Below are 55564 nucleotides of genomic sequence, written 5' to 3'. Positions count from 1 at the left end.
AGCAATGGCGTTCAAGGAGATGAACTGCGCTTGCATGTCGGTTGGGAACGCCGGGTACGGAGCGGTGCGCACGTTGACGGCTTTAGGGCGCTTTCCGTGCATGTTCAGCTCGATCCAGTCTTCACCGGTGGTGATCTCGGCACCGGCTTCGCGCAGTTTTTCCAGGACCGCTTCCAGGATGGTCGGATCGGTGTCCTTGACCTTGACGCGGCCACCGGTCACGGCGGCGGCAACCAGGTAGGTGCCGGTCTCGATACGGTCTGGCATGACCTTGTAGGTTGCCGTATGCAGGCGCTCTACACCATCAATGGTGATGGTGTCGGTGCCTGCACCGGAAACCTTGGCACCCATGGCGTTCAGGAAGTTAGCCAGGTCGACCACTTCCGGCTCGCGCGCGGCGTTTTGCAGCACGCTGCGGCCTTTGGCCAGGGCAGCGGCCATCATGATGTTCTCGGTACCGGTCACGCTGACGGTATCAAAGAAGAAGTTCGCGCCACGCAGGCCGCCTTCAGGCGCCTTGGCCTTGATGTAACCGCCTTCGACGTCGATGACTGCGCCCATGGCTTCAAGGCCGCGGATGTGCAGGTCCACCGGACGCGAACCGATCGCGCAGCCGCCAGGCAAGGCGACTTCTGCTTCACCGAAACGGGCAACCATCGGGCCCAGCACCAGGATCGACGCACGCATGGTCTTCACCAGCTCGTACGGGGCGATCAAGGTCTTGATGGTGCGTGGGTCGATTTCGACAGCCAGTTTCTCGTCGATCACGGGCTCGATGCCCATGCGACCGAACAGCTCGATCATGGTGGTGATGTCGTGCAGGTGCGGCAGGTTGGCCACGGTGACCGGGCCATCGCACAGCAGGGTCGCTGCCAGAATCGGCAAGGCGGAGTTTTTTGCACCGGAAATGCGAATCTCGCCATCAAGGCGGGCACCGCCGGTAATAATCAATTTATCCATAAGAATCTCGACGCCTTGGGGGCTCAGGTACGCTCGGCCCAGGCCGCGCGGCTGAAAAATTTCATAGTGACCGCATGGATGCTGCCATCGGTGATCCACGGGTTCAAATGGGCATAGATCTGCTGCTGACGCTTGACTGGGCTGAGTGCCGCCAGTTCATCGCTAATCACGTTCAGCTGGAAGTTGCAGCCTTCGCCTTCAACTTCAACGGTCGTTTCCGGCAGCTTTCCTTCAAGAAAGCTCTTAACTTCTAGGGCCTGCATGCTCAACCTCTATCGGCGCCCAGTGCGCACGGGTCGCACATCATACAAAAAAGCCCCGCGCCTGCGAACCCCGCATAGCAGGACTCTGACGGGGGGCCTCTTTAATAATGTGTATTAAGGATGCGCCAACAGCTCGGTCAGACCGGAAACTTCGGCAATTTCACGCATGTCTTCGGGTATTGCACGGATGCTGACGGGCTTTTTGGCCGCTTCGGCATCACGCATGAAGCACAGCAACAACGATAAGCCAACGCTGCTGGACTTGGTCACAGCCGAGCAATCCAGCACCAGCGCAGGCGCAGTGCTGGTTTTGATCAGAGCCTGCCCCTGCTTGCGCAGATCAGGCCCGGTGCGGTAATCCAGCACGCCGCTGATGAACAGCTCGCCGGCATCGCCTAGCCGAACAGCCGCCTCAGTCATTGCGCGGACTTCCCGGCAGCTTTATCGGTTTCTTCCTTGGCCTTGGCGACTTCACCGGCCCAACCATTGATGGTTTTGTCCAGGTCGTTGCCATTGCGCTGCATGGCGTCGGCGAACTGGTCACGGAACAGCTTGCCGATGTTGATGCCGTTGATGATCACGTTACGCAGCTTCCACTCGCCGTTGACCTTCTCCAGCGTGTACTGCACAGGGTAGACGGCACCGTTGTTGCCCTTGACGCTCATGTTGACGCTGGTGCGATCACCCGACTCATCGGCGGCGGGAGCAACCGTAATGCCTTGGTTGTTGTACTCGAGCAGCGCGTTACCGTAGAACTGGAACAAGCCTTTCTTGAAGTTTTCCTGGAAGGTCTGCATCTGCGCGGGGGTAGCCTTGCGCGAATATTTGACCGTCATGATGCTGCGGGAAATGCCTTCAGCATCCACCACCGGACCGACAATGGTATTGAGCGCGTTGTAGAACTGACTCGGGTCCTGCTTGTACTTTTCCTTGTTGGCCGACAGGTCAGCCAACATCTTGTTAGTCGTGTCCTGCACCAGATCGTGCGCAGAACCTGCTGCGTTGGCCATCAACGGCAGCGCTGCAAGCAGTACCAGAAGGCCACGTCGCAAGGTAGAGATCATGTACGAATTCCTCATTTGGCGTCTTTATTGACCGTATTAAGCAGGAATTTACCGATCAGGTCTTCAAGCACCAGCGACGACTGTGTGTCGTGGATTGTCGAGCCATCCTTGAGCAGGGCTGTCTCCCCACCCACGCTGACACCGATGTATTTTTCGCCCAGCAGACCCGCAGTGAGGATAGATGCAGTGGAGTCGGTCGGCAGATTATCTACCTTCTTGTCCAGTTGCATGGTCACTCGCCCGGTGAAGCTGTCGCGGTCCAGATCGATTGCCGTGACCTTGCCGATGGTCACACCGGCCATGGTCACCTTAGCTCTGACAGTCAAACCGGCGATATTGTCGAAGTAAGCGTAAAGTTTATAAGTATCGGCGGTAGGGCTGGCCGACAGGCCGCTGACTCGCAGGGCCAACAACAGTAAAGCCAGGATGCCAGCCAGCAAGAAAAGGCCGACACCGATTTCCACAGTGCGGTTTTGCATCAGAAATCTCCAAACATCAAGGCGGTCAAAATGAAGTCAAGGCCCAGTACCGCCAGCGAGGCGTACACTACGGTCTTGGTGGTGGCGCGACTGATCCCTTCTGAAGTGGGCTCACAGTCGTAGCCTTGGAATACGGCGATCCAGGTCACTACAAAGGCGAAGACGATGCTCTTGATGATGCCGTTGAGCACATCACCCGTGAAGGTCACGCTGTTTTGCATGTTGGCCCAGTAGGAGCCGTCGTAGACGCCCAGCCAGTCCACCGCCACCCACGAACCACCCCAGATACCGACCACGCTGAAAATCATCGCCAGCAGAGGCAGGGAAATGAAGCCGGCCCACAAACGCGGGGCAACAATGTACTTGAGCGGGTCCACGCCGATCATTTCCAGGCTGGACAGCTGTTCAGTGGACTTCATGTTGCCGATTTCGGCGGTCAACGCAGACCCCGCGCGCCCAGCGAACAGCAGCGCGGTCACCACCGGCCCCAGTTCACGCAGCAGCGTCAGGGCGACCATCTGCCCCACCGCCTGCTCCGAACCGTAGCTGGAAAGGATATTGAAGCCCTGCAAGGCCAGCACCATGCCGATGAAAACACCGGACACCACGATGATCACGAGGGACATCACACCGACCGAATGCAGCTGTTTGACCAACAGGCCAAAACCGCCGCCTATGCCACCGCGTCCAAGCAGGGCGTGAAACAGGAAAATCGTCGAACGGCCCAGCACTTCGACAATGTCGATGCCTGAGCGGCCGAAAAGGCGAACCTTTTCGATAAGAGATGTCTTGCGCATCAGCGCTTCCCCAGAAGATCTGAGCGGTAGTCCGCTGCCGGAAAGTGAAAAGGCACAGGGCCATCGGGATCGCCGGTCATGAACTGGCGAATACGTGGGTTATCGGCGTTCATCAACTCTTCGGGCGTGCCCTGCCCCAGCACCTGACCATCACCCACTACATAGAGGTAATCGGCGATGCTCGCGGTTTCTGCCAGATCGTGGGAGACCACGATGCTGGTAATGCCCAGCGCATCATTGAGCAAGCGGATCAAGCGCACCAGCACGCCCATGGCGATGGGATCCTGGCCGACGAAGGGCTCGTCATACATGAGGATCTGCGGGTCGAGAGCAATGGCCCGGGCCAGCGCCACACGACGCTTCATACCGCCGGACAGTTCGTCGGGCATCAGGTCGATGGCACCGCGAAGGCCCACGGCCTGCAATTTCAGCAACACAATGTCACGAATCATTTCATCGGACAGCTGGGTATGCACGCGCAGCGGAAAGGCGACGTTCTCGAAAACATCGAGATCCGTGAACAGCGCACCACTCTGGAACAATACCCCCATGTGCTTGCGTGCATCGAACAGATCGCTGCGCGACAGCGTCGGCAGGTTCTGGCCGTTGACCCACACTTCGCCGGCGCTGGGGCGCAATTGCATGCCCATCAGGCGCAACAGGGTAGTCTTGCCGCAACCGGAAGGCCCCATGATGCCCGTGACCTTGCCGCGGGGAATGCGGATATCGACGTTATTGAAGATGCTGCGCGTCCCGCGCTTGAAGGTCAGTCCCTTCAGCTCGACCGCGTAGGCGTTATCGGCACTCATCTAAACTCCTTGGGATGCAGCCTCTCACTCAGACACCACGCTTGTGACAAACGTTTGCAACCGTTGTGCAATAGTTGGCACATGGGCTGTGCGGACCGAACTGGCGGCGAACTATATCACTGCTGGTACAAGGCGCCCAAGGCCGGAACAGCGCTTGTTCAGATTGGGGACAGGGAAAAATCGTTGCTTAGGATGAATATCAAGCGCATTGCGAACAAAGCCTGACGAACTAGCGTGAGGGAAATGATCATTACCGCTATAATCGCCGACTTTTCGTCAGGCTATACGATTTCAGACATGAGCCAATCCAGCGACCTTATTCAATCCGCGCAACGCACCATCCGCCTCGAGCTTGAAGCCGTCGAAGGCTTGCTGGCGCATATCGACGCAGATTTCGTACGCGCGTGCGAGATGATTCTGGCCAGCAAGGGCCGCGTTGTCGTGGTCGGCATGGGCAAGTCGGGCCACGTCGGCAACAAGATCGCCGCCACCCTGGCAAGCACCGGGACCACCGCGTTTTTCGTGCACCCGGCCGAAGCCAGTCACGGCGATATGGGCATGATCACCAAGGATGACATCATCCTGGCGCTGTCCAACTCCGGCACCACCAACGAAATCGTGACCCTGTTGCCGCTGATCAAGCGCCTGGGCATCCAGATGATCAGCCTCACCGGCAACCCGGAGTCGACGCTGGCCAAGGCCGCCGAAGTGAACCTGAATGTTCACGTAGCGCACGAAGCCTGCCCGCTGAACCTGGCACCGACCTCCTCCACCACCGCCGCGCTGGTCATGGGCGACGCCCTGGCCGTGGCGTTGCTGGAAGCCCGTGGGTTTACTGCTGAAGACTTCGCGTTTTCCCACCCAGGTGGCGCCCTCGGCCGCCGTCTGCTGCTGAAGGTGGAAAATGTCATGCACTCGGGCGACGAACTGCCCCACGTCCCGCGTGGCACCCTGCTGAAGGACGCGTTGATGGAAATGACCCGCAAGGGCCTGGGCATGACCGTGATCCTGGAAGCCGACGGCCGTCTGGCCGGTGTCTTCACTGACGGCGACTTGCGCCGCACTCTGGACCGCACCATCGATATCCACACCGCAACCATCGATGCGGTCATGACACCCCATGGCAAGACCGCACGCCCCGAGATGCTGGCAGCCGAAGCCTTGAAAATCATGGAAGATCACAAGATCGGCGCGCTGGTCGTAGTCGATAGCAACGACCAGCCTATCGGCGCCCTGAACATGCACGACTTGCTGCGTGCGGGAGTGATGTAAATGTCCAGCGACCTGTTGCAACGCGGTAAAAACATCAAGTTGGCGATTTTCGACGTTGACGGCGTGCTGACCGATGGCCGCCTGTACTTTCTCGAAGACGGCAGCGAATTCAAGACCTTTAACACCCTCGACGGCCAAGGCATCAAGATGCTGATGGCGGCGGGCGTGCAAACGGCGATTATCAGCGGCCGGAAGACCCCGGTTGTGGAACGCCGCGCACAAAACCTGGGGATTCCTCACCTGTATCAGGGGCGTGAGGATAAACTGGTGGTTCTGGACGAGCTTCTTGGCCAACTCAACCTAAGCTATGAGCAGGTCGCCTACCTGGGCGATGACCTGCCAGACCTGCCGGTGATTCGTCGAGTGGGCTTGGGCATGGCTGTCGCCAATGCGGCGGCGTTTGTTCGCGAGCACGCCCATGGCATCACCACCGCCCGTGGCGGCGAAGGTGCCGCCCGCGAGTTCTGCGAGCTGATCCTGCGTGCCCAGGGCAGCCTTGAAGCGGCCCACGCCGCCTACTTATAGAGCGTTTTATGCTGAGCAAAAAGATTCGCAACTTCCTGCTGTTCGGGGTCATCGCCGCGCTGTTCCTGGCGGTGGGCTACTGGAATATCAGCCCGGAACGCTTTCTCGATCAGCCTGCTGCGCAGGTTGATGAAGGCGCTATCGACTATTACGCCATCAACGCCAAAAGTGTGCAGTTCCTGCCTGATGGCAAGGTGCAGTACGAGATGACGTCAGACAAAGTCGAGCACGTTAAGGCCAGCGAAATCACCTTGCTGACCAACCCGGACATGAACATTTACCGCGGCACCGAGTTCCCATGGCACGTCACCAGCAAGCGTGGTGAGGTCAACCCGGACGGTACCGAGGTGGAACTGATCGACTCGGTGCGCGTCGCGCGTACCGACGATAAAAAGCGTGAGACCGTGATTACCAGCAGTCGCATGACCGTATTCCCGCAGAAGCAATATGCGCAGACCGAGCAAGACGTTAGAATCGACGGCGCTGGCGGTGTATCGACTGGCAAGGGAATGAAAGCGTATTTGAAAGAAAGCAGGATACACCTGCTATCGAACGTAAGAGGACAGTATGAGGCTCGTTAAAACTCTCCCTATTTTGCTCGGTCTGGGCGCAGCACTGGGAAGCGTGAGCGCCTGGGCTCTGCCGAACGATAGCCAGCAGCCGATCCACATTTCGGCTGACGATGCGCAGCTGGATGACAAGCAAGGCGTCGCCACCTACACCGGCGGTGTGATCATCACCCAGGGCTCGATGAAGATCACCGGCAATACGGTGACCCTGACTCGTACCCAGTCCGGCGACATTGACGTGGTCACTTCGGTGGGCAACCTGGCTTACTTCGAACAGAAGCAGGCGCCTACCGACACCGGCCCGATGAAAGGCTATGGCAAGACCATCCAGTACCACGCCCAGCAGAACCGCATCGTGCTGATCGACCAGGCCAAGGTACTCAGCCCCGATGGCAACTCCACGGAAGGTGAGAAAATCACCTACGACACCGTGAAACAGATCGCTAACGCCGGTCGTGCCAATGGCAGTAAGGTCACCGCACCTCGTCCACGCATCGACATGGTTATCCAGCCGAAGAAGAAGGCCGAGTAATGGCAACCCTGAAAGCCCAGCATCTGGCCAAGGCCTATAAAAGCCGTCAGGTCGTGCGCGATGTCAGCCTGTCGATCGACAGCGGCCAGATCGTCGGCTTGCTCGGCCCCAACGGCGCCGGCAAGACCACCTGCTTCTACATGATCGTTGGCCTGGTCCAGGCGGACCAGGGTCGTGTTCTGATCGACGACCTGGACGTGAGCCACCAGCCAATGCATGGCCGTGCGCGCGCCGGTATCGGCTATCTCCCGCAAGAGGCGTCGATCTTCCGCAAACTGTCGGTCGCCGATAACATCATGGCCATCCTCGAGACCCGCAAGGAACTCGACCGTGACGACCGTCGCAAGGAATTGGAAAGCCTGCTGCAGGAATTCCACATCAACCACATTCGCGACAACCTCGGCATGAGCCTTTCCGGTGGTGAGCGCCGCCGTGTGGAAATCGCCCGCGCCCTGGCCACCGCGCCCAAGTTCATCCTGCTGGACGAACCGTTTGCCGGCGTCGACCCGATCTCGGTCGGTGACATCAAGCAGATCATCCATCACCTCAAGGCCAAGGGCATTGGCGTGCTGATCACTGACCACAACGTCCGTGAGACACTCGATATCTGCGAAACCGCGTATATCGTCAACGATGGCCAACTGATCGCCGAAGGTGATTCCGCCACCATCCTGGCCAACGAACTGGTCAAGGAAGTGTACCTGGGTCACGAGTTCCGCCTGTAAACACCGTGGTGTCACGGCCGATGCCACGATGCGCGGGAGTCAATAAAAACCTCCGGATTTTTATTGTTACCGCGCTCTAGGCAAAGCCCCCGACATCAGGCATATAATTTGCTTATGTTTGGCGCTAACGCGCCCTGTCGTGGATGGCGCACTGCGCCGGCGAATAAGGTGTTAAGCCCCTGCCATGAAACCATCGCTAGTCCTGAGAATGGGCCAGCAGCTGACGATGACACCGCAGCTGCAACAGGCCATCCGCCTGCTCCAATTGTCGACCCTGGACCTGCAACAGGAAATCCAGGAGGCCCTGGAGTCCAATCCGATGCTCGAACGCCAGGAAGAAGGCGACGACTTCGATAACGCAGACCCGCTGGCCGATAACATCGAGCAAAAACCCAATTCCGACGTGCAGGAACCCTCCTATCAGGAAACCGCCCCTACGGTGGATAACCTTGAGGAAGGCGAATGGAACGAACGCATCCCCAACGAGCTTCCGGTAGATACCGCCTGGGAGGACGTCTACCAGACCAGCGCCAGCAGCTTGCCCAGCAATGACGATGACGAGTGGGACTTCACCACCCGCACCTCCGCTGGCGAGAGCTTGCAGAGCCATCTACTGTGGCAACTGAACCTGGCGCCGATGTCGGACACCGATCGCCTGATCGCCGTGACGCTGATCGACTGCATCAACAACCAGGGTTATCTGGACGAGACGCTCGAAGAGATTCTTGAGGCGTTCGATCCGGAGCTGGATATCGAGCTGGACGAAATCGAAGCCGTCCTGCACCGCATTCAACAGTTCGAGCCCGCCGGTATTGGCGCGCGCACCCTCAGCGAATGCCTGCTGCTGCAATTGCGCCAGCTGCCGGCCAAGACGCCCTGGCTCACCGAAGCCCAGCGCCTGGTCACTGATTACATCGACCTGCTGGGCAGCCGCGACTACAGTCAATTGATGCGCCGCATGAAGCTCAAGGAAGACGACCTGCGCCAGGTCATCGAGCTGGTACAGAGCCTCAACCCTCGCCCTGGCTCGCAAATCGAGTCCAGCGAAGCCGAATACGTGGTTCCCGACGTGATCGTGCGCAAGGACAACGAGCGTTGGCTGGTGGAGCTGAACCAGGAATCGGTGCCACGCCTGCGGGTCAACCCGCAATACGCCGGTTTCGTGCGTCGCGCCGACACCAGCGCCGACAACACCTTCATGCGCAACCAGTTGCAGGAAGCCCGCTGGTTCATCAAAAGCCTGCAAAGCCGCAACGAAACCCTGATGAAAGTGGCCACCCAGATCGTCGAGCACCAGCGCGGTTTCCTGGAATACGGCGACGAAGCAATGAAACCGCTGGTACTGCATGATATCGCTGAAGCGGTAGGCATGCATGAGTCGACGATTTCGCGGGTGACCACGCAAAAATTCATGCATACCCCACGGGGTATATATGAGCTGAAATACTTTTTCTCCAGCCACGTCAGCACCTCCGAAGGCGGTGAATGCTCGTCCACGGCGATCCGCGCGATCATCAAAAAACTGGTTGCGGCGGAAAATCAGAAAAAGCCATTGAGTGACAGTAAGATCGCTGGTTTACTGGAGGCACAAGGCATTCAGGTCGCCCGTCGAACCGTCGCCAAGTACCGCGAGTCCCTCGGGATCGCGCCTTCCAGCGAGCGTAAGCGTTTGATGTGACGGGCGGGCCACAGCGTTCCAGTGGCAGGTATTCCTACCTGCCGCTTTATGCACTGGCAACGAAGGAGAAGCTGTATGCAAGTCAACATCAGTGGACACCAGCTGGAAGTCACCAAACCCCTGCGTGAATACACCGAAAGCAAGCTGAACAAGCTGGCGGGGCATTTTGACAAGATCACCAATGTGCAGGTCATCATGGAGGTCGATAAGCTCAAGCAGAAAATCGAGGCCACCCTGCACGTACCGAATGCAAAGCTCGTCGCCAATGCGGAACATGAAGACATGTACGCGGCGATCGACTCGCTCTACGACAAGCTGGACCGCCAACTCATAAAGCATAAGGAAAAGAATCTGCACCTGATGCAAGGTACAGGTCGTTAACTCTCCCCCCATGATCCGACTTGAAACCATCCTGACCCCCGGCCGTTCCCTCGTGAATGTGCCGGGAGGCAGCAAGAAAAAAGCCCTCGAACAAATTGCCAACCTGATCGCGCGCGAAGTGCCGGATCTGGAGATGCAAGATGTGTTCGATGCGCTGATTGCCCGTGAAAAACTCGGCTCTACCGGTTTTGGTAACGGCATCGCCATTCCTCATTGCCGCCTCAAAGGCTGCGAAACACCCGTCAGCGCCCTGCTCCACCTGGAAGCCCCCATCGATTTCGACGCTATCGACGGCGCCCCGGTCGACCTGCTGTTCGTTCTGCTGGTCCCACAAGCCGCCACCGATGCACACCTGGAACTGCTCAGGCAGATCGCCAGCATGCTTGACCGCAAGGAAGTACGCGACAAACTGCGTAGCGCCAGTAGCAATGAGGCGCTGTACCAGGTTGTCCTGGATGAACAGAACGGGCAGTAATCATGCGTTTGATCATCGTCAGCGGCCGCTCCGGCTCGGGTAAAAGCACCGCCCTCAATGTTCTTGAGGATAACGGCTTCTATTGCATCGACAATTTGCCCGCTGGCCTGCTGCCGGAGTTGGCTGAACGCGCGTTGATCCACACCGAGCTGGCACAGCCCCTGGTCGCCGTTTCGATCGATGCCCGCAACCTGCCCAGCCACTTGGAGCGATTCCCGCAATTGCTCGAGGAAGTACGGGCCAAGCACATCCATTGCGATGTGCTTTATCTGGATGCTGACGAGGAGACCCTGTTAAAGCGCTTCTCTGAAACCCGTCGGCGTCACCCCCTCAGCAGCCCCCACCGCTCGCTTGCCGAAGCCATTGAAGACGAAACCAAGCTGCTGGGGCCGATCATTGACCTTGCCGACCTCAAGATCAACACCACCAGCCTCAATCTGTACCAGCTGCGGGATGCCATCAAGCTACGCCTGCTGAACCAGCCGGAGCCCGGCACAGCGTTTCTGGTCGAGTCATTCGGGTTCAAGCGCGGCATGCCAGTGGACGCCGACCTGGTGTTCGACGTGCGTTGCCTGCCCAATCCGTACTGGAAGCCGGAGTTGCGTGAGCAATCGGGGCTGGATCAGCCTGTGGCTGACTATTTGGCCGCGCAACCGGATGTGGAGGAGATGTTCCAGGACATTTCCAGCTACCTGCTCAAGTGGCTGCCGCGTTTCGCCGCAAGCAATCGCGCCTATGTCACCATTGCCATCGGCTGCACCGGCGGGCATCACCGCTCCGTTTACCTGACCGAGCGTCTGGGCCAGGTCTTGCAACAAACCCTCAAGAATGTCCAGGTCCGCCACCGCGACCTTAGCTGAAAGGAACACCTGCGCGATGCCCGCTCTGGAAATTGAAATCATCAACAAACTGGGCCTGCACGCCCGCGCCTCGGCGAAATTCGTGGGTGTCGCCGGGCAGTTTCCCTGCCAGATCCGGGCGGGTCGCACGCCGGAGTCCATGGTCGATGGCAAAAGCATCATGGCAATGATGATGCTGGCGGCGGGCAAGGGCACCAAAATTCATTTGAAGACGGAAGGCGAGCAGGAACAAGAAGCAATGGACGCACTCGTGGCGCTGATCAATAACTACTTTGATGAGGGTGAGTAAACACACCCTTTTAAGACGGGCGTGAGGTCGCAACGACTTCACCCTAAAGCAGTATCCATCACCATCATCACGCAAAAGCCGATGCACAGCCCCAAACTGGCGAGCTTTTCGTGACCATTGCGTCGCGACTCGGGAATGACTTCATGAGTCACCACCAACAACATCGCGCCAGCGGCGAGGGCCAGCCCCAACGGCAACAGCATCTCGGCCAGGCTGACCAGCCAGGCACACAGCATGGCAAAGACCGGCTCCACCAGACCTGATGCAGCACCGATCAGGAACGCCTTGACCCGCGACATTCCTGCCCCGGCCAATACCAACGCAATCACCAGCCCTTCCGGCACGTCCTGCAGCGCAATGCCCATGGCCAGGCTGTCGGCATCCGGCATGCCTCCACCGGCGGAGACGCCGACCGCCATGCCTTCCGGGATGTTGTGAGCGATGATGGCAAACACAAACAACCAGATACGCGGCGGGATCACCGGTTTGTCCGGCGTGCCCACCAGCATTTCCGGGCTGGCGCCGGAGACCTTGCGGTCAACCAGATACAGCCCGAAAGCACCCAACATAATGCCAAAACTGATCAATCCACTGGCCCCCCAGGGCGAAAGTCCCAGGCCTTCAGCCGCAGCGATGCCCGGCACGATCAGCGAAAACGCCGTCGCTGCCAGCATGACCCCAGCCCCAAAGCCCAACAACGTATCGCTTAAAGCCACCGGCATCCGTCGAATGACCAGCACCGGCACCGCGCCGAGCGCCGTGCCGAGCGCACAGAGGGATCCGCCCTGCAGGGCGCGCAGCATGCGTGGGTCCAGGTTGAGCCAGGCCAGCCCGTGGGCCACCAGCAATGCAGTACCTGCCAACAGCAACAGCGAGCCAAACGCATAACGAAACATTCGCCCGCTGCTGATCGCCAGTGTTTCAGTGCCCATAGTCGGCCTTAAATCTTGTTATGAAGGTGAATGTCAGGCCACGGCGGCCTGATAGCGGGCGGCAACTTCTGGCCAGTTGATAACACTGTAGAAGGCATTGATGTATTCCGGGCGGCGGTTCTGGTACCGCAGGTAGTAGGCGTGCTCCCAGACGTCCAGACCGAGGATCGGCGTATTGCCGTTCATCAGCGGGCTGTCCTGGTTACCGCTGCTTTCCACCACCAGGGTCTTTTGTGGGGTAACGCTCAGCCAGGCCCAACCGCTGCCAAAACGGGTCAGTGCAGCCTTGGTGAAAGCCTCCTTGAAGCTGTCGAAACCGCCCAGTTGTTCCTCGATAGCCTTGCCCAGCGGGCCTTCGGGTTTACCGCCACCTTTGGGTGACATCACTGACCAGAACAATGAATGGTTGGCATGGCCGCCACCTTGATTGATCACCGCTGCGCGGAGTTTTTCCGGCAGTTGCTGCACGCTGGAGACCAGCTTCTCCACCGGCCAACCCGCAAACTCAGTACCTTCGACTGCAGCATTGAGGTTGTTGATGTAGGTCTGATGGTGCTTGGTGTAGTGGATCTCCATGGTTTGCGCATCGATATGCGGTTCCAGAGCGTCGTAGGCATAAGGCAAGGCAGGCAAGGTATAGGTCATATCAATGTGCTCCGTATTGAGGAGTTGTGGGACGCGCGGTAGCACCACCCAATAGGCGATGAGTGCGAGGGTACTCGCCGTGATCGCTGATGAAATTCAATAGCTCGACGTAGGTTTTGCTGCTCTGGCGCAGCGCCGCTTCCCGCAATTGCGGGCTCAGGCGCGCGTCCTGCATGGTCTGCAGCAGACGCTGATGGATGGCGCAGAGGTATTCCGCGCTTTCCTCCGGTTGGTTCAGGCGCAGGTGCAGGTCCGCCAGGTTGTGATGGGAAATGACGCAGGCCGCCACTGCCTCGTCGGCATCCGCCCAGCGTTCAAACAACACTTGGGCCAGGGCCAGGGCTTGCAAATAGGCCTCGCGAGCGTCAACCAACTCGCCCGCCATAAAGCAGCGATTGGCCCGTTCGATCGTGCGTTTCCAGTGCTCCATGGTGAGCCTCCAAAGCAGGGTCGGTGATTACACACCGCCAGCCGTGAGCTTTTCCGGATCCAGCAGGATTTCCAGTTGGCTGCGCGGCAAGTCGGTGTATTCAAGGGCGACGTCAATCACCGGACGGCCCTGTTGATAGGCCTTCTTGGCGATTTCGGCGGCCTTTTGGTAACCGATGATCGGGTTGAGTGCGGTCACCAGGATCGGGTTGCGCGACAGGGCTTCCTTGAGCTTGGCTTCATTGACCTTGAAGCTGGCGATGGCTTTGTCCGCCAGCAAACGGCTGGAATTGGCCAGCAATTCGAGGCTGCTAAGCAAACTCTGCGCGATGATAGGCAGCATCACGTTGAGTTCGAAGTTGCCCGACTGGCCGGCGACGGTGATCACCGTGTCATTACCGATGACCTGCGCGGCGACCATGGCCGTGGCTTCCGGAATAACCGGGTTGACCTTGCCGGGCATGATCGAAGAACCCGGCTGCAGGCCTTCCAACTCAATCTCACCCAGACCGGCAAGCGGACCGGAGTTCATCCAACGCAGGTCGTTGGCGATTTTCATCAGCGACACGGCAGTGGCTTTTAATTGGCCGGAGACGGCGACGGCGGTGTCCTGAGAGCCAATCAACGCGAACAGGTTCTTGCCGGGGGTGAATTGCACGCCGGACAAGCTGCTCAGTTGCTGGCTGAAACGCACGGCGAACTCCGGGTGTGCGTTGATCCCGGTGCCGACCGCCGTACCACCTTGGGCAAGGGCTTGCAGGCTCGGCAATAGATCCTGCAGGTGGCCGATATTGGCCTTGAGCTGCTGCGCCCAGCCATTGAGCACCTGGCTCATGCGCACCGGCATGGCGTCCATCAAGTGCGTGCGGCCAGTCTTGATGAACGGGTGAACCTCTTCGGCTTTCTGCTCGATCACTTGCACCAAATGCAGCAGGGCCGGCAGTGTTCGCTCATGCAGCACCAGCGCGGCGCTGACGTGGATCGTGGTCGGGATGATGTCGTTACTGCTCTGACCGCAGTTCACGTGATCGTTGGGGTTGATCGCCTCGCCCAGCAAACGGGTGGCGAGGGTGGCAATCACTTCGTTGGCGTTCATGTTGGAGCTGGTGCCGGAGCCGGTCTGGAAGATATCAACCGGGAAGTGCTGCATGTAATCGCCTTCCAGCAAGCCTTGGGCGGCATCGACGATGGCCTTGCCCTGCCCTTCGCTGATTTGCTTGAGGTCGACGTTGACCTTGGCGGCGGCGGCCTTGGCCAGGATGAGGGCGCGAATGAATTGCGCCGGCATGCGTTGGTGGCTGATCGGGAAGTTATTCACCGCACGCTGGGTTTGCGCACCATACAGGGCCTCGGCAGGCACTTGCAGTTCGCCCATGCTGTCGCGTTCGATACGGGTGTTACTCATCGTTAGATCCTTGCACCAGGTCGGAGTGAGAAATAGACGGCAGCAATTCGCAGGTCGCCAATCGCCAAGCAAAGGTCTGCCAACGCTTGAGTCGGCAGGCGCAATGAGAGAGTTTTTCCAGGTCGCGCAGTGGGCGCCAGGCCTGATCCAGGCACATGGAGCGCCAATGCCAGGGCAGCGCGATGTCGCTGGCGGTATCGAGCAGCAGGCGGAATGAGGTTTCGGCGATCGTCCAAGGATGGGTCGCGGTGCAGCACGCCAGGTATCGACCCTCATTGAGGTAATGTTCGATCAGGCGCGGCTCGTTTGGGTCGAGGCCGCAGCGAATCTGGCGACTCATCCAGCGCCAGCTCTCCAGGTAAGGATCCTCATGCAGGACAGGACTCATGATCCACACTCACTCGGTAATGATATTTATTATTAAATGATATTAAGAATCAAAACAATAGCAACAGAACAATCTGCCTGTAAAACGTCCACAAAAAAAAGGCGCACCATCTGATAGATGGCGCGCCTTTGGGTAAAGCCTCGAGAGGATCAGCTTCCGGCGACAGTCATCCGCTCGATCAACACTGAGCCCGTACGAATGTTGCTGCGCAGTTCCAGATCATTACCCACTGCGACGATCTGCTTGAACATATCGCGCATGTTTCCGGCGATAGTCACTTCCTGGACGGCAAACTGGATCTCGCCATTTTCCACCCAGAAACCCGCCGCACCACGGGAATAATCACCGGTGACCATGTTCAGGCCATGGCCCATCAATTCAGTCACCAGCAGGCCACGCCCCATGCGCCGCAGCAGCGCCGCCTGGTCTTCATCACCATGGGTAACGAACAGGTTGTGCACGCCACCAGCGTTGGCGGTGCTTGGCAGACCCAGCTTGCGACCGGCATATGTGCCCAATACGTAAGACACCAGCTCGCCCTTCTCGACAAACGGCTTGGCATAAGTCGCCAGGCCATCACCGTCGAACGACGTACTGCCCAGGGCGCGCATCAGGTGCGGGCGCTCATCGATGGTCAGCCACTCCGGAAACAGCTTCTGGCCAATCGCCCCTTCCAGGAACGAGGACTTGCGGTACAAGTTGCCACCGGAAATCGCACCCAGGAAACTGCTAAACAAGCCACCGGCCAGTTCAGCCGAAAACAGCACCGGCACTTCACAGGTTGGCACCGGGCGCGCACCCAGACGGCTCGCCGCACGCTGCGCCGCGCGCTGACCAATGCTGATCGCGTCCGCCAGCAACTCGCCCTGACGGTTCACGTCATACCAGTAATCACGCTGCATCTGGCCATCGGCTTCGGCGATCATCACGCAGCTCAAGCTATGGCGGGTGGACGCATAACCACCGATAAAACCATGGCTGTTGCCGTACACACGGCAACCCTGATGCGTGCTCAACGTGGTGCCATCGGCGTTCTTGATGCGAGCATCGGCGTCGAACGCGGCAGCTTCACAGATCAGCGCCTTTTCAATGGCCTGTTCTGGCGTGATCTCCCAGGCGTGGAACAGATCGAAATCCTGCAGGTCCTTGGCCATCAGCGCTTTGTCGGCCAGGCCTGAGCTTTCGTCTTCGGAGGTGTGCTTGGCGATTGCCAGCGCAGCCGCAACCGCCTCGCGAATGGCTTCCGGACCGCTGGCCGAGGTACTGGCCGAACCTTTGCGCTGCCCGACATACAAGGTGATACCAAAACCCTGGTCTCGGTTGAACTCAACGGTTTCCACTTCACGCTGACGTACCGACGTCGACAGCCCCTGCTCCAGCGACACGGCGACTTCACAAGCGCTGGCCCCCTGGCGCTTGGCCTCGGCAAGGATCTGCTCGACTTGTTCCTGCAGTGCCGGTAACGCTTGCGGACCGACGCTTTGGGCTGCACTCATGGTTTTCTCCACTCAAATTCTGCTTTCGGTTAAGGCCATCGAGCGACCGGGCCGGACAAGCGGCCCCCGACTGGTTATCATGACGGCGTTTCTTTGCGGACTGCCACCATGGTTGATTCTTACGACGACTCCCTCGATGGGGAGAAAAGCAAAACCCAGGTCAAACGCGAGCTGCATGCTCTGGTTGACCTTGGCGAGCGTCTTACAACGCTCAAGAAGGATTTGATTGCAAAACTGCCATTGACCGACGAAATGCGCCGGGCCTTGGCGGATGCGCCCAAGCACACCGCGAATATCGCGCGCAAACGGCACATCTCGTTTATCGGCAAACTCATGCGCGATCAGGACATTGACGCCATTCTGACGTTGCTCGATCAAACCGATGCCTCCACTCGCCAGTACAACGAACGCTTCCATAACCTGGAACGTTGGCGTGACCGCCTGATCTCTGGCGATGACGCGGTGCTGGAGAAATTCGTGGCGGACTACCCGGACGCGGACCGCCAGCAATTGCGCTCCCTGATCCGTCAGGCCCAGCACGAACTGGCGCATAACAAGGCGCCGGCTACCAGCCGTAAAATCTTCAAGTACATCCGTGAGCTGGACGAGACTCAACGCGGCCTGCGCTGATCCTCTTCCCCGGGTGGCGGTCTTCGCCACCCGAAGCTCCACCGCTTACGAACCCGTGCCACCTACGGTAATCGCATCAATCTTCAGCGTTGGCTGGCCGACACCCACCGGCACCGACTGCCCGTCCTTCCCGCAAGTGCCCACGCCGCTGTCCAGCGACAGGTCGTTACCGACCATCGACACCTTGCTCATGGCTTCCGGACCGTTACCGATCAACGTTGCGCCTTTGACCGGCGCGGTAATCTTGCCGTCTTCGATCAGGTACGCCTCACTGGTGGAGAACACGAATTTGCCGCTGGTGATATCCACCTGCCCGCCACCGAGGTTGGCGCAGTAGATACCGCGCTTCACCGACGCGATGATTTCCGCCGGGTCGCTTTCGCCACCGAGCATGTAGGTATTGGTCATACGTGGCATCGGCAAATGCGCGTAGGACTCGCGGCGACCGTTACCGGTGCGCGCCACGCCCATCAGGCGAGCGTTGAGCTTGTCTTGCATGTAACCCTTGAGCACACCGTTTTCGATCAGGGTGGTGCACTCGGTCGGGGTGCCTTCGTCGTCGACGCTCAGCGAGCCACGGCGACCGGCCAGGGTGCCGTCATCGACGATGGTGCAGAGCTTGGACGCAACCATCTCGCCCATGCGACCACTGTAGGCCGAACTGCCCTTGCGGTTGAAGTCACCTTCAAGACCGTGGCCGACCGCTTCGTGCAGCAGCACTCCGGACCAGCCCGACCCCAGCACCACCGGCAACGTACCCGCCGGCGCCGGAATGGCTTCCAGGTTGACCAGCGCCTGGCGCAACGCTTCACGGGCATAGCCCATGGCACGGTCGTCGGTGAGGAAATAACGGTAGTCGGTACGCCCGCCGCCGCCATGGCCACCGCGTTCGCGACGACCGTTCTGTTCGACGATCACACTGACGTTGAAGCGTACCAGCGGCCGTACATCTGCCGCCAAACCGCCATCGGTAGACGCCACCAGGATGCGCTCCCACACACCGACCATGCTCACAGTGACCTGCTGGATACGCGGGTCGAGGGCACGGGTGGCGGCGTCGATACGCTTGAGCAACTCGACTTTTTCCGCACGGCTGATCACTTCCAGGGGGTTGTCCGGCGCATACAACTGCGCCACATCCTGGGTGCTGAATGCTTGAACGGTGCCGTTCTGGCCGGCACGAGAGATTGAGCGCGCAGCACGCGCAGCCAGGTCCAAGGCTTCCAGGGTGATCGCGTTACTGTAGGCAAAACCGGTTTTTTCACCGGACTGAGCGCGTACGCCGACACCTTGGTCGAGGTTGAAACTGCCTTCCTTGACGATGCCATCTTCAAGGGTCCAGGACTCCGAGATTTGGCCCTGGAAATACAGGTCGGCCGCATCAATACCCGGCCCGGCCAGATCACCGAGCACGGTTTGCAGACTTTCGATGGTCACGCCACCGGGGGCCAGGAGGTGATCACTGACTGAGGACAACAACGCGCTCATAGGTATGGCCTTAAATTCATCGTTCCGAAGCAGGTCGCTGTGCGCCCTGCGAGAAAAAGCGCCGATGGTTGACCACCGGCATGCGCGCCCGTATCGACGCCTGTTCACTGCTATCGCGTTCGGCCAGCAACACCGCTTCGCCTTGATCCCGTTGCGCCAACACACGCCCCCAGGGGTCGACAATCGCCGCGTGGCCGTAGGTTTCCCGTGGCCCAGGATGCTCGCCACCTTGAGCCGCCGCCAGCAGGTAGCACTGGGTCTCGATGGCGCGTGCGCGGATCAGCACATCCCAATGCGCCGCGCCGGTCACCGCCGTAAACGCCGAAGGGGCGGTAATCAATTCGGCCCCTGCCGCGCGCAACTCACTGTACAGCTCGGGGAAGCGCAGGTCGTAACACACCGTCAGGCCCAAACGGCCGACCGGTGTGTCCGCCACCACCACATTACCCCCGAAAGCATAGTCGTCGGATTCGCGATAACGACCGCGGGCATCGGCGACATCCACATCGAACAGGTGCAGCTTGTCGTAACGGGCCACGATTTCACCCTGATCATCGACCAGCAGCGAGCAGGCATTGGACTTGGCGTTCGGCTGATCCTTTGGCGGCAGTGGCAAAGTACCTGCCACTATCCATAAGGTGAGGTCGCGGGCGGTCTGCTTCAACCACGGCAGGATCGGGCCTTCGCCCAGTGCTTCGGCGCGACCGATATCGGCCACGTCGCGGCGGCCCATGGCGGCGAAGTTTTCCGGCAATACCGCCAGCTTCGCCCCACCCACCGCTGCTTGCTCCAACAAACGCCGGGCCTGGACCAGGTTGGCCAGAACATCGCTCTGGCTGACCATTTGAATTACCGCAAAGGACATGGGCCGTCTCTCCATAATGGACATGCGGCCATGCTACTCCACAGGCTCTCAGTTTGGCTTTTCAAATGGCTTGTCGAAGGTGATTTTCGGGTCCTTCCACGGGCCTTCAACTTTGTATTGCACGCTGGCGAAGCGCGCCACGCGGTCACCGATCAGCTTGTCGATCAAGAACAACGCGCCACCAATGGCGGGCGCTCCGACGATCAGCGCAGCTATCGGCAGGTTGTTGGTCACCGGCAGAGTGACCAACAACTTGGCGTCGACACGGTCTGCGACCAGGTCCAGGGTGCCGTTGAGCTCCAGGTTGGTCGACGGCCCGGTCATGGTGATCGGCTCACGGGTCACGAAGACCCCGTTGCTCGCCGCCAACAAACCTTTGACCCGGTCATAGCTCAGGCCTTTGCCGAGCAAGTCCGAGAAGTCCAAGCGCAGACGGCGCCCAATAGAGTTGAAGTTCAGCAGGCCAAACACCCGCAGCGCCTGTGCGCCGCCTTCCACTTCCACGAACTGGCCGTTACGAAACGCCGCATCCAGGCTGCCGGAGAACCGTTTGGGCCCTACGTAAGCCGGCGAGCCAGGCCAACGCCCATCCACATCCAAGTGGAAATCCTGGCTGGTGACCGTAGGTGCATAACCCCAGCCCTTGAGCACATCACCAATGTTCTTGCCGTCCAAGCGGCCCTTGTACCAACTGCTGCTGTCACCTGCCGTACCTTCCCAACCACCGGCACCCTTGAGTTGCATGCCCTTGAGGCCCAGGTCCAGGTTGTTGAAGGCCAAGCCTTTAGCGGTTGGACGGATTTTCAGAGACCAGGCGCCGACAAGGTCTGGCCCCTGGAACAACTGATCAATGGCGATATCCAGTGCGGGGATATTTTTTGGATCGACATCGGCCAACGGGTCTGGCGCGTTTTCGTCAGCCTGCGCCTTCGGGTCCACCGCCGGCAGCTTCACGTATTGCAGGTTGATCGCAATCGGCGCGCCCTTGGCGTCCGGCAGGTTGGCCGTGCCCTTCGCCTGCTGGCTGTCCAGTTGCAAGCCCCAGGCCGCCTGTTTGCGGTTCAGTTGCAAATCGACCTGGTCAAACTGGGTACCAAAACCGGTCAGCTTGCCCACCTTGAAGTCTGCGCCGCTGAGCAATTGCTTGGCGCTGCCGCCCGGATCGTTGCCCGCGTAGCGATCCACCAGCTTCTTCCACGGGTCGATATCGAGTTCCGACAGCACTCCACGGATACGCAGGCCCTTCGCGCCCGGCAGCACGGCATCGCCATCACCGAGGAACAGCTCGCCACGCCCCTCATTGAAGTTGTCCGGCGGTGCTGCAAACGTGAAATTGGCCAGTTCGCCGTAGTCGAACCAGTAACGACGCTCTGCACCTTGCAAAGTCATGCGGAACACGCTGTCACGCCCCTGGCTCGCCGGCATGCCAAACGGCGCGGGTAAATCCACGGCCACGCCCTTGAGACTGGAGCTGACCATCAGCTGGCTGTCGGCGCCATCCAGGGTCACTTGCAACTGATAGGGAATATCGCCAGACACCGGCAACGGCTGGCTGATTTTCAACCAATCCGTCAGCCGTTTGACCGTCACCTGGCCCTTGGCAATCACACGCGTGCTGATGTCGCCTGGTTTGCCATCGGCAAAAATCTGCGCGCTGACAGGTCGGTCGAACGCCTGGGCCGTGATGTTCTGGCCACTGAGGCCCTTGGTGCTGTCAAAACGGAAATCGCCCTTGAGCTGGGTCAGGTCCAGGGTAGGCTCCGCCAGTTGCAGGCGCGCCTTGTCGGTTTTGAAGTCCACCACGATTTTCGGCTCGGTTCCCTTAGCCAAGGGAATATCCAGATCAAGGCTGCCTTGCAGGTCGCCCTCACCTTTCCAACCGGCAAACGTTGATGCAGTGCCAATCGGCGCTTCCTGAAGGATTTTCAAACCATCGCCTAAACCACCGGAAAAACCACCGGTAAGCAAAAGATGACTGTCCTTGCCCACAGGCGCGTGGGGAATATTGACGTAGACGTCCTTGACCTTGGTGTCGAGCAACTGGCCCTTGCTGGCCAGGATGCGTACGCCGCTCTCCTCGACAAACACTTCGCCATCGACCTTGCTCACATGCGGCCAGCCGGGTTGGAATGCCAGTTCGGCGTCATGCACCTTGAAGAACAGGCTGATATTGCGTGAGGCCGGCAGTGCGTCGTGGTTCAGCGACCCCTGATACTGGAAGAAACCCTGGTCGACCGCGCCCTTGAGAATCGCCGTACGCAGCCACTCATCCAACGCCGGGCTCAACACCGCTGGCAGGTACTTGGGGGTGAATCGCCCGTCGCCATCGACCATGCCGACCCGCAGGTCCATGTAGTCTTCCTGGCTGTGGTCGAAATGCAGGCGAATCAGGAAGTCCGCAGCGACCTTGCCCTCCTCGCCCAGCACTTTGATATACGGGGCAATCAGGGTGAAGCCTTCCTTGTCGAGCTTCCACGTGAGGCGCGCGTTGGCCTGAATATACTGCCACGGCTTGGCAAAGATCGGATCGAGATGCAGGGAAAAGTCCTTGCTGTCCATGCGCAACTCGCCATGGCCCAGGTCGCCGCTGATGCTGCCAGACACGTTCCGCGCAGCCGGTGCGCCAAAATAGGCATCAAATCCGATGCGTTCGAGGTTGGCGGCGAAGCTGACTTTTTGATCGGTCGTGTCTTGAGGGCGAAAATCCACCAGCACATTACGCAGCAGGCCCGTGGCCTTGAGATGCTGGACGGTCTTGGCAAAACCTTCCGGCAGCGGCGCCAAGGCATTGAGCAGCGGCGTAATCGGCGTCAGATCCAGGCGGTCGGCCTGGAGTTTCCACACTTCCTGGTCCTTGTCGGTGGCCAGGGTTTGCTGAAGTTGCAGGCGCGATTCCCAGCGGGTTTCCCCCAGGTTCATCGCCAGCGAGTCGAACAGCACCTTGAGACCGGTATTGCTGCGTTGCAGGTAAGCGGTGAGCGCCAGATTCTCGATATGCACAGGTTTGCGGTCGGCGTAGCTGCCCGTTACCTGTGGCGAGTTGAGGCGTGCCACCGCGCTCTGCACGGTGCTCTTAGCCCAGGTCAGCCAGAATTCACCACCGGCCTTGAATTGGGTGAGCTTCCATTGCTGGGTCAGCTTGGCCGGAATCCACTTGGCCCAGTCGCTTTGCGGCAGGCTCAAGTAGGCCTGGACTTCGCCGTCCTTCCATTGGCTGGCACGAATGCGGGTGCGCAGGCTCACCGCCAAGGGCTGGCCGTCGGGCAGCGTCAGGCGAGCGTCCAGGCGTTGGCGGGTGATGCCGGTATGCAGGCTGAGGCCAACATACGTCAAGGTCACGGGTGCGTGATCAAACGGTTGCAACGTCACTTGGCTGTCGAGCAGCGACACGCGCTTGACCTTTTGCATGTTCTTGAGCAATTGCTCAGGGTCAACAGGCTGGTCGTCCCGCACCGGCAGGCCCTGTAACGCCCATTTACCGTCCTTGTCTTCCTTGACACTGAGCTGCAAGCCACTGACTTGCAGATGGGCAATGCGCACTTCGCGGGCCATCAGGCTGGCCCACATATCCGGCACCACTTCGACCTGGTCCAGGCGCAAGGCACGACTGCCTTCGCCCACCATCACATCGTGAGCCAGCAACACAGGCGCGAAGCCGCTCCAACGGCCTTCAAGGCTGCCAATGTGCAAAGGCATCTCCACCGCCGCCTGGGCCTTGGCTTCGACCTCAGCGCGGTACTCGGCCACCAGCGGTGTCAACTCCCGCCCCAGGCTCACATACACCGCAGCCAACACCAAGAGCAAGGCACAGAGGCCCAGGCCCCACCGGGTCATAGCGGCAAAAAAGCGTATCAGACGCTCCATGTCAGGCGACCCTCAAGGCAGTAGTCGGACGGCAGATCAAGGTCCGCCAGTCTCGTAAAAAGAAAAAGCGATTGGGGATCAGAGCAGCACCACGTCGTATTGTTCCTGGGAATACATGGTTTCGACCTGGAATCGTATCGTGCGCCCGATAAACCCCTCCAGCTCGGCAACGTTACCGGATTCTTCGTCCAGCAGCCGGTCGACCACTTTCTGGTTGGCGAGCACTCTGTAACCCTCGGCCTGGTAGGCCCGCGCCTCTCGCAGGATTTCGCGGAAAATCTCGTAGCAAACGGTTTCCGGGGTCTTCAATTTACCGCGGCCCTGGCAACTGCTGCACGGCTCGCACAGCACCTGCTCCAAGCTTTCGCGGGTGCGTTTGCGCGTCATCTGCACCAGGCCCAGCTCGGTGATGCCGATGATGTTGGTCTTGGCGTGATCGCGCTCCAGCTGTTTCTCCAGGGTACGCAGGACTTGACGCTGGTGCTCTTCGTCTTCCATGTCGATGAAGTCGATGATGATGATGCCGCCCAGGTTACGCAGGCGCAGTTGGCGCGCGATCGCGGTGGCCGCTTCGAGGTTGGTCTTGAAGATGGTTTCCTCGAGGTTGCGATGGCCCACGAACGCGCCGGTGTTGACGTCGATGGTGGTCATGGCTTCCGCCGGGTCCACCACCAGGTAGCCGCCGGACTTGAGCGGCACCTTGCGCTCCAGGGCTTTCTGGATTTCGTCTTCGACGCCATACAGGTCGAAGATCGGCCGCTCGCCGGGGTAGTGTTCCAGGCGATCGGCAATTTCCGGCATAAGCTCGGCGACAAATTGCGTAGTGCGTTGGAAGGTTTCCCGCGAGTCGATGCGAATTTTCTCGATCTTCGGGCTGACTAGGTCGCGTAGGGTACGCAGGGCCAGGCCGAGGTCTTCATAGATAACGCTGGGCGCGCCGATGGTCTTGATCTGCGCGCCGATCTGGTCCCACAGGCGCCGCAGGTAGCGGATGTCCATGAGGATCTCATCGGCACCGGCGCCTTCTGCGGCGGTGCGCAGAATGAAACCGCCCGCTTCCTTGATGCCTTCGGCCGCCACGCAGTCGCTGACCACCTTTTTCAGGCGTTCGCGCTCGGCTTCGTCTTCGATTTTCAGGGAAATGCCGACATGGGCGGTGCGTGGCATGTACACCAGGTAACGCGACGGAATCGACAGTTGAGTAGTCAGCCGCGCGCCTTTGGAGCCGATGGGGTCCTTGGTGACCTGCACCACCAGGCTCTGCCCTTCGTGCACCAGGGCGCTGATGCTTTCCACCGCAGGGCCTTCGCGCAGGGAAATTTCCGAAGCATGGATAAACGCGGCGCGGTCCAGGCCGATATCAACGAATGCAGCCTGCATCCCCGGCAATACACGCACTACCTTGCCTTTGTAGATATTGCCGACGATCCCGCGCTTCTGGGTGCGCTCAACGTGCACTTCTTGCAGAACACCGTTCTCTACCACCGCCACGCGCGATTCCATCGGCGTGATATTGATCAGAATCTCTTCACTCATGGCTGGGTCTCGTTCAGGCGTTTTCACAATAGTGACCGATCGCTTAAGGCTGGGCGCTGGGTACGGCGTTCAGCGCGCGGTAAGGTTTTGCCAACAGGGTATGCCGAATTGGCCGAGCAGTTGCGCGGTTTCGCACACCGGCAGGCCTACCACGGCGGAATAACTGCCGTTGAGACCGGCGACAAACACCGAGCCCAACCCTTGGATAGCATAGCCGCCCGCCTTGTCCTGAGGTTCGCCACTGTGCCAGTAGGTGGTCGCTTCCTCGACAGAAATCCCGCGAAACCGTACATGACTGCCTACACAAACTGTCTCACAGCGTTGGCCGTCGGTGAGGGCAATGGCGGTCAGCACTTCATGTTCACGCCCCGCCAGAGCCATCAACATTGCCAGGGCATCGGCCTGATCTACGGGCTTGCCGAGGATCTTGCCATCGACGATCACGGCAGTATCAGCACCCAACACGCAAGCGTTGCTAGTGATTTCGAGCACAGCAAAACCTGCCGCTGCCTTGCCGCGCGCAAGACGCTCGACGTAGGAAACGGCGGATTCGTTTGTAAGAGGGGTTTCATCAATAGCGGCGCTGACCACGGTAAAAGGCACACCGATCTGGGTCAGCAGTTCACGCCGCCTCGGGGAGCCCGAGGCCAGGTAAAGCGAATTCATTGCAGACTCTCCCTGTAGGGTTCGATAACCAGGCAGAGCCTCGCAATCCATTCAATTGATTTTATAGCGACGACGCAACCCACGCAGGCCGAAACTGATCCACGGCCACAGCAATGCACTGACCAGGGCCGGCAGCACCAGCGCCAGGGTTGGCTGGCGGTTGCCGGTCAGGGCGCTGAGCCATAGCTGAACCAACTGCGCCAGGCCGAAGATCACCAGGATCACCAGGCACTGTTGCCACATCGGAAACATGCGCAGGCGCTGCTGCAACGACAATACGAGAAAAGTGATCAGGGTCAGGATCAAGGCGTTCTGGCCCAGCAAGGTGCCATAGAGCACATCCTCCGCCAACCCTAGGAACATGGCGGTGACCATGCCGACCTTATGCGGCAGGTTCAGCGACCAGAAAGCGAGCAGCAGCGCCAGCCAGAGCGGACGCAGGATTTCCATGAATTGCGGCAATGGCGAAACGCTAAGCAGCATACCGACAGCAAAGGTCAGCCAGACGATCCAGCCGTTGCGCGAATGAGTACTGGCCATTATTCCTCCCTCTGCCGCGTGGTTGCCGGGGCAGTTGCCGGAGGCTTGGCAGCCGGTGTCACGGCCGCAGGTTTAGTCACTGTCGGCTTGGCTGCACGCGTGCTGTGAGCTGCAGGCTTGACCGGGGTGGCTACAGGCGTTGCCGGTGCTACCGTCGGTGCCGGTGGTCCTACGAATGCCGGCTTGGGCACGGTCGCCGGAACGATCGGCGCTGTGCCGTTTTGCTTGTCTTCCGCTTCCTGGGCCTGCGCGGCATCGTTGGCACGTTCTTCCGGAGTACGGTTGTCGCTGAACACCAGCAGCAGGTAACGGCTGCGGTTCAGGGCGGCGGTCGGCACGGCACGCACAATGGCGAACGGCTGACCGGAATCGTGGATCACTTCCTTCACCGTCGCCACCGGGTAACCCGCCGGGAAACGCTGACCCAGGCCGGAGCTGACCAGCAGGTCACCTTCCTTGATGTCAGCGGTGTCCGCGACATGGCGCAACTCCAGGCGCTCCGGGTTACCGGTGCCGCTGGCGATCGCGCGCAGACCGTTGCGGTTCACCTGCACCGGAATGCTGTGGGTGGTGTCCGTCAGCAACAACACCCGCGAGGTGTAGGGCATCAGCTCAACCACCTGGCCCATCAAGCCGCGGGCGTCGAGCACCGGCTGGCCCAGGACCACACCGTCGCGCTCACCCTTATTGATGATGATGCGATGGGTGAAGGGGTTGGGGTCCATGCCGATCAACTCGGCCACTTCGACCTTTTCGTTGACCAATGCGGAAGAGTTGAGCAACTCGCGCAGCCGAACGTTCTGCTCGGTGAGGGCCGCAAGCTTCTGCATGCGCCCCTGCAACAGCAGGTTTTCGGTCTTGAGTTTTTCGTTCTCGGCGACCAGTTCGGTGCGGCTGCCGAATTGGCTGGCCACGCCCTGGTACAGACGTTGCGGCAGGTCAGTGATCCAGTAAGTCTGCATCAACACCAGCGACATCTGGCTACGCACGGGCTTGAGCAGTGCAAAGCGGGCATCGACCACCATCAGCGCGACCGAAAGCACGACCAGCACCAATAGGCGCACGCCCAATGAGGGGCCTTTGGCGAAAAGCGGTTTAATAAGCCGCTCCTCCCAGGCAAATGTTCTCTTTATTCATACGGCATCTAACCGGCCTGGATGCAGATTGAAGAAGATAAACGCCCACAGGCAGCACTGCAAAGTGCTGCCTGTGGGCGAAACATGGGCTAATCAGCAAAGGCTTATTCGCTGGAAAGCAGGTCCATGGTGTGTTTATCCATCATTTCCAGTGCACGGCCACCGCCACGGGCGACGCAGGTTAGCGGGTCTTCGGCGACGATCACTGGCAGGCCGGTTTCCTGGGCCAGCAGTTTGTCGAGGTCGCGCAGCAAGGCGCCACCACCGGTCAGCACCAGGCCACGCTCGGCGATGTCGGAAGCCAATTCCGGCGGCGATTGCTCCAGGGCGCTTTTCACCGCCTGAACGATGGTGGCCAGGGACTCTTGCAGAGCTTCCAGCACTTCATTGGAGTTCAGGGTGAAGGCACGTGGAACACCTTCGGCCAGGTTGCGACCGCGCACATCGACTTCGCGCACTTCGCCGCCCGGGTAGGCGGTGCCGATTTCCTGCTTGATGCGCTCGGCGGTGGACTCGCCGATCAGGCTGCCGTAGTTACGACGGACATAGGTGATGATCGCTTCGTCGAAACGATCGCCGCCTACGCGCACGGATTCGGCATACACCACACCGTTCAGGGAGATCAGGGCGATTTCAGTGGTACCACCACCGATATCCACCACCATCGAACCGCGCGCTTCTTCAACCGGCAGGCCGGCACCGATCGCAGCCGCCATTGGCTCTTCGATCAGGAATACTTCACGGGCACCGGCGCCAAGGGCCGATTCACGGATGGCACGACGCTCAACCTGGGTGGACTTGCACGGAACGCAGATCAGCACACGAGGGCTGGGCTGCAGGAAACTGTTTTCGTGAACCTTGTTGATAAAGTACTGCAGCATCTTCTCGCAGACACTGAAGTCGGCAATCACGCCGTCCTTCATCGGACGAATGGCAGCAATATTGCCGGGTGTACGGCCGAGCATGCGCTTGGCCTCGGTGCCGACGGCAACGACACTTTTCTGATTACCATGGGTCCGAATGGCCACAACCGATGGCTCATTCAGGACGATACCGCGCTCGCGCACGTAAATAAGGGTGTTGGCAGTGCCCAGGTCAATGGAAAGATCGCTGGAAAACATGCCACGCAGTTTCTTGAACATGGGAAAGGGACCCTAGGCAACGCGTGGGTAAAAAAGTGCGGCAAACTCTAACAACGACAGGGATTTTGGGCAAGGCGCCAATGTGCTAAATTGGCCGACTTTCTGTGCACCTAACCCCACAATCGCGGCCGTAAGACCGTAGAAATGCGGTAGTGTTCCGACAATCTAACACACGGACAGCCTCCGTTCTGTTTTCCACTGGAGATTCCCATGACGCTTGAACGCTCCGACGTGGAAAAAATCGCGCACTTGGCCTCGCTTGGCCTCAATGATGCCGATCTTCCACAGACCACCGCAGCCCTGAACAGCATCCTCGGGCTGGTCGACCAAATGCAGGCCGTGAATACCGACGGTATCGAGCCCCTGGCTCACCCGCTGGAAGCCAGCCAGCGCCTGCGCGCAGATGTCGTGACCGAGAGTAATAGTCGCGAGGCCTACCAGTCCATCGCGCCAGCGGTCGAAAACGGCCTGTACCTGGTTCCGAAAGTCATCGACTAAAGGGAAAGAGCCTGCAATGCATCACATGACTCTGGCCGAGATCGCCCGCGGTCTCGCCGACAAAAAGTTTTCTTCCGAAGAGCTGACCAAGACCCTGCTGGCGCGCATCGCCGAGCACGATCCGAAGGTCAACAGCTTCATCAGCCTCACCGAAGAGCTGGCCTTGAGCCAGGCCAAGGCCGCCGACGCACGTCGCGCCAACGGTGAAAACGGCCCGCTGCTGGGCGCACCGATCGCCCACAAAGACCTGTTCTGCACCCAGGGCATTCGCACCAGTTGCGGCTCGAAAATGCTCGACAACTTTAAAGCGCCCTACGATGCCACCGTGGTGTCCAAGCTGGCTGCCGCCGGGGCCGTGACCCTGGGCAAGACCAACATGGACGAATTCGCCATGGGTTCGGCCAACGAATCGAGCTACTACGGCGCGGTGAAAAACCCGTGGAACCTGGAGCACGTGCCCGGCGGTTCGTCGGGTGGTTCGGCCGCCGCAGTTGCCGCACGCTTCCTGCCAGCCGCCACGGCCACCGACACTGGCGGTTCGATCCGCCAGCCCGCTGCCTTCACCAACCTCACCGGCCTGAAGCCGACCTACGGTCGCGTTTCCCGTTGGGGCATGATTGCCTACGCGTCCAGCCTGGATCAGGGCGGCCCTTTGGCGCGCACCGCTGAAGACTGCGCAATTTTGTTACAAGGCATGGCAGGCTTCGATAAACAGGACTCCACGAGCATCGACGAGCCGGTGCCGGACTACAGCGCCAGCCTGAACACCTCGCTCAAGGGCCTGCGCATCGGCGTGCCGAAGGAGTACTTCAGCGCCGGTCTTGACCCTCGCATTGCTGAGCTGGTGCACAACAGCGTCAAGACGCTGGAAAGCCTCGGCGCGGTGATCAAGGAAATCAGCCTGCCGAATAACGGGCACGCGATTCCGGCGTACTACGTGATCGCACCGGCAGAGGCATCCTCCAACCTGTCGCGTTTCGACGGCGTGCGTTTCGGCTACCGCTGCGAAAACCCGAAAGACCTCACCGACCTTTATAAGCGCTCCCGTGGCGAAGGCTTCGGTGCCGAAGTACAACGCCGGATCATGGTCGGTGCCTACGCCCTGTCGGCCGGTTACTACGACGCCTACTACCTCAAGGCGCAGAAAATCCGTCGCCTGGTGAAAAACGATTTCATGGCCGCCTTTGAGCAAGTGGACGTGATCCTTGGTCCAACCACGCCGAACCCGGCCTGGAAACTTGGCGCCAAGAACGGCGACCCGGTGGCTGCGTACCTCGAAGACCTGTACACCATCACCGCCAACCTCGCCGGCCTGCCGGGCTTGTCCATGCCTGCCGGTTTCGTCGATGGCCTGCCGGTCGGCGTGCAATTGCTCGCCCCGTATTTCCAGGAAGGCCGCCTGCTCAATGTGGCGCACCAGTACCAGTTGAACACCGACTGGCACACTCGCACCCCTACCGGCTTCTGAGGAGAACACTATGCAATGGGAAGTTGTGATCGGGCTGGAGATTCATACCCAGCTCGCCACCCAATCGAAGATTTTCTCCGGTAGCGCCACTACGTTCGGCTCCGAGCCCAACACCCAGGCCAGCCTGGTCGACCTGGGCATGCCCGGCGTTTTGCCGGTGCTGAACCAGGAAGCGGTACGCATGGCGGTGATGTTCGGCCTGGCAATTGACGCCGAGATCGGCCAGCACAACGTGTTCGCGCGCAAGAACTACTTCTACCCGGACCTGCCCAAGGGCTACCAGATCAGCCAGATGGAGCTGCCGATCGTCGGCAAGGGCCACCTGGACATCCCGCTGGAAGACGGCACCATCAAGCGCGTCGGCGTGACCCGCGCCCACCTGGAAGAAGATGCCGGCAAGAGCCTGCACGAAGAATTCCCGGGCGCCACCGGTATCGATCTGAACCGCGCCGGTACGCCGTTGCTGGAGATCGTCTCCGAGCCGGACATGCGCAGCGCCAAGGAAGCCGTGGCCTACGTCAAGACCATCCACGCGCTGGTGCGTTACCTGGGCATCTGCGACGGCAACATGGCCGAAGGCTCGCTGCGTTGCGACTGCAACGTGTCGATCCGTCCCAAGGGCCAGGTCGAGTTCGGCACCCGCTGCGAGATCAAGAACGTCAACTCGTTCCGCTTCATCGAGAAGGCGATCAACAGCGAAGTGCGTCGCCAGATCGAGCTGATCGAAGACGGCGGCAAGGTCATCCAGCAGACCCGCCTGTACGACCCGAACAAAGACGAAACCCGCGCCATGCGCAGCAAAGAGGAAGCCAACGACTACCGTTACTTCCCCGATCCGGACCTGTTGCCGGTGGTGCTGGAGGACTCGTTCCTCAATGACATCCGCGCCACTCTGCCGGAACTGCCGCAGCAGAAACGCGAGCGCTTCCAGGCGCAGTTCGGCCTGTCGGTCTACGACGCCAGCGTGCTGGCCTCCAGCCGTGAGCAAGCCAACTACTTCGAAAAAGTCGTGAGCATTGCCGGCGACGCCAAGCTGGCGGCGAACTGGGTGATGGTTGAGCTGGGCAGCCTGTTGAACAAACAGGGCCTGGAAATCGACGAAGCCCCGGTCACCGCCGAGCAACTGGGCGGCATGCTGCTGCGCATCAAGGACAACACCATCTCCGGCAAAATCGCCAAGACCGTGTTCGAAGCCATGGCCGCCGGTGAAGGCAGCGCCGACGAGATCATCGAGAAGCGCGGCCTCAAGCAAGTCACCGATAGCGGCGCGATTTCGGCCGTGCTGGATGAAATGCTCGCGGCCAACGCCGAGCAAGTCGAGCAGTACCGTGCGGCAGACGAAGCCAAGCGCGGCAAGATGTTCGGTTTCTTTGTGGGCCAGGCGATGAAAGCCTCCAAAGGCAAGGCCAACCCGCAGCAGGTGAACGAATTGCTGAAAAGCAAGCTCGAAGGCTGACAGCGATGAAGGGTCCGAGTGAGATTTCATGCTCGACTCGGACCCCCTGTGGGAGTGGGGCACCTTGAAAATGAAGCGTCTTTTAGGCCTCCTGGCCCTGTTCTCCCTGTTGGCCGGCTGTGCCAGCGGCGTCATCAACCCCAATGGCTACGATGAAACCGGCACCGCCTCCTATTACGGCGCCCGGCACCATGGCAAAAAGACCGCCAGCGGTGAACCCTTCAACCAGAACGCCCTGACCGCTGCCCACCGACGATTGCCGTTCGGCACCCAGGTCAAGGTCACCAATCTCGACAACGACAGATCCGTGGTTGTTCGCATCAATGATCGCGGCCCGCACACCCGTGGGCGTTTGATCGACCTTTCACGCAAGGCTGCCCAGCAGTTGGGTATGATCAGCAGCGGTACGGCGCGTGTGCGCGTACAAGCGCTGAGCAACTAGAGACGGAGCCCTGGCCATTTTCGGATTAACCGCCCTCTCGCCCTGGAGCCTGCTGGAATTGGTCAGCGGCCTGGTGCTGCTGGTCATCGGCGCCGAAATCCTGGTGCGCGCCGCCGTGCGCCTGGCCGCGAGCCTCAAGGTGCGGCCGCTGATCATCGGCCTGACGATCGTCGCCTTTGGCAGCAGCGCGCCGCAGATGACCGTCAGCCTGCAAGCCACACTGGCCGGCAACACCGATATCGCCGTGGGTAGTGTGATCGGCAGCAGCATCTTCAACACCCTGGTGACCCTGGGCCTGTCGGCGCTGATCATTCCGCTGCGGGTCTCGCGCCAGCTGGTACGCCTGGACATTCCGGTGATGATCCTTGCCGCACTGCTGGTGTTCACCCTCGCCGCCAATGAAGCACTCACGGCCGTCGACGGCCTGCTGTTGCTGGTTGCCCTGGTCGCCTACCTCGGCGTGCTGCACTACCAGACCCGTCATTCCCGCCGTCCACGCACGCTGGACACCGTGGCCCGCGCGCCTTGGCTGAGCAGCGTACTGCTGATGCTTGGCGGCCTGCTGATTCTGGTGCTGGCCGGCCATTTGCTGTTGGGCGCAGCCGTGGATGTGGCGGGCGACCTGGGCCTGTCGGAACGTGTAATCGGCCTGACCTTGATCGGCGTCGGCACCTCTCTGCCGTGCCTGGCCACCTCGTTGATTGCCGCCCTGCGCGGCGAGCGGGAAATCGCCGTGGGCAACGTGATCGGCAGCAACCTGTTCAACCTGCTGGGCGTATTGGGCCTGACCGCCCTGCTCGCGCCCTCGCCGCTGTCGGTATCACCCAATGCGCTGGACTTCGACCTACCGGTAATGCTTGGCGTGGTGGTGCTGTGCCTGCCGGTGTTTTACACCGGTTACCGCGTGACCCGCTCCGAAGGCCTGGTGTTGCTGGGCCTGTACCTGGCGTACGGCTTGCACGTGATGGCGTTTACGACCGGCATGCCCCTGGCCACCAAGCTTGAACACCTGATGCTGTATTACGTCCTGCCAGTGCTGGTGGCTTTTCTGTTGTTCAGCACGCTGCGAGCCTGGCGCCGCCAACACAAGAGGGATTCGCAATGACCGATCAGAAAAAGCCCGGGGTTGAGATGCGTCGCAAGGTCATGGGCGATGCATTTGTCGACCGCGCCCTGGGCAATGCCACCGAGTTCACCCAGCCGCTGCAGGACTTCGTCAACGAGCATGCCTGGGGCAGCGTGTGGAACCGCAAAGGGTTGCCATTGAAGACCCGCAGCCTGATCACCCTCGCTGCCCTCACCGCGCTCAAGTGCCCGCAGGAACTCAAGGGCCATGTGCGCGGCGCGCTGAATAATGGTTGCACCGTGGAAGAGATCCGCGAGGCCTTGCTGCATTGTGCGGTGTATGCCGGTGTGCCGGCGGCGATTGATGCGTTCCGTGCCGCCCAGGAAGTGATCGATACCTATCAGAAAGAAGGCTAGATCCAGCCGCCCGCCTGCAACACGAAGATCCCGATATTCGTGGTTACCGCCGCCATCAAGGTGGTGATTACGATAATCGCTGCAGCCAGCTCATGATTGCCCTCGGCCGCCCTGGCCATCACAAAACTGGCGGCTGCGGTCGGCGCACCGAAGTACAGGAACAAAATCCCCAGTTCTGGTCCGCGAAAGCCCAGCAACCACGCGCCTAAGGTCGCAGCCACCGGCAGCCAGACCATCTTCATCAAACTCGCGCTCAGCGCCATATTGCCGCTCTTGCGCAACGCTGCCAGGGACAAGGTGCCGCCAATGCAGATCAAGGCCAACGGCAAGGTGGTATCCGCCAGATACTGCATGGATTTTTCCAGCCAGCCTGGCAGGCCAATCTGAAAATAAGCGAACGGTGCCGCTACGATCACACTGATGATCAGCGGATTGGCCACCACACTCTTGCAGATGCTCCACGGATCGGACTTGATCACCGGGCTGTACACCGCCAACACGATGGTCGACAGGGTGTTGTAGAACAGGATCACCAACGCCGCGAGGATCGCGCCGAGGGAGATGCCGGAGTCGCCGTACATACTGGCCGCCAGTGCCAGTCCGATTACCCCGTTATTGCCGCGAAATGCGCCTTGGGTGTAGATACCCCGGTCTTCACGCCTGCACCGAAAAATCGCCCAGCCCCAGGCCAGGGCGAAGCTGAGCAAGGTGGCGACGGCAAAGTAGATCAGCAGGCCCGGCTTGAGCGCCGAGTGCAGGTCGGCATGCAGAATGCCAAGGAACAGCAACGCCGGCATGGTGACGTTGAACACCAGGGACGAGGCTGTGTGGATAAAGTTGTCGTTGATCCAGTTGATGCGCTTGAGCAGCACACCCAGGAACAGCATGGCAAACACCGGCGCGGTGATGGTGAGGGTGGTGAGGAAGATTGCCAGCATGCCGGGGAGAACCTTGGTGAGCGTCGTCAGGTGGCTAATGATAAGCCATGCAGCCCTGCGGCGTCTGGTAGGACGCCTTCGCGAGCAAGTCGAATCGTCGCACCGCCGCTCCCACATTCGACCGATTTCCAACAGGAGAATGCGGTCAAGTGTGGGAGCGGGGTTGCTCGCGAAGCAGGCGACTCGGTCTCAGGTAATGGGGGCAGGGTTGAATAACGTGATGTCGTTGTGCAGCTTGTGATGCTCCGCCCACGTCTGCTTCTTGCCGCTGGCCACATCCAGGTAGAAGTGAAACAGCTCCCAACCCAGCTCCTCGATGCTCGCCCGCCCAGTCGCGATACGCCCTGCGTCAATGTCGATCAGGTCCGGCCAGCGCTGCGCCAGTTCCGTACGCGTCGACACCTTCACCACCGGCGCCATCGCCAGCCCATATGGCGTGCCACGCCCGGTGGTGAACACATGCAGGTTCATGCCCGCTGCGAGCTGCAAGGTGCCGCACACAAAGTCACTGGCCGGGGTGGCGCAAAAGATCAGACCCTTGCCCTTGAAACGCTCGCCAGGGCCAAGCACGCCATTGATCGCGCTGCTGCCGGACTTGACGATAGAGCCCAAGGACTTCTCGACAATGTTCGACAACCCGCCCTTCTTGTTGCCCGGCGTGGTGTTGGCGCTGCGATCCGCCTCGCCCTTGGCCAGGTAACGGTCGTACCAGTCCATTTCCCGGACCAGTTCCTGAGCAACTGCTTGGCTTTCAGCCCGAGAAGTCAGCAGGTAGATGGCGTCGCGGACTTCCGTCACTTCGGAAAACATCACCGTTGCCCCGGCCCGTAGCAGCAGATCCGAGGCATAACCCAACGCCGGGTTAGCGGTGATACCGGAAAACGCATCGCTGCCGCCGCATTGCATGCCCAGGATCAGCTCCGACGCCGGCACAGTTTCGCGGCGGCGCTGGTCGAGTTTCTTCAGACGCGTTTCGGCCAACGCCATGATCTGCTCGATCATCTCGGTAAAGCCGTGGCTGGAATCCTGCAGCCGATACAGCCAGGGCTCGCTCAGGTCGACCGAGCTGTCGTTGTCGTGCATCACCTGCCCGGCCTGCAATTTCTCGCAGCCCAAGCTGATCACCAAGGCTTCGCCGCCCAGGTTCGGGTTGCGCGCCAGGTTGCGCACCGTGCGGATCGGAATATAGGCATCGGTCGCGGTGATCGCCACGCCGCAGCCGTAGCTGTGGGTCAGCGCCACCACGTCGTCGACGTGCGGGTACTTGGGCAGCAACTCATCCTTGATGCGCTTGACCGCATGGTCCAGCACACCGGTCACGCACTGCACCGTGGTCGTGATGCCAAGGATATTGCGCGTACCCACGGTGCCATCCGCGTTGCGGTAACCCTCAAAGGTAAACCCTTCCAGCGGCGCCTGGGCCTCAGGCACCTCAGTGGACAGCGGCAAGCTGTCCAACGGCGGCGCGGTGGGCATGCGCAGTTGATCTTCCTGCACCCAACTGCCGCGTGGGATGGGCGCCAGGGCGTAACCGATGGTCTGGCCGTAGCGAATAATCTGACCACCTTCGGGGATATCTTCCAGGGTCACTTTATGGCTCTGGGGAATGAAATCCACGGTTACCAGGCCGTCCGGGAACTCGGTCCCGGCCGGTACGCCTTGGTCATTGACCACGATCACCACGTTGTCGCGCTCGTGCAAACGAATCGAGCGCGGCGAGTCGGCATGTTCAATCAACTGCATCACACGGCCCCTCAGGAATGCGCTTCGGTTAGGTTGGTCAACTCAGGCCCCTTGGTAGGCGGCTCTTTGAGGACTACACGTTTGATCGGGCCAACGATGACCAGGTAACTGAACACCGCCACCAGCGCGTTGGCGCCGACGAACACCAGGGCCCACTTGAACGAACCGGTGGTGCTGATGATGTAGCCGATCACGATCGGCGTAGTAATCGACGCCAGGTTACCGAAGGTGTTGAACAAGCCGCCACTGAGGCCGGCGATTTGTTTCGGCGAGGTGTCGGACACTACCGCCCAACCCAGCGCGCCAACGCCTTTGCCGAAGAAGGCCAAGGCCATGAAGCCCACCACCATCCATTCGATATCCACGTAGTTACAGGCCACTATGCTGCTGGAGATCAGCAGGCCACCAATGATTGGCGCCTTGCGGGCGAAGGTCAGGGAGTGCCCTTTGCGCAGCAGGTAGTCAGAAATCACACCACCGAGCACACCGCCGATAAAGCCGCAGATCGCCGGCAACGAAGCGATGAAACCAGCCTTGAGGATGGTCATGCCACGGTCCTGAACCAGATACACCGGGAACCAGGTGAGGAAGAAATACGTGATGCCGTTGATGCAGTACTGGCCCAGGTATACGCCGAGCATCATGCGGTTGGTCAACAGTTGGCGGATGTAGTCCCACTTCGGACCGTCGGTTTTCTTACCCTTGCCTTTATCTTGATCCATATCGACCATCGCGCCATTGGCGGCGATATGGTTGAACTCGGCTTCGTTGATCATCGGGTGCTGGCGCGGGCTGTGGATCACTTTCAGCCAGATCAGCGAGAACACGATGCCAATAGCGCCCATCACGATAAACACGTGCTGCCAGCCAAAGCTGTAGACGATCCAGCCCATCAACGGTGCGAACAGCACGGTGGCGAAATACTGCGCCGAGTTGAAAATCGCCGAAGCCGTGCCGCGCTCCGCGGTGGGGAACCAGGCCGCCACAATACGCGCGTTACCGGGGAAGGATGGCGCTTCAGCCAGGCCTACCAGAAAGCGCAGCATAAACAGCGCGACAACAGCGGTAGAGACACCGAACTCACCGACATAGCCTTGCAATACGGTGAACAGTGACCAGGCGAAGATGCTCAGGGCATAGACTTTTTTCGAGCCGAACCGGTCCAGCAGCCAGCCACCGGGAATTTGCCCGGCCACGTAGGCCCAACCGAATGCGGAGAAGATGTAACCGAGGGTGACCGCGTCGATGCCGAGGTCTTTTTGCAGGCTGGAGCCGGCGATTGCGATGGTGGCCCGGTCGGCGTAGTTGATCGTAGTCACCAGGAACAGCATGAGCAGGATCAAATAGCGGACATGGGTCGGCTTGGTCGCTTGCATGAAGAAGTACTCCCACTAATTATTTTTTTTGCGGGTAATGGTTTTCTGTTTTTAGTGTGGGGGGCCGCCAGGCATCCGGCCCCCACAAGGCGCGGCGAGTTACGAACCGATGTAGCTGGTCTTCACCACCGTGTAGAACTCTTGCGCATAGCGACCTTGCTCACGCGAACCATAGGATGAGCCCTTACGGCCACCAAACGGAACGTGATAGTCCACACCGGCGGTCGGCAAGTTGACCATCACCATCCCGGCCTGGGAGTGGCGCTTGAAGTGGTTGGCGTACTTGAGCGACGTGGTGGCAATACCCGCCGACAGCCCGAACTCGGTGTCGTTGGCCATGGCCAGCGCCGCCTCGTAATCCGCCACGCGCACAACGTTGGCGACTGGGCCGAAGATCTCTTCACGGCTGATACGCATGGCCGCTTCACTGTCGGCAAACAGCGTCGGCGCCAGGTAGTAACCTTCGGTGTCGCAGGTCACCAGGCCGCCACCGCTGACCAACCGCGCACCTTCGCTCTGGCCGATGTCGATGTACTTGAGGTCCTGGTCCAATTGAGCCTGGGAAACCACGGGGCCGATGTCGGTGCCGCTTTTCAGCGCGTGGCCGACCTTGATCGACTTCATGCGCTCGGCCATGGCCGCGACGAACTGGTCGTGGATACCGGCGGTGACAATCAAGCGGCTGGAGGCGGTGCAACGCTGGCCGGTGGAGTAGAACGCGCTCTGTACCGACAGCTCGACGGCCTGTTTGAGGTCGGCGTCGTCAAGGATGATCTGCGGGTTCTTGCCGCCCATTTCCAACTGCACTTTGGCTTGGCGCGACACGCAGCTGACGGCGATCTGCCGCCCCACGCCAACAGAACCCGTGAAGCTGATGCCATCGACTTTCGGGCTGTTAACCAGCATGTCGCCAACCACGCGACCGCTGCCCATCACCAGGTTGAACACGCCGGCCGGGAAACCGGCGCGGGAAATGATTTCGGCCAGGGCCCAGGCGCAGCCCGGCACCAGTTCAGCCGGTTTGATCACCACGCAGTTGCCGTAGGCCAGGGCCGGGGCGATTTTCCAGGCGGGGATGGCGATCGGGAAATTCCACGGCGTGATCAAGCCGACCACACCCAGAGCTTCACGGGTGACCTCGACGTTGACGCCCGGGCGTACCGACGGCACGTAGTCGCCGGACAGGCGCAGGCACTCACCGGCAAAGAACTTGAAAATATTACCGGCGCGCGTCACTTCGCCGATGGCTTCGGGCAGGGTCTTGCCCTCTTCACGGGCCAGCAGAGTACCGAGTTCTTCACGGCGCGCGAGGATTTCGCTACCGACTTTATCCAGAGCGTCATGGCGCGCCTGGATCCCGGACGTGGACCAGGCCGGGAATGCCGCGCGAGCTGCGTCGATGGCGACGTTGACCTGGGCCACATCCGCCTTGGCGTATTCGCCAATGACATCGGACAACTCCGACGGGTTGAGGTTGACGCAGTAATCAGCGCCGGCCACCCACTGGCCATTGATGTAGTTATCAAAACGTTGGACTTGAGACACGAATCTTCTCCTGACGCAAAAGGCCGCTGATCTCTCAGCGGCCTTGTGGATAATTTATTGCGGACCTTGCTTATCGATCAGCGCGGCCAGGGCTTCATATTCTTCCGGCAACAGGTCGGTCAGCGGCGTGCGCACCGGGCCTGCGTCGTAGCCGGCAATTTTTGCACCGGCCTTGACGATGCTCACGGCATACCCGGCCTTGCGGTTACGGATGTCCAGGTACGGCAGGAAGAAGTCGTCGATGATCTTGCCGACGGTGGCGTGATCCTCGCGGGCGATGGCGTTGTAGAAGTCCATCGCGGTTTTCGGAATGAAGTTGAACACCGCCGAGGAGTACACCGGCACACCCAGGGCCTTGTAGGCAGCGGCGTAGACCTCTGCAGTCGGCAGGCCACCGAGGTAGCTGAAACGATCACCGAGGCGATGGCGGATCGACACCATCAACTCGATGTCACCCAGGCCATCCTTGTAGCCGATCAGGTTCGGGCAGCGCTCGGCCAGGCGTTCCAGCAGCGGCGCGGTCAGGCGGCAGACGTTGCGGTTGTACACCACCACGCCAATCTTGACTGACTTGCACACCGCTTCCACGTGGGCGGCAACCCCGTCCTGGCTGGCTTCGGTGAGGTAATGCGGCAACAGCAACAGGCCTTTGGCGCCGAGGCGTTCGGCTTCCTGGGCGTATTCGATGGCTTGACGGGTCGAACCACCGACACCGGCCAGGATCGGCACGCTGGTGGCGCAGGTATCAACGGCGGTTTTCACCACCTGGGAATATTCGCTGGCAGCGAGGGAGAAAAACTCACCGGTGCCACCGGCCGCGAACAAGGCGGTGGCGCCGTACGGGGCCAGCCATTCCAGGCGCTTGATGTAGCCCGCCTGGTGGAAGTCACCCTGGGCATTGAAATCGGTCACCGGGAAAGACAGCAGACCGTGGGAAAGGATGGACTTCAGTTCTTGTGGATTCATTATTCGAACACCCTGGGCGAAGACTTTCTATCGAAAGGTTGTTGTTGGTTTTGATGATGTCGTACGTCATCGTACAACTATAAAAAGATTCGTCAACAGCAATTCATCAGACTTCATCCTGAGTCGCGTTTAGATGGGCGTTCTTGACGTAGGAAGTTTTTCCTCTATGCTCGCATTAGCTGTATATACATACAGTTATCACGGAAGATTCCTACGACATAGCAAGGAGCTAACATGTCAGGTCTAGAACTCGTAGCACCGGAAAAGAACTCGCCTACCCTGCGCTTCGAAGGGGGTGAGCACACGGCTATCGGCGATGACACGCTGTTGCGTTTCGTCAAAGATGCCCAGGCGATTCCCGCACGCCAAGTGGAGCTGCACCTGCCCAATGGGCTGGCGCTGACCTATGGCCAAGTGATTGCCCTGGGCGGCGACTTCTATGGCATCCCCGGTCAAGCGATCAGCGATGGCGCCTCCCCCGCCGAGCGCGTTCAGCGCTTTACCGCCGCCTTCAACAGCCTTGCGGTACTGCCCGCCTCGCGGGAAGAAGCACACAAGATCCTCGCGGTGATGCAAAAGGAAATCAATGCGGTCAAGCAGGCGATCAAGGACGGCAACCAAGCCCATGAAGCCTACGACGCACTGGGTGATACGTTGTCCGAGGAATGGAACCGCATCACCGGTGGCGGCAGCGCGGTTTCAGCTTTCATCCCGTTGGGGCGTTATCTGAAGCTGGCAGCGGACAACGCCGACCACTTCGGTGAATGGGCGCTGTCTGCCTATCTGGCGGGGCATACAGCGGCGCTGCAACAAGCTGTCGTGGCGCACCAGACCGGCACCGACCAGGCGCTGGAACTGGCGTATGCCATGAACAGTTTTGCTGATCACTTTTTGACCGACCTGTTTTCCGCCGGCCATCTGCGAGTCCCGCGCAAGCAGTTGGCGGCGGTGGTGACGCCGGGAGAGCTGGGCTCGCTGATCAGCCGTTTCATGCACGACGAAGATAGCAAGTTCGGGCTCAAGGTGCGCAATGCCATGGGCGATCAATGGCACGCGTACGGGGATAAACGCTACTTCGACGACATCGACGCGGACAATCGGGTGCAGGTCAAACGTGCGGTACAGGCTTCAGCAGATGAAATTTTCGAAACCTTCATCAGCGGTGTCGCGCCCTCCCCGGCCAACTTCAAGGCGCCGCTGTACGTGCCGGACCTGAATGCAGCCCAGAACCCGGCGAATAACTTTTCGCCGCTGTTCAAGATGGAGGGGGATAAGGTATTGCGCCGCATGGATGTGAATGACCTCAACGACAAGCACTGGACCAACGATTGGTGGGGGTGGAGCACGTACCTGCTGCTCAAGGACTACAAGCCAAACCAACCCGCGAGCTAATAGCGTTGAACTGTAGGAGCCGGCTTGCCGGCCATGGCGATTTCACGAACGCTATCGCCGGCAAGCCGGCGCCTGCATTAGCGCGGTTTGCCCTTTACCTGCATTTTTGGGCATGGGACCGCTCATCGGGACTGTTATTTCTAACAGTATCCATCACAGTTGCTGCAGGCGCTAACTAGACTCTAGAGCCCGTTCAGGCTTGCGCCGAAGTGTGCAGTGGCGTCTCTCGTTAATTGAGGAGACTTACCATGGCAACAGAATATAACCCTCCCGTCCTTGAATCCCAGGCAAAAACCGCGGCGGGCGAAACAATCGTCGATGCTGCCAAAGACCTGAAAGTTTCAGTTCCAAGCGGTCAGCCAATCGCACCCACATACACCCTGTACGTACTCCTGACCAAAGCCGGCGAAATGCAACCTCTCTGGCAAAGCAGTGGTACCCAGACAGGCGACTTCAATTTCAACACCGGAGAGGAGTTCATCAAACCAGACCTGGGAGGGGTCATACCTAAAGAGCAACTCGCAACACTCAAAGGCAAGTCGGCAGAGATCAGCTACAGGATGGACACTGAATCAGGGGGCGAACTCAAATCCGGAACGCATAGGATATTCATCAAGTGAAGCGTTCAGGTGTAAGTATCTAGCCGCGTTGCGCTTCTGCCTCTTCATGGGCATGGCGCAGCCGCTCACGGCTGTTGGTCAGGTGCAAGCGCATCGCCGCCCGCGCCGCATCCGAATCCTGGCGGGCAATCGCCTCGTAGATCTCTTCGTGCTCACGACTCAGGCGCCCCATGTAGTGCTGCTGGTCATCATGGGCCAGGCGTGCCGAATTCAGGCGGGTGCGTGGAATGATGCTGGTGCCCAGGTGAGTCATGATGTCGGTGAAATAGCGGTTGCCGGTGGACAACGCAATTTCCAGGTGAAATGCAAAATCGGATGCCACCGCATCGCCAGCGTGAGCCGCGCTTTCATTCAAGGCATCAAGCGCCGCGCGCATGGCCGCCAGTTGTTCGTCGCTGCGGCGCAATGCGGCCAGGCCAGCGGATTCCACTTCCAGGCTGATCCGCAACTCCAGAATCGCCAGCACATCACGCAACGTCACCACGGTGGCCGGGTCGATACGAAAGCCACTCGGGCTTGGCGTATCCAGCACAAAGGTGCCGATACCATGCCGGGTTTCCACCTGCCCCGCCGCCTGCAAGCGCGAGATCGCCTCACGCACCACCGTGCGGCTGACGCCATGGGCCTCCATGATCGCCGACTCGGTGGGCAACTTGTCGCCCCGCTTGAGTTGGCCGTCGCGGATCTGCTCGGACAACACCGTGACCAATTCCTGGGCAAGGCTGCGGCGCTTGCGGGGAAGACGAGGGGCGGTGGCGGCGTTATCCATGATGATCCATTTTTCTCGGCGAACTTGAGCACGCATCATAGCCCATGGTGGTTGTACGATCACCGTCTGGCCGCGACTTTCATCCATATCCTGCGCGCAAAAAAATACCCCGACACAGGTCGAGGCATTTTTGAGGCTCACCCTAAGGTAAAAGCCGGTTATTTCACCACTTTCAGACTCGGCCGGCCGCTAGGACGCGGTGGCTCTGAATCGGGTGGCGGCAGGTCATCGCCGTCTTCGCTTCCGATCGTTTCGTCATCCTCGAAAGGCGACTCCAGATCAAACACCATGCCCTGGCCATTCTCCCGGGCATAGATGCCGAGGATGGCGCCAATCGGCACGTACAGCGTATGCGGCACACCACCGAAACGCCCTTCGAAGCTGACGGCTTCATTGTCCATGTGCAGGTGGCGCACGGCACTGGGCGATACATTCAGCACAATCTGTCCGTCACTGGCAAAACCCTGCGGCACCTGAACCGCAGCAAATTCAGAATTGACCAGCATGTGCGGGGTGCAATCGTTGTCCACAATCCACTCATAGAGCGCGCGGACCAGGTAGGGTCGACTGGAGTTCATCAGCGGCTCCTTAAGCCTTAGCGCATATCGCGTTCGACACCAGACAGACTCGCCTGGAAAGCCTCACGCGCAAACTGGCGCTCCATGTAATCAAGCAGCGGCTTGGCAGGCCGCGGCAGTTCAATACCGAGAATCGGCAAACGCCAGAGTATCGGTAATAGGCAGCAATCCACCAAGCTTTGTTCCTCACTGAGGAAAAAAGGTTTATCGGCGAACAATGGCGAAACGCCGGTCAGGCTTTCGCGCAACTCCTTACGCGCCTGCACTCGTGCCGCCTCTTTGCTGCGTGTATCCAGTATCACATCCACCAGCCCGCACCAGTCACGCTGGATCCGATGGATCAGCAGGCGGCTGTTGGCACGCGCCACCGGGTACACCGGCAGCAAAGGTGGATGCGGGTAACGCTCATCCAGGTATTCCATCACCACGGTCGACTCCCACAACGCCAGGTCACGATCGACCAGGGTGGGCAAGCTGCCGTAAGGGTTCACTTCGATCAGCTTCGGCGGCTGACGACCCGCCTCCACACTGATGATCTCGGCGCTGACACCCTTCTCTGCGAGCACGATGCGCACTCGGTGGGAATAGTGGTCGGCGGGGTCGGAGTAACAGGCCAACCGGTTGGTCACGCCCATGGCGGTCCTCCTCGCTTGTTGAAATTATCGAAAGCTCAAAAACGAGCGCGCCCAGAAAGCATCTCTGTAACGCCTGGTACAACCAGACCGCTACGTGTTCAGAGATGCCGCTGGGCGCGCAAGATTAACAGCAATTGCTTACGGTTGGATCAATGCACATCCTTCCAGTATTCGCGTTTGAGCAGATAGGCGAATACGAAGAAGAAGGCCAGGTACAGCAACACATAGGTACCGATGCGCTGATGCTGCAGTTTGACCGGGTTGGCCGAGTAGGCCAGGAAGGTCACGAGGTTCTTGACCGTCTGGTCGAACTGCTCCTCGGTCTGCGCACCTGGGGTTTCTATCTTCAGTTGATCGCACGCTTCATGAGTCAAAGGTGTGCCCGTCAACGGATCGTATTGCTTCTTGCCGTCTTCGACGACCTGGATCTGCTTGCATCCTACCACTTGCTTGCCTTGCAGGCCGACCAGAACGTTAGGCATGCCGACGTTCGGGAACACACGGTTGTTCACGCCATACGGACGTGCCGGGTCTTCGTAGAAGGATTTCAGGTAACCGTAGAGCCAGTCGGTGCCGCGTACACGAGCGACCAGGGTCAAGTCAGGCGGGGCTGCGCCGAACCAGGTCTTGGCGTCCGCAGGCTTCATACCGATGGTCATGTGGTCGCCGATCTTGGCGCCGGTGAACACCAGCTTCTCCAGCATCGTTTCATGCGGGATACCAAGGTCATCGGCCACCCGCTCGTAACGCTGGAACTTGGCGCTGTGGCAGCCCATGCAGTAGTTGGCGAACGTGCGTGCGCCGTCTTGCATGGCGGCCTTGTCAGACACGTCGATATCGACTTTTTCCAATTCCGGGCCGCCGTGTTCGGCAGCGAAGGACAGTAGCGGCAGGGCCGCAAGCATCAAAGCAGCGAATAATTTTTTCATCAGCCAGTCACCCTTTCCGGAACCGGTTTGGTCTTCTCGAGCCGGGTGTAGAACGGCATCAGAATGAAGTAGGCGAAGTACAGGAAGGTGCAGACCTGCGACAGCAGCGTGCGCTCAGGGGTTGGCGCCAACACGCCCAGTACACCCAGGATCACAAAGGCAATGCAGAACACCCACAGCCAGATCTTGCTCAACCAGCCCTTGTAGCGCATGGACTTGACCGGGCTTCGGTCGAGCCAAGGCAACACAAACAGCACCGCAATGGCCGCGCCCATGGCGATCACGCCCATGAGCTTGTCGGGAATCGCTCGCAAGATCGCGTAGAACGGCGTGAAATACCAGACCGGGGCAATGTGCTCAGGTGTCTTGAAGGCATTGGCCTGTTCGAAGTTAGGCTTCTCCAGGAAATAACCGCCCATCTCCGGGAAAAAGAACACGATCGAGCAGAACACGAACAGGAAGACCACCACGCCGACGATGTCTTTTACGGTGTAGTAAGGGTGGAATGGAATACCATCCAGCGGGATGCCGTTTTCGTCCTTGTGCTTCTTGATGTCCACGCCATCCGGGTTATTGGAACCCACTTCGTGCAGCGCCAGGATGTGCAGTACCACCAGGCCCAGGATCACGATCGGCAAGGCCACCACGTGCAAGGCGAAGAAGCGGTTCAGGGTGATACCGGAGATCAGGTAGTCACCACGGATCCATTGGGTCAGGTCGTTGCCGATCACGGGAATCGCACCGAACAGCGAGATGATCACCTGGGCGCCCCAGTACGACATCTGGCCCCACGGCAGCAGGTAGCCCATGAACGCTTCGGCCATCAGCGCCAGGTAGATCAGCATACCGAACACCCACACCAGCTCGCGAGGCTTCTGGTACGACCCATAGAGCAGGCCACGGAACATGTGCAGGTAGACGACGATAAAGAATGCAGACGCGCCGGTGGAGTGCAGCAGGCGCAGGATCGAGCCGTACTCGACGTCACGCATGATGTACTCGACGGAGGCGAACGCCTCTTCCGCCGACGGGGTGTAGCTCATGGTCAGCCACACGCCCGTAACGATCTGGTTGACCAGCACCAGCAGTGCCAGGGAGCCGAAGAAGTAGAAGAAGTTGAAGTTTTTTGGCGCGTAATATTTGCTGAGATGGTCTTCCCACATTTTAGTGGCGGGGAAGCGCGCATCCACCCAATCCATGAACTTGCTCATCACGCGTTCTCCTTATCGAGGCCAATGACAATGAGGTCGTCAGTTTCGTAAGTGTGCGGAGGAACCGGCAGGTTCAAGGGAGCAGGCTGGGACTTGTAGACGCGGCCGGCGAGGTCGTAGTGGGAGCCGTGGCAGGGGCAGAAATAGCCGCCAACCCAGTCCTTGCCCAGATCGACAGGGGCCACTTCCGGGCGGAAGGTAGGCGAGCAACCCAAATGGGTACAGAGACCGACCAGCAGCAGGATCTCTGGCTTGATCGAACGCACTTCATTCTTGGCGTAGGCGGGTTGATCGGAATTCTCGGATTTGGGGTCAGACAACTGGCCTTCGATCTTTTTGAGATTCCCCAGGATTTCCTCGGTACGACGAACAATGAAGACCGGCTGGCCGCGCCATTCAGCAATCATCTGCTGCCCTGGTTCGATCTTGCTGATATTCACCTTCACCGGTGCACCTGCGGCTTTCGCCTTGGCACTGGGAAACCATGACCCCACGAACGGGACCGCAGCCCCCACCGCTCCTGCAGCACCCACCACGGATGTGGCTGCTACCAAGAAGCGACGCCGGCCTGCATTCACGCCGTCATTGCTCATTCAGTCCTCTCCCATCAGCTTTTTGGCCTGTTAAATCAGGCGTCTACTAAGTGTTGAAACTTTACTTATAAAAATTTTGACGGATGGTAATGAAAAGCCCCACGTATGACAAGGGAATTGCCCGGGCCTCCGCCCCCAGGCCTTGTAGTATAGGGGGTCTACGGATGTGGCAAGTTGTCACGCACAAATTTATGCATAAATCACAGGCAATAAAAAACGCCCAGCTCCGTGAGGAGGCTGGGCGTTTTTGTGGAACGTAAAGCGAATTAACGCTTCGAGTACTGCGGACGCTTACGCGCTTTACGCAGACCGACTTTCTTACGTTCAACTTCACGGGCATCGCGAGTCACGAAGCCAGCTTTGCGCAGAGCGCCACGCAGGGTTTCGTCGTACTGCATCAGAGCGCGAGTGATACCGTGGCGGATTGCGCCAGCTTGACCACTTACACCGCCACCGATAACGGTGACGTAGATGTCGAACTTTTCAACGGTCTCGGTCAGTTCCAGCGGCTGACGAACTACCATGCGGGCAGTTTCGCGGCCGAAGAAGTTGTCCAGGGAGCGGTTGTTGATCGAGATGTTACCAGTGCCCGGACGCAGGAAAACGCGTGCGGTTGCGGTTTTGCGACGGCCAGTGCCGTAATTTTGAGTCGCCGACATAATGAACTATTCCGTTAAAACTTCAGTTCTTGGGGCTGCTGAGCAGCATGAGGGTGTACAGCGCCCGCATAGACTTTCAGCTTGCGAAACATATCGCGACCCAGTGGGCCCTTAGGCAGCATGCCTTTGACCGCGATTTCGATCGGGGCTTCAGGCTTCTTGGCAATCAGGCCTTCGAAGTTGGAAGACTTGATACCGCCTGGGAAACCGGAGTGACGGTAGTACATTTTGTCGCTTGCTTTGTTGCCGGTTACACGAACCTGCTCGGCGTTGATGATGACAATGTAGTCACCGGTGTCAACGTGAGGGGTGTACTCAGGCTTGTGCTTGCCACGCAGACGGCTGGCGACTTCAGTGGCCAGACGACCCAGGGTCTGACCAGCGGCGTCGACGACAAACCAGTCGCGCTGAACTGTTTCCGGTTTTGCAGTAAAAGTTGTCATTCTTTAATAGCCTCAGGGGCCGCCCTGTAAATTAGACGGCGGATCTTACTGAATAGTGCGTACTTTGACAAGTCAAAGGCAGCCGGATACAGACGCTATCGGGGGCTCGGGTCGGCGCGTCCGTTCAACGGCAAGATTCTTCGGCAGGCGGCGCATCACTTCCACTGCAGAAAGAGGTGGGCAATTATGCAGATTGCGAAAAAAAATTCAACCTGCTTTTATGATTGTTTTCCCTGAAGGAGTACCCGATGGATTATCGACAGCTGGGCCGTACGGATCTGAACGTGAGCGCGATAGCCTTGGGCACCATGACCTGGGGCGAACAGAACAGCGAGGCAGAGGCCTTCGCGCAGATCGAGCGGGCCAAGGCCGAGGGCATCAACTTTCTTGATACAGCCGAAATGTACCCGGTGCCGCCCAAGGCCGACACCTATGCCGCCACCGAGCGCTACATCGGCAATTACTTCAAAAGCCGTGGCGACCGTGCCGACTGGATCCTGGCCAGCAAGATCGCCGGCCCGGGCAACACCATCGACTACATCCGTGATTGTCACCTGCGCCACAACCGCAAGCACATCGTCGAAGCCCTGGATGCCAGCCTCAAACGCCTGCAGACCGACTGGATCGACCTCTACCAGTTGCACTGGCCGGAACGCAGCACCAACTTCTTCGGCCAACTGAGCTACAAGCACAAGGACGAAGACGACCTCACCCCATTGGAAGAAACCCTCGAAGCCTTGGATGAGCAAGTGAAGGCCGGCAAGATCCGTCACATCGGCCTGTCCAACGAAACGCCGTGGGGCACCATGAAATTCCTGGCCCTGGCCGAAGCCCGCGGCTGGTCCCGTGCGGTGTCGATCCAGAATCCCTACAACCTGCTCAACCGCAGCTTTGAAGTGGGCCTGGCGGAAGTCGCCATCCGTGAGCAATGCGGTTTGCTGGCGTATTCGCCACTGGCGTTCGGCATGCTCAGCGGCAAATATGAAAACGGGGCGCGTCCGGCCAAGGCGCGATTGACCGAGTACAGCCGCTTCAGCCGTTACTTCAACCCACAATCGCAAGCGGCATGCAGCCGTTATGTGGCGCTGGCGCGGGACCACGGCCTGGACCCGGCGCAGATGGCGTTGGCGTTTGTGACGCAACAGCCGTTTGTGACCAGCAATATTATTGGAGCGACGAGCCTGGAGCAGCTGGACAGCAACATTGCCAGTGCCGAGCTGAAATTGTCGAAAGAGGTGTTGGACGGGATTGAGGCGATTCAGAAGGATCATCCGAACCCAGCGCCTTGATTGATCTTCAAGCCGCTTTCGCAAGCAAGCCCGCTCCCACAGTTGACCGAGTTCCAGCATGAGAATGCGGTCGAATGTGGGAGCGGGCTTGCTCGCGAAAGCGGCCATCAGCAGCACCGCAGATTACAGCGCCCTAGCAATAATCTCTTTCATGATCTCGTTGGTCCCCGCATAAATCCGCTGCACCCGCGCATCCGCCCAGGCCCGCGCAATCGGGTACTCCCACATGAAGCCATAGCCGCCGTGCAACTGCACGCACTCATCGAGCACCTTGCATTGCAGGTCCGTGGCCCAGTACTTGGCCATCGCTGCCGTGGGCACGTCCAGCTTGCCTTCCAGGTGCAGCGCCATGCATTTGTCGACGAATACGCGGCCGATCTGAATCTCGGTGGCCATCTCCGCCAGCTTGAACCGGGTATTCTGGAAGTCGGCGATCGCCTTGCCAAAGGCCTTGCGCTCGCGGGTGTATTCCAGGGTCCACGCCAGCGCCGCCTCGGCGGATGACAGCGCGCCAATCGCAACCGTCAGTCGCTCCTGAGGCAGCTCCTGCATCAAGTACGCGAAGCCCATGCCGGCCTGGCCCAGCAGGTTTTCCTTGGGCACCCGCACATCCTGGAAGAACAGCTCCGACGTGTCCTGGGCCTTCATGCCGACCTTCTCCAGGCGCTTGCCCTTGTCGAAGCCTGGCGTATCGGCTTCCACCAGGAACAGGCTGGTACCCTTGGCGCCGGCCTTGGGATCGGTCTTGGCCACTACAATCACCAACTCGGCGAGGTAGCCGTTGGTGATAAAGGTCTTGGAGCCATTGATCACGTAGTCATCGCCGTCCAGCACGGCCGTGGTTTTCACCCCTTGCAGGTCGGAACCGGCGCCCGGCTCGGTCATCGCAATGGCCGTGACCATCTCGCCGGAGATCAATTTGGGCAGATATTTGTGCTTCAGCGCCTCACTGCCGTAATGCAGGATGTACGGTGCAACAATGTCCGAGTGCAGGGAAAAACCGATGCCGGTCAGGCCCAGCCGGCTGATCTCTTCGATCACCACCGCGCTGTAAAGGAAGTCGGCGCCCAGCCCGCCATATTCCTCCGGCAAGTGCGAACACAGCATCCCCGCCTCCCCCGCCTTGCTCCATAAGCTGCGGTCGATGTAACCCTGTTTCTCCCATTGCCCATGGAACGGCGCGGCGTCTTTTTCGAGGAAGGTGCGCACGCTCTCGCGGAAGAGTTCGTGTTCCGGGCTGAACAAGGTTCTGGGAATCATGGGGCACCTGCGTGGATTGTCGGACAAAGACCAAGCCACAGAGACTATGCCGTGAAGGCCATACGGGACACTGGACACATGCGACAAAAAATAAGACGATCCAGCCGTCTGGTGACCACTTTCCCCTATAAGAATAAATGAAATTATGCCTAACCAAATCTCCACGCCTTTGCGGCGCGTCAGCATTTTGGCCATTGATCGGGTATTCGCTTCAACCCTCATGCAAGCCAAGGATTTCTTCCACCTCGCCAGCCTGCGTTACGGCAAGCAACTCGGCCAGGGCCTGACCCCGGCGTTTGAAACGCGCCTGGTCAGCCCTGACGGGCAATCGGTGCGCAGTTTCAGTGATGTGATCATGCCGGTGGACGGAGGACTGGAAGACGCCGACATCATCGTGCTACCGGCCTTCTGGGATGACTTCGACGCCCTGTGCACACGCTACCCTCAAGTGCTGCCATGGTTGCGTGAACAACACGCACGCGGCGCGGTATTGTGCGGCGAAGCCACTGGGGTGTTCTGGCTGGCCGAAGCTGGCCTGCTCGATGGGAAGGAAGCGACCACCTATTGGCGCTTCTTCAATGCCTTCAGCGAACGCTTCCCCAAGGTACAACTCAACCAGGACAAGCACCTCACCGACGCCGACAATCTGTACTGCGCCGGCGGCACCACCTCGGCGTGCGACCTCTATATCTACCTGATCGAACGCTTCTGCGGCGCCAATATTGCCCAGGCTGTGGCTCGCGACATTCTCTACGAAGTGCAGCGCAGCTATTCACCGGGACGCATTGGGTTTGGCGGGCAGAAGCTGCACCAGGACGTGATCATCCTGCAGATCCAGCACTGGCTGGAGGAGCACTTCGCCGACAAGTTCCGCTTCGAAGATGTGGCCCGGGAACACGGGATGAGCATCCGCAATTTCATGCGCCGCTTCCAGACAGCCACTGGTGACAAGCCACTGCATTATCTACAACGGCTGCGTATCGAGACGGCCAAGGGACTGCTGTCGGGCAGCCGCAAGAGCATCAAGACCATCAGCTATGAGGTGGGGTATGACGATGCGAGTTTCTTTGCGCGGTTGTTCAGGCAGCACACGGAATTATCGCCGAATCAGTATCGGCAACAGTTCCAGCAGGCTGCATAACCCCGGTTGAACGCAGTAAAAATGTGGGAGCGGGCCTGCTCGCGAAAGCGGTGGATCAGTCAATACATTCAGTGACTGACATTCCGCATTCGCCAGCAAGCCCGCTCCCACAGTTGATCTCCATTGTTCTGGAGATTTGCTTACGGCTTGTGCCCACGCGACAGGAATTCGTGGGACTGCATTTCCAGCAAGCGGCTCAGCGTGCGCTGGAATTCGAAGTTCAGGCGACCGCCGGTATACAGATCCTTCAACTCAACTTCCGCCGAGATGATCAGCTTCACGTTCCGGTCGTAAAACTCGTCGACCATGTTGATGAAACGGCGCGCGATGTCGTCGGTGGTGACGCTCATCTGCTCAACCCCACTCAAGATCACCGCGTGAAAGATCTTGCCCAGCTCGATGTAGTCGTTCTGGCTACGCGGGCCATCGCACAGCTGGCGGAATTCGAACCAGGCCACGTCATCACAGGTGCGCAGCGCGATGATTTCGCGGTTCTCGATCATCAACTTGTCGTTTTCCACCGCCTGGGTGCATTCCGGCGTGAGGGCGCGGAAACTCTTTTTCAGGCTTTCGTGGGCCGCTTCGTTCAGCGGGAAGTGGAACAGCTCCGCTTGCTCCAGGTGACGCAGGCGATAGTCGACGCCGCTGTCGACGTTGACGATTTCGGTGTTCTGTTTGATCAGCGCGATGGCCGGCAGGAAGCGCGCACGCTGCAGGCCGTCCTTGTACAAACCGTCGGGCACGATGTTCGAGGTAGCGACCAGGGTCACGCCGTTCTTGAACAGCTCTTCCATCAGGGTGCCGAGGATCATGGCGTCGGTGATGTCGGAGACGAAGAACTCATCGAAGCAGATCACCCGGGCTTCTTCGGAGAACCGCTTGGCGATGATGGTCAGCGGGTTTTTCTCGCCCGGCAGCGTCTTCATCTCTTCGTGCACGCGCTTCATGAAGCGGTGGAAGTGCGTCCGGACCTTTTCCTTGAACGGCAGCGCCTCGAAGAAAGTGTCGACCAGGTAAGTCTTGCCTCGGCCGACGCCGCCCCAGAAGTACAGGCCCTTGACCGGCGTGTGGTCTTTCTTGCCAAACAGCTTGCTGAACATCCCGGGCTTGTTCTGCGACGCCGCGACGAGGTCGTCGTACAGGCGCTGCAAATGACGCACCGCATTTTCCTGGGCCGCGTCATGGAAGAATTCAGGGCGTTTCAGATCAGCTTGATATCGTTCTAGGGGCGTCATAATTTCGTTAGCAAGGCAACAAAAACGGGCCGTCACTGTAACGACGGCCCTGGATAATGGCAATCAACCCTTGGTCGGGTTAATCCTCGAGGGGGGTCAACGCAACGCGCAAGGCTTCGATGGCGGCATCGCGGGAAGCGGCGTCAGCGAACTCGGCGCTGTCGGCCACTGCGGCACCGTCCAGCCATACGCTGAAGCCCAGGGCCTCGGTGCGCAGGTCCAGCGCGTCGCCGCTTTGCAGTTGCTTGGTCACTGCGCCCGCTGCTTTGCCATCGGCAAAGTTGCGCGACAACAGCAGTTGTTCACCATCGGCCGCCAGCAGGCGGAAGCGGAAGCTACCGTCGTCTTCGCGAAAGCTCACGAAGCGCGCGGCTTTAGCAGCTTTCTTCTTGGTCGCAACTGGCGCTGCAGCCTGATTGACGAACGAACGCAGGCCCACCGCCTCACGCAGCTCGGCCAGGAAGGGTGCCGCCACGGCACGGGCTTTGTTGGCGCCGACCAGCAGCAGGTCTTCCATGTCCGACGGGCGCGACATCAGTTGATGGTAACGCTCGCGGGCTTCGCCCAGCTGGCCGTCCAGCAGTTGGAACAGACGATTCTTAGCCTCGCCCCAGCCCAGACCTTGCAGCAGTTCGGCGCGGAACTCTTCTTCCTGGGCCTTGCTGGCAAACGCCTGATACAGGGTGAACAGGTGCGAATTGTCCGGGTCCTTGGCTTCGCCAGGGGCGCGGGAGTCGGTGACGATCCGCGAGATTGCGTCCTTCATGTCCTTGGCGCTGGTGAACAACGGGATGGTGTTGTCGTAGCTTTTGGACATCTTGCGGCCATCCAGGCCCGGCAAGGTGGCGACGCTTTCTTCAATCAATGCCTCGGGCATGGTGAAGAATTCTTTACCGTTGCCGAACAGGTGGTTGAAGCGCTGGCCGATATCACGAGCCATTTCCACGTGTTGGATCTGGTCGCGACCGACCGGCACCTTGTGCGCGTTGAACATCAGGATGTCCGCCGCCATCAGCACCGGGTAGCTGTACAGGCCCATGCTGATGCCCGCATCCGGGTCTTCGCCGGCTTCCACGTTTTTGTCCACCGACGCCTTGTAGGCGTGGGCGCGGTTGAGCAGGCCCTTGGCGGCAACGCAGGTCAGCAGCCAGGTCAGCTCGGGGATTTCCGGGATGTCGGACTGGCGGTAGAAGGTCACCCGGTTCACATCCAGGCCACCGGCCAGCCAGGTTGCGGCGATTTCCATGCGCGAGCGCTGGATGCGCTGCGGGTCATCGCACTTGATCAGGGCGTGGTAGTCGGCCAGGAAGTAGAAGGAGTCGGCATTGGCATCCTGGCTGGCGAGGATCGCCGGGCGGATCGCACCGGCGTAGTTGCCCAGGTGCGGCGTGCCGGTGGTGGTGATGCCGGTGAGGATACGGGTACGAGTCGTCATGGGTAATCGCTTATCAGACTGCTATCAATTCGAGAGACGCGGCAGCACCAGATCCTTCAGATCGGTGAGCTTGCCGTGAAAAAAGTGTCCGCATTCTGCCACTTTCAGCAGCTCATGGGGGCGATTCAAGGCGGCGGACCAGTCGTAGACGAGTTGCGGGTCGACCACTTCGTCGGTTTCAGGCTGGATCACAGTCAGTGGGCAGTCTTGGGGCAACAGGTCGTTATCGCTCAGGCGCATCACCGCAGCGGCAACCATGAACAGATGAGACAGTTCTTCGCCCTTGGCTTCCAGACGGCCGCCGAGGCTGGCAGCGACATAGCCACCGAAGGAAAAACCGAGCAAGGTGATCGGCAGGTCCGGGTGTTTGTCCCGCAGCCAGGTGGCGGCCGCTTCGGCGTCATCCACTTCACCGGTGCTCATATCGTGCGTGCCGGCACTCGCGCCGACACCACGATAATTGAAACGTAAAGTAATCAAACCAGCATCGCGGGCGGTGCGTTGCAGGGTCGATACCACTTTATTGAGCATGGTCCCGCCCTGCACCGGGTTGGGGTGGCAGATCAGCGCCAGGCCACGTGGCTCGGGGTGATCCAGGTACAGGGCTTCCAATTGGCCTAC

59 protein-coding genes (2 of these 59 only partly in view) are annotated in these 55564 nt (G+C 59.6%); 21 read left to right on the top strand and 38 right to left on the bottom strand.

Annotated elements, in window-relative coordinates; genetic code table 11:
- From murA to LVW35_RS04410, 7 genes are all read right to left on the bottom strand, one after another.
- Positions 1-960: the 5' portion of a UDP-N-acetylglucosamine 1-carboxyvinyltransferase gene (murA, locus tag LVW35_RS04440; protein WP_010213103.1), read on the bottom strand. Its footprint begins 306 nt before the window's first position; the window shows 960 of its 1266 coding nt (coding positions 1-960); it begins with the start codon at positions 958-960; its stop codon lies off the left edge, out of view.
- 23 nt (positions 961-983) lie between these two features.
- Positions 984-1223 carry a BolA family protein gene (locus tag LVW35_RS04435; RefSeq protein WP_003188597.1) on the bottom strand — a complete coding sequence of 80 codons (240 nt, stop codon included), beginning with the start codon at positions 1221-1223 and terminating at the stop codon, positions 984-986.
- 114 nt (positions 1224-1337) lie between these two features.
- Complete coding sequence (locus LVW35_RS04430; protein ID WP_233893914.1) at positions 1338-1643, bottom strand: STAS domain-containing protein; 306 nt, start codon at positions 1641-1643, stop codon at positions 1338-1340.
- Entirely contained in the window at positions 1640-2287 is a 648-nt protein-coding gene (locus tag LVW35_RS04425; protein ID WP_233893913.1) for an MlaC/ttg2D family ABC transporter substrate-binding protein, read from the bottom strand. The genes LVW35_RS04430 and LVW35_RS04425 overlap by 4 nt, the downstream gene beginning before the upstream one ends.
- 11 nt (positions 2288-2298) lie before the next feature.
- Positions 2299-2766, bottom strand: coding sequence for an outer membrane lipid asymmetry maintenance protein MlaD (gene mlaD / locus LVW35_RS04420; RefSeq protein ID WP_003171814.1), 468 nt, complete (start codon positions 2764-2766; stop codon positions 2299-2301).
- Positions 2766-3563 (bottom strand): lipid asymmetry maintenance ABC transporter permease subunit MlaE, encoded by a 798-nt coding sequence (gene mlaE, locus LVW35_RS04415; RefSeq protein WP_003188592.1) that lies wholly within the window; start codon positions 3561-3563, stop codon positions 2766-2768. Before mlaE ends, mlaD begins: the two co-directional genes overlap by 1 nt.
- Positions 3563-4372, bottom strand: a complete 810-nt coding sequence (locus LVW35_RS04410; RefSeq protein WP_003171811.1) for an ATP-binding cassette domain-containing protein — start codon at positions 4370-4372, stop codon at positions 3563-3565. The genes mlaE and LVW35_RS04410 overlap by 1 nt, the downstream gene beginning before the upstream one ends.
- 297 nt (positions 4373-4669) lie before the next feature.
- Here LVW35_RS04410 and LVW35_RS04405 point away from each other — a divergent pair, with 297 nt between their 5' ends.
- From LVW35_RS04405 to LVW35_RS04360, 10 genes are all read left to right on the top strand, one after another.
- Positions 4670-5644, top strand: a complete 975-nt coding sequence (locus LVW35_RS04405) for a KpsF/GutQ family sugar-phosphate isomerase (protein WP_233893911.1) — start codon at positions 4670-4672, stop codon at positions 5642-5644.
- Positions 5645-6169, top strand: a complete 525-nt coding sequence (locus LVW35_RS04400; RefSeq protein WP_233893909.1) for a KdsC family phosphatase — start codon at positions 5645-5647, stop codon at positions 6167-6169.
- A gap of 8 nt (positions 6170-6177) precedes the next feature.
- The gene (gene lptC / locus LVW35_RS04395; RefSeq protein WP_233893907.1) at positions 6178-6750 is read left to right on the top strand and encodes an LPS export ABC transporter periplasmic protein LptC; all 573 of its coding nucleotides are present in this window, start codon (positions 6178-6180) and stop codon (positions 6748-6750) included.
- Positions 6737-7270, top strand: a complete 534-nt coding sequence (gene lptA, locus LVW35_RS04390) for a lipopolysaccharide transport periplasmic protein LptA (protein ID WP_233893906.1) — start codon at positions 6737-6739, stop codon at positions 7268-7270. Before lptC ends, lptA begins: the two co-directional genes overlap by 14 nt.
- The gene (gene lptB / locus LVW35_RS04385; RefSeq protein ID WP_233893905.1) at positions 7270-7995 is read left to right on the top strand and encodes an LPS export ABC transporter ATP-binding protein; all 726 of its coding nucleotides are present in this window, start codon (positions 7270-7272) and stop codon (positions 7993-7995) included. Before lptA ends, lptB begins: the two co-directional genes overlap by 1 nt.
- A 184-nt stretch (positions 7996-8179) precedes the next feature.
- The gene (locus LVW35_RS04380) at positions 8180-9673 is read left to right on the top strand and encodes an RNA polymerase factor sigma-54 (RefSeq protein ID WP_233893904.1); all 1494 of its coding nucleotides are present in this window, start codon (positions 8180-8182) and stop codon (positions 9671-9673) included.
- A 75-nt stretch (positions 9674-9748) separates the two neighbouring features.
- Complete coding sequence (gene hpf, locus LVW35_RS04375; protein WP_003171804.1) at positions 9749-10054, top strand: ribosome hibernation-promoting factor, HPF/YfiA family; 306 nt, start codon at positions 9749-9751, stop codon at positions 10052-10054.
- 10 nt (positions 10055-10064) lie between these two features.
- The gene (gene ptsN, locus LVW35_RS04370) at positions 10065-10529 is read left to right on the top strand and encodes a PTS IIA-like nitrogen regulatory protein PtsN (RefSeq protein WP_061435337.1); all 465 of its coding nucleotides are present in this window, start codon (positions 10065-10067) and stop codon (positions 10527-10529) included.
- 2 nt (positions 10530-10531) lie between these two features.
- Positions 10532-11389 carry an RNase adapter RapZ gene (gene rapZ, locus LVW35_RS04365; RefSeq protein ID WP_028618857.1) on the top strand — a complete coding sequence of 286 codons (858 nt, stop codon included), beginning with the start codon at positions 10532-10534 and terminating at the stop codon, positions 11387-11389.
- Positions 11390-11405: 16 nt separating this feature from the next.
- Entirely contained in the window at positions 11406-11678 is a 273-nt protein-coding gene (locus tag LVW35_RS04360) for an HPr family phosphocarrier protein (protein ID WP_012722237.1), read from the top strand.
- Between the two features lie 38 nt (positions 11679-11716).
- On the opposite strand, the gene LVW35_RS04355 is transcribed toward LVW35_RS04360, so the two are convergent.
- From LVW35_RS04355 to pmbA, 6 genes are all read right to left on the bottom strand, one after another.
- Positions 11717-12610 carry a ZIP family metal transporter gene (locus tag LVW35_RS04355; protein ID WP_233893903.1) on the bottom strand — a complete coding sequence of 298 codons (894 nt, stop codon included), beginning with the start codon at positions 12608-12610 and terminating at the stop codon, positions 11717-11719.
- A 33-nt stretch (positions 12611-12643) separates the two neighbouring features.
- On the bottom strand, positions 12644-13255 hold the full coding sequence (locus tag LVW35_RS04350) for a superoxide dismutase (protein ID WP_233893902.1): 612 nt from the start codon (positions 13253-13255) through the stop codon (positions 12644-12646).
- A 1-nt stretch (position 13256) separates the two neighbouring features.
- Positions 13257-13685, bottom strand: a complete 429-nt coding sequence (locus tag LVW35_RS04345) for a hypothetical protein (protein WP_233893901.1) — start codon at positions 13683-13685, stop codon at positions 13257-13259.
- Positions 13686-13712: 27 nt separating this feature from the next.
- Positions 13713-15089: a class II fumarate hydratase gene (locus LVW35_RS04340; protein WP_233893900.1), complete on the bottom strand. Its 1377-nt coding sequence runs from the start codon at positions 15087-15089 to the stop codon at positions 13713-13715.
- Entirely contained in the window at positions 15082-15477 is a 396-nt protein-coding gene (locus LVW35_RS04335; RefSeq protein WP_233893899.1) for a FagA protein, read from the bottom strand. The genes LVW35_RS04340 and LVW35_RS04335 overlap by 8 nt, the downstream gene beginning before the upstream one ends.
- A gap of 149 nt (positions 15478-15626) precedes the next feature.
- Positions 15627-16973: a metalloprotease PmbA gene (gene pmbA, locus LVW35_RS04330; RefSeq protein WP_233893897.1), complete on the bottom strand. Its 1347-nt coding sequence runs from the start codon at positions 16971-16973 to the stop codon at positions 15627-15629.
- 108 nt (positions 16974-17081) lie between these two features.
- Here pmbA and yjgA point away from each other — a divergent pair, with 108 nt between their 5' ends.
- Positions 17082-17603 (top strand): ribosome biogenesis factor YjgA, encoded by a 522-nt coding sequence (gene yjgA, locus LVW35_RS04325; RefSeq protein WP_233893896.1) that lies wholly within the window; start codon positions 17082-17084, stop codon positions 17601-17603.
- Between the two features lie 45 nt (positions 17604-17648).
- Here the strand turns inward: yjgA and tldD are convergent, their stop codons facing one another.
- The 8 genes from tldD to mreB form a co-directional block, all read right to left on the bottom strand.
- Positions 17649-19091, bottom strand: coding sequence for a metalloprotease TldD (gene tldD / locus LVW35_RS04320; RefSeq protein WP_233893895.1), 1443 nt, complete (start codon positions 19089-19091; stop codon positions 17649-17651).
- Between the two features lie 16 nt (positions 19092-19107).
- On the bottom strand, positions 19108-19956 hold the full coding sequence (locus LVW35_RS04315) for a carbon-nitrogen hydrolase family protein (protein WP_233893894.1): 849 nt from the start codon (positions 19954-19956) through the stop codon (positions 19108-19110).
- A gap of 48 nt (positions 19957-20004) precedes the next feature.
- Positions 20005-23820 carry a YhdP family protein gene (locus LVW35_RS04310; RefSeq protein ID WP_233893893.1) on the bottom strand — a complete coding sequence of 1272 codons (3816 nt, stop codon included), beginning with the start codon at positions 23818-23820 and terminating at the stop codon, positions 20005-20007.
- A 78-nt stretch (positions 23821-23898) separates the two neighbouring features.
- The gene (rng, locus tag LVW35_RS04305; protein ID WP_010213134.1) at positions 23899-25356 is read right to left on the bottom strand and encodes a ribonuclease G; all 1458 of its coding nucleotides are present in this window, start codon (positions 25354-25356) and stop codon (positions 23899-23901) included.
- Between the two features lie 69 nt (positions 25357-25425).
- Positions 25426-26022 carry a Maf family protein gene (locus LVW35_RS04300; RefSeq protein ID WP_233893892.1) on the bottom strand — a complete coding sequence of 199 codons (597 nt, stop codon included), beginning with the start codon at positions 26020-26022 and terminating at the stop codon, positions 25426-25428.
- 51 nt (positions 26023-26073) lie between these two features.
- Complete coding sequence (gene mreD, locus LVW35_RS04295; protein ID WP_177002400.1) at positions 26074-26562, bottom strand: rod shape-determining protein MreD; 489 nt, start codon at positions 26560-26562, stop codon at positions 26074-26076.
- The gene (mreC, locus tag LVW35_RS04290) at positions 26562-27662 is read right to left on the bottom strand and encodes a rod shape-determining protein MreC (RefSeq protein ID WP_267924904.1); all 1101 of its coding nucleotides are present in this window, start codon (positions 27660-27662) and stop codon (positions 26562-26564) included. The genes mreD and mreC overlap by 1 nt, the downstream gene beginning before the upstream one ends.
- A gap of 140 nt (positions 27663-27802) precedes the next feature.
- Entirely contained in the window at positions 27803-28840 is a 1038-nt protein-coding gene (gene mreB, locus LVW35_RS04285; RefSeq protein ID WP_002555108.1) for a rod shape-determining protein MreB, read from the bottom strand.
- Positions 28841-29050: 210 nt separating this feature from the next.
- On the opposite strand from mreB, the gene gatC reads away from it, so the two are divergent.
- From gatC to LVW35_RS04255, 6 genes are all read left to right on the top strand, one after another.
- Positions 29051-29338 carry an Asp-tRNA(Asn)/Glu-tRNA(Gln) amidotransferase subunit GatC gene (gatC, locus tag LVW35_RS04280; RefSeq protein WP_233893889.1) on the top strand — a complete coding sequence of 96 codons (288 nt, stop codon included), beginning with the start codon at positions 29051-29053 and terminating at the stop codon, positions 29336-29338.
- 16 nt (positions 29339-29354) lie between these two features.
- Complete coding sequence (gatA, locus tag LVW35_RS04275) at positions 29355-30806, top strand: Asp-tRNA(Asn)/Glu-tRNA(Gln) amidotransferase subunit GatA (protein WP_233893887.1); 1452 nt, start codon at positions 29355-29357, stop codon at positions 30804-30806.
- Positions 30807-30816: 10 nt separating this feature from the next.
- Positions 30817-32262, top strand: a complete 1446-nt coding sequence (gatB, locus tag LVW35_RS04270; RefSeq protein WP_028618844.1) for an Asp-tRNA(Asn)/Glu-tRNA(Gln) amidotransferase subunit GatB — start codon at positions 30817-30819, stop codon at positions 32260-32262.
- A gap of 70 nt (positions 32263-32332) precedes the next feature.
- Positions 32333-32704: a septal ring lytic transglycosylase RlpA family protein gene (locus LVW35_RS04265; RefSeq protein ID WP_233896394.1), complete on the top strand. Its 372-nt coding sequence runs from the start codon at positions 32333-32335 to the stop codon at positions 32702-32704.
- Between the two features lie 58 nt (positions 32705-32762).
- A complete protein-coding gene (locus LVW35_RS04260) occupies positions 32763-33809 on the top strand; it encodes a calcium/sodium antiporter (protein ID WP_233893885.1) in 1047 nt (348 codons plus the stop codon).
- Positions 33806-34186: a carboxymuconolactone decarboxylase family protein gene (locus LVW35_RS04255; RefSeq protein ID WP_233893884.1), complete on the top strand. Its 381-nt coding sequence runs from the start codon at positions 33806-33808 to the stop codon at positions 34184-34186. Before LVW35_RS04260 ends, LVW35_RS04255 begins: the two co-directional genes overlap by 4 nt.
- Here the strand turns inward: LVW35_RS04255 and LVW35_RS04250 are convergent.
- The 5 genes from LVW35_RS04250 to kdgD form a co-directional block, all read right to left on the bottom strand.
- Complete coding sequence (locus LVW35_RS04250; protein ID WP_233893883.1) at positions 34183-35124, bottom strand: AEC family transporter; 942 nt, start codon at positions 35122-35124, stop codon at positions 34183-34185. The two genes, LVW35_RS04255 and LVW35_RS04250, sit on opposite strands and share 4 nt — an antisense overlap.
- A 189-nt stretch (positions 35125-35313) precedes the next feature.
- A complete protein-coding gene (gene garD / locus LVW35_RS04245; protein WP_233893882.1) occupies positions 35314-36867 on the bottom strand; it encodes a galactarate dehydratase in 1554 nt (517 codons plus the stop codon).
- 11 nt (positions 36868-36878) lie between these two features.
- Positions 36879-38243 carry an MFS transporter gene (locus tag LVW35_RS04240; RefSeq protein WP_233893881.1) on the bottom strand — a complete coding sequence of 455 codons (1365 nt, stop codon included), beginning with the start codon at positions 38241-38243 and terminating at the stop codon, positions 36879-36881.
- Positions 38244-38342: 99 nt separating this feature from the next.
- The gene (locus tag LVW35_RS04235) at positions 38343-39788 is read right to left on the bottom strand and encodes an aldehyde dehydrogenase family protein (RefSeq protein ID WP_233893880.1); all 1446 of its coding nucleotides are present in this window, start codon (positions 39786-39788) and stop codon (positions 38343-38345) included.
- Between the two features lie 54 nt (positions 39789-39842).
- Positions 39843-40754, bottom strand: a complete 912-nt coding sequence (gene kdgD / locus LVW35_RS04230) for a 5-dehydro-4-deoxyglucarate dehydratase (protein WP_233893879.1) — start codon at positions 40752-40754, stop codon at positions 39843-39845.
- Between the two features lie 234 nt (positions 40755-40988).
- On the opposite strand from kdgD, the gene LVW35_RS04225 reads away from it, so the two are divergent.
- Positions 40989-42146, top strand: a complete 1158-nt coding sequence (locus tag LVW35_RS04225; protein ID WP_233893877.1) for a phospholipase — start codon at positions 40989-40991, stop codon at positions 42144-42146.
- A gap of 248 nt (positions 42147-42394) precedes the next feature.
- The gene (locus LVW35_RS04220; RefSeq protein ID WP_233893875.1) at positions 42395-42766 is read left to right on the top strand and encodes a hypothetical protein; all 372 of its coding nucleotides are present in this window, start codon (positions 42395-42397) and stop codon (positions 42764-42766) included.
- A gap of 19 nt (positions 42767-42785) precedes the next feature.
- On the opposite strand, the gene LVW35_RS04215 is transcribed toward LVW35_RS04220, so the two are convergent.
- The 8 genes from LVW35_RS04215 to rplM all read right to left on the bottom strand — a co-directional run bounded on the left by LVW35_RS04215 (position 42786) and on the right by rplM (position 48583).
- Positions 42786-43535: a FadR/GntR family transcriptional regulator gene (locus tag LVW35_RS04215; RefSeq protein WP_233896392.1), complete on the bottom strand. Its 750-nt coding sequence runs from the start codon at positions 43533-43535 to the stop codon at positions 42786-42788.
- A 158-nt stretch (positions 43536-43693) separates the two neighbouring features.
- Positions 43694-44113 carry a ClpXP protease specificity-enhancing factor gene (locus LVW35_RS04210; RefSeq protein WP_233893873.1) on the bottom strand — a complete coding sequence of 140 codons (420 nt, stop codon included), beginning with the start codon at positions 44111-44113 and terminating at the stop codon, positions 43694-43696.
- 17 nt (positions 44114-44130) lie between these two features.
- Entirely contained in the window at positions 44131-44748 is a 618-nt protein-coding gene (locus tag LVW35_RS04205; RefSeq protein WP_010213164.1) for a glutathione S-transferase N-terminal domain-containing protein, read from the bottom strand.
- A 149-nt stretch (positions 44749-44897) separates the two neighbouring features.
- The gene (locus tag LVW35_RS04200) at positions 44898-45677 is read right to left on the bottom strand and encodes a cytochrome c1 (RefSeq protein WP_233893871.1); all 780 of its coding nucleotides are present in this window, start codon (positions 45675-45677) and stop codon (positions 44898-44900) included.
- Positions 45677-46888: a cytochrome b gene (locus tag LVW35_RS04195; protein ID WP_003171746.1), complete on the bottom strand. Its 1212-nt coding sequence runs from the start codon at positions 46886-46888 to the stop codon at positions 45677-45679. The genes LVW35_RS04200 and LVW35_RS04195 overlap by 1 nt, the downstream gene beginning before the upstream one ends.
- Positions 46888-47481 carry a ubiquinol-cytochrome c reductase iron-sulfur subunit gene (gene petA / locus LVW35_RS04190; protein ID WP_034102161.1) on the bottom strand — a complete coding sequence of 198 codons (594 nt, stop codon included), beginning with the start codon at positions 47479-47481 and terminating at the stop codon, positions 46888-46890. The genes LVW35_RS04195 and petA overlap by 1 nt, the downstream gene beginning before the upstream one ends.
- A gap of 266 nt (positions 47482-47747) precedes the next feature.
- Positions 47748-48140 carry a 30S ribosomal protein S9 gene (gene rpsI / locus LVW35_RS04185; RefSeq protein WP_002555064.1) on the bottom strand — a complete coding sequence of 131 codons (393 nt, stop codon included), beginning with the start codon at positions 48138-48140 and terminating at the stop codon, positions 47748-47750.
- 14 nt (positions 48141-48154) lie between these two features.
- Complete coding sequence (gene rplM, locus LVW35_RS04180) at positions 48155-48583, bottom strand: 50S ribosomal protein L13 (protein ID WP_003188508.1); 429 nt, start codon at positions 48581-48583, stop codon at positions 48155-48157.
- Positions 48584-48831: 248 nt separating this feature from the next.
- Here rplM and LVW35_RS04175 point away from each other — a divergent pair, with 248 nt between their 5' ends.
- Positions 48832-49872, top strand: coding sequence for an NADP(H)-dependent aldo-keto reductase (locus LVW35_RS04175; RefSeq protein WP_233893870.1), 1041 nt, complete (start codon positions 48832-48834; stop codon positions 49870-49872).
- Positions 49873-49995: 123 nt separating this feature from the next.
- On the opposite strand, the gene LVW35_RS04170 is transcribed toward LVW35_RS04175, so the two are convergent.
- Positions 49996-51132 (bottom strand): acyl-CoA dehydrogenase family protein, encoded by a 1137-nt coding sequence (locus LVW35_RS04170; RefSeq protein WP_233893869.1) that lies wholly within the window; start codon positions 51130-51132, stop codon positions 49996-49998.
- 220 nt (positions 51133-51352) lie between these two features.
- Between LVW35_RS04170 and LVW35_RS04165 the strand changes: the two genes are divergently transcribed.
- The gene (locus LVW35_RS04165) at positions 51353-52273 is read left to right on the top strand and encodes a GlxA family transcriptional regulator (RefSeq protein ID WP_177074854.1); all 921 of its coding nucleotides are present in this window, start codon (positions 51353-51355) and stop codon (positions 52271-52273) included.
- Positions 52274-52413: 140 nt separating this feature from the next.
- On the opposite strand, the gene zapE is transcribed toward LVW35_RS04165, so the two are convergent.
- From zapE to LVW35_RS04150, 3 genes are all read right to left on the bottom strand, one after another.
- Positions 52414-53508, bottom strand: coding sequence for a cell division protein ZapE (gene zapE / locus LVW35_RS04160; protein ID WP_233893868.1), 1095 nt, complete (start codon positions 53506-53508; stop codon positions 52414-52416).
- Positions 53509-53587: 79 nt separating this feature from the next.
- Positions 53588-54943 carry a tryptophan--tRNA ligase gene (locus tag LVW35_RS04155; protein ID WP_233893867.1) on the bottom strand — a complete coding sequence of 452 codons (1356 nt, stop codon included), beginning with the start codon at positions 54941-54943 and terminating at the stop codon, positions 53588-53590.
- Between the two features lie 24 nt (positions 54944-54967).
- Positions 54968-55564, bottom strand: partial view of an alpha/beta hydrolase gene (locus tag LVW35_RS04150; protein ID WP_233893866.1) — the 3' portion only. 33 nt of this gene lie beyond the right edge of the window; only the last 597 of its 630 coding nucleotides appear in the window; its start codon lies off the right edge, out of view — the gene reads right to left on this strand; it ends in the stop codon at positions 54968-54970.

It is taken from the genome of Pseudomonas sp. HN11, assembly GCF_021390155.1.
GTDB lineage: Bacteria > Pseudomonadota > Gammaproteobacteria > Pseudomonadales > Pseudomonadaceae > Aquipseudomonas.
Note: the sequence above shows the minus strand (reverse complement) of the source record. Positions and strands in the feature narration are given on the sequence as shown.

Excerpts from the sequence above, each read along its gene's own strand:
- LVW35_RS04345 (WP_233893901.1), bottom strand. The coding sequence starts at position 13,685 with ATGGAGCACTGGAAACGCACGATCGAACGGGCCAATCGCTGCTTTATG.
- rng (WP_010213134.1), bottom strand. The coding sequence starts at position 25,356 with ATGAGTGAAGAGATTCTGATCAATATCACGCCGATGGAATCGCGCGTG.
- LVW35_RS04215 (WP_233896392.1), bottom strand. The coding sequence starts at position 43,535 with ATGGATAACGCCGCCACCGCCCCTCGTCTTCCCCGCAAGCGCCGCAGC.
- LVW35_RS04300 (WP_233893892.1), bottom strand. The coding sequence starts at position 26,022 with ATGAATTCGCTTTACCTGGCCTCGGGCTCCCCGAGGCGGCGTGAACTG.
- LVW35_RS04350 (WP_233893902.1), bottom strand. The coding sequence starts at position 13,255 with ATGACCTATACCTTGCCTGCCTTGCCTTATGCCTACGACGCTCTGGAA.
- rpsI (WP_002555064.1), bottom strand. The coding sequence starts at position 48,140 with ATGTCGGCGACTCAAAATTACGGCACTGGCCGTCGCAAAACCGCAACC.
- LVW35_RS04195 (WP_003171746.1), bottom strand. The coding sequence starts at position 46,888 with ATGAGCAAGTTCATGGATTGGGTGGATGCGCGCTTCCCCGCCACTAAA.
- LVW35_RS04310 (WP_233893893.1), bottom strand. The coding sequence starts at position 23,820 with ATGGAGCGTCTGATACGCTTTTTTGCCGCTATGACCCGGTGGGGCCTG.
- LVW35_RS04200 (WP_233893871.1), bottom strand. The coding sequence starts at position 45,677 with ATGAAAAAATTATTCGCTGCTTTGATGCTTGCGGCCCTGCCGCTACTG.
- pmbA (WP_233893897.1), bottom strand. The coding sequence starts at position 16,973 with ATGAGTGCAGCCCAAAGCGTCGGTCCGCAAGCGTTACCGGCACTGCAG.
- mlaE (WP_003188592.1), bottom strand. The coding sequence starts at position 3,563 with ATGCGCAAGACATCTCTTATCGAAAAGGTTCGCCTTTTCGGCCGCTCA.
- ptsN (WP_061435337.1), top strand. The coding sequence starts at position 10,065 with ATGATCCGACTTGAAACCATCCTGACCCCCGGCCGTTCCCTCGTGAAT.
- LVW35_RS04205 (WP_010213164.1), bottom strand. The coding sequence starts at position 44,748 with ATGGGCGTGACCAACCGGTTGGCCTGTTACTCCGACCCCGCCGACCAC.
- mreD (WP_177002400.1), bottom strand. The coding sequence starts at position 26,562 with ATGGCCAGTACTCATTCGCGCAACGGCTGGATCGTCTGGCTGACCTTT.
- garD (WP_233893882.1), bottom strand. The coding sequence starts at position 36,867 with ATGCAGTTGATTGAACATGCCGACTCGCCGCGCTCGATTCGTTTGCAC.
- rplM (WP_003188508.1), bottom strand. The coding sequence starts at position 48,583 with ATGACAACTTTTACTGCAAAACCGGAAACAGTTCAGCGCGACTGGTTT.
- tldD (WP_233893895.1), bottom strand. The coding sequence starts at position 19,091 with ATGAGCGCGTTGTTGTCCTCAGTCAGTGATCACCTCCTGGCCCCCGGT.
- mlaD (WP_003171814.1), bottom strand. The coding sequence starts at position 2,766 with ATGCAAAACCGCACTGTGGAAATCGGTGTCGGCCTTTTCTTGCTGGCT.
- LVW35_RS04210 (WP_233893873.1), bottom strand. The coding sequence starts at position 44,113 with ATGAACTCCAGTCGACCCTACCTGGTCCGCGCGCTCTATGAGTGGATT.
- LVW35_RS04220 (WP_233893875.1), top strand. The coding sequence starts at position 42,395 with ATGGCAACAGAATATAACCCTCCCGTCCTTGAATCCCAGGCAAAAACC.
- gatA (WP_233893887.1), top strand. The coding sequence starts at position 29,355 with ATGCATCACATGACTCTGGCCGAGATCGCCCGCGGTCTCGCCGACAAA.
- LVW35_RS04225 (WP_233893877.1), top strand. The coding sequence starts at position 40,989 with ATGTCAGGTCTAGAACTCGTAGCACCGGAAAAGAACTCGCCTACCCTG.
- LVW35_RS04265 (WP_233896394.1), top strand. The coding sequence starts at position 32,333 with ATGAAGCGTCTTTTAGGCCTCCTGGCCCTGTTCTCCCTGTTGGCCGGC.
- LVW35_RS04410 (WP_003171811.1), bottom strand. The coding sequence starts at position 4,372 with ATGAGTGCCGATAACGCCTACGCGGTCGAGCTGAAGGGACTGACCTTC.
- LVW35_RS04165 (WP_177074854.1), top strand. The coding sequence starts at position 51,353 with ATGCAAGCCAAGGATTTCTTCCACCTCGCCAGCCTGCGTTACGGCAAG.
- rapZ (WP_028618857.1), top strand. The coding sequence starts at position 10,532 with ATGCGTTTGATCATCGTCAGCGGCCGCTCCGGCTCGGGTAAAAGCACC.
- gatC (WP_233893889.1), top strand. The coding sequence starts at position 29,051 with ATGACGCTTGAACGCTCCGACGTGGAAAAAATCGCGCACTTGGCCTCG.
- LVW35_RS04360 (WP_012722237.1), top strand. The coding sequence starts at position 11,406 with ATGCCCGCTCTGGAAATTGAAATCATCAACAAACTGGGCCTGCACGCC.
- LVW35_RS04335 (WP_233893899.1), bottom strand. The coding sequence starts at position 15,477 with ATGAGTCCTGTCCTGCATGAGGATCCTTACCTGGAGAGCTGGCGCTGG.
- LVW35_RS04155 (WP_233893867.1), bottom strand. The coding sequence starts at position 54,943 with ATGACGACTCGTACCCGTATCCTCACCGGCATCACCACCACCGGCACG.
- LVW35_RS04175 (WP_233893870.1), top strand. The coding sequence starts at position 48,832 with ATGGATTATCGACAGCTGGGCCGTACGGATCTGAACGTGAGCGCGATA.
- LVW35_RS04380 (WP_233893904.1), top strand. The coding sequence starts at position 8,180 with ATGAAACCATCGCTAGTCCTGAGAATGGGCCAGCAGCTGACGATGACA.
- petA (WP_034102161.1), bottom strand. The coding sequence starts at position 47,481 with ATGAGCAATGACGGCGTGAATGCAGGCCGGCGTCGCTTCTTGGTAGCA.
- LVW35_RS04400 (WP_233893909.1), top strand. The coding sequence starts at position 5,645 with ATGTCCAGCGACCTGTTGCAACGCGGTAAAAACATCAAGTTGGCGATT.
- LVW35_RS04340 (WP_233893900.1), bottom strand. The coding sequence starts at position 15,089 with ATGAGTAACACCCGTATCGAACGCGACAGCATGGGCGAACTGCAAGTG.
- LVW35_RS04170 (WP_233893869.1), bottom strand. The coding sequence starts at position 51,132 with ATGATTCCCAGAACCTTGTTCAGCCCGGAACACGAACTCTTCCGCGAG.
- lptB (WP_233893905.1), top strand. The coding sequence starts at position 7,270 with ATGGCAACCCTGAAAGCCCAGCATCTGGCCAAGGCCTATAAAAGCCGT.
- yjgA (WP_233893896.1), top strand. The coding sequence starts at position 17,082 with ATGGTTGATTCTTACGACGACTCCCTCGATGGGGAGAAAAGCAAAACC.
- LVW35_RS04355 (WP_233893903.1), bottom strand. The coding sequence starts at position 12,610 with ATGGGCACTGAAACACTGGCGATCAGCAGCGGGCGAATGTTTCGTTAT.
- LVW35_RS04255 (WP_233893884.1), top strand. The coding sequence starts at position 33,806 with ATGACCGATCAGAAAAAGCCCGGGGTTGAGATGCGTCGCAAGGTCATG.
- kdgD (WP_233893879.1), bottom strand. The coding sequence starts at position 40,754 with ATGAATCCACAAGAACTGAAGTCCATCCTTTCCCACGGTCTGCTGTCT.
- mreB (WP_002555108.1), bottom strand. The coding sequence starts at position 28,840 with ATGTTCAAGAAACTGCGTGGCATGTTTTCCAGCGATCTTTCCATTGAC.
- LVW35_RS04250 (WP_233893883.1), bottom strand. The coding sequence starts at position 35,124 with ATGCTGGCAATCTTCCTCACCACCCTCACCATCACCGCGCCGGTGTTT.
- LVW35_RS04430 (WP_233893914.1), bottom strand. The coding sequence starts at position 1,643 with ATGACTGAGGCGGCTGTTCGGCTAGGCGATGCCGGCGAGCTGTTCATC.
- LVW35_RS04405 (WP_233893911.1), top strand. The coding sequence starts at position 4,670 with ATGAGCCAATCCAGCGACCTTATTCAATCCGCGCAACGCACCATCCGC.
- hpf (WP_003171804.1), top strand. The coding sequence starts at position 9,749 with ATGCAAGTCAACATCAGTGGACACCAGCTGGAAGTCACCAAACCCCTG.
- LVW35_RS04435 (WP_003188597.1), bottom strand. The coding sequence starts at position 1,223 with ATGCAGGCCCTAGAAGTTAAGAGCTTTCTTGAAGGAAAGCTGCCGGAA.
- zapE (WP_233893868.1), bottom strand. The coding sequence starts at position 53,508 with ATGACGCCCCTAGAACGATATCAAGCTGATCTGAAACGCCCTGAATTC.
- lptC (WP_233893907.1), top strand. The coding sequence starts at position 6,178 with ATGCTGAGCAAAAAGATTCGCAACTTCCTGCTGTTCGGGGTCATCGCC.
- LVW35_RS04315 (WP_233893894.1), bottom strand. The coding sequence starts at position 19,956 with ATGTCCTTTGCGGTAATTCAAATGGTCAGCCAGAGCGATGTTCTGGCC.
- LVW35_RS04425 (WP_233893913.1), bottom strand. The coding sequence starts at position 2,287 with ATGATCTCTACCTTGCGACGTGGCCTTCTGGTACTGCTTGCAGCGCTG.
- LVW35_RS04240 (WP_233893881.1), bottom strand. The coding sequence starts at position 38,243 with ATGCAAGCGACCAAGCCGACCCATGTCCGCTATTTGATCCTGCTCATG.
- gatB (WP_028618844.1), top strand. The coding sequence starts at position 30,817 with ATGCAATGGGAAGTTGTGATCGGGCTGGAGATTCATACCCAGCTCGCC.
- lptA (WP_233893906.1), top strand. The coding sequence starts at position 6,737 with ATGAGGCTCGTTAAAACTCTCCCTATTTTGCTCGGTCTGGGCGCAGCA.